Source organism: Sulfitobacter sp. M368, assembly GCF_025141875.1.
Classification (GTDB): Bacteria; Pseudomonadota; Alphaproteobacteria; order Rhodobacterales; family Rhodobacteraceae; genus Sulfitobacter; species Sulfitobacter mediterraneus_A.
The window spans coordinates 3,717,432-3,774,290 of the sequence record NZ_CP081113.1 but is presented as its reverse complement, the minus strand read 5'-3'; the positions used below and the strand labels follow the sequence as shown (position 1 = coordinate 3,774,290).

General features: G+C 60.2%; 51 protein-coding genes and 1 riboswitch (1 of these 52 cut by a window edge). Of the genes, 31 read left to right on the top strand and 20 right to left on the bottom strand.

Features of this window, described 5'->3' with window-relative positions:
- Window positions 1-609, bottom strand: the 5' portion of a protein-coding gene (locus tag K3754_RS18610) for a flagellar motor protein MotB (RefSeq protein WP_259939428.1). It extends 237 nt beyond the left edge of the window; the window shows 609 of its 846 coding nt (coding positions 1-609); it begins with the start codon at window positions 607-609; the stop codon falls past the left edge of the window.
- Window positions 610-751: 142 nt separating this feature from the next.
- Between K3754_RS18610 and K3754_RS18605 the strand changes: the two genes are divergently transcribed.
- A complete protein-coding gene (locus tag K3754_RS18605; protein ID WP_259939425.1) occupies window positions 752-1,972 on the top strand; it encodes a CynX/NimT family MFS transporter in 1,221 nt (406 codons plus the stop codon).
- Window positions 1,973-2,162: 190 nt separating this feature from the next.
- On the opposite strand, the gene K3754_RS18600 is transcribed toward K3754_RS18605, so the two are convergent.
- Window positions 2,163-3,056 carry a rhodanese-related sulfurtransferase gene (locus K3754_RS18600; protein ID WP_259939413.1) on the bottom strand — a complete coding sequence of 298 codons (894 nt, stop codon included), beginning with the start codon at window positions 3,054-3,056 and terminating at the stop codon, window positions 2,163-2,165.
- A gap of 90 nt (window positions 3,057-3,146) precedes the next feature.
- Here K3754_RS18600 and pncA point away from each other — a divergent pair, with 90 nt between their 5' ends.
- Window positions 3,147-3,740 carry a bifunctional nicotinamidase/pyrazinamidase gene (pncA, locus tag K3754_RS18595; RefSeq protein ID WP_259939411.1) on the top strand — a complete coding sequence of 198 codons (594 nt, stop codon included), beginning with the start codon at window positions 3,147-3,149 and terminating at the stop codon, window positions 3,738-3,740.
- Between the two features lie 10 nt (window positions 3,741-3,750).
- On the opposite strand, the gene K3754_RS18590 is transcribed toward pncA, so the two are convergent.
- Window positions 3,751-4,407: an NYN domain-containing protein gene (locus K3754_RS18590; RefSeq protein WP_203209673.1), complete on the bottom strand. Its 657-nt coding sequence runs from the start codon at window positions 4,405-4,407 to the stop codon at window positions 3,751-3,753.
- A 229-nt stretch (window positions 4,408-4,636) separates the two neighbouring features.
- Between K3754_RS18590 and pncB the strand changes: the two genes are divergently transcribed.
- On the top strand, window positions 4,637-5,929 hold the full coding sequence (gene pncB, locus K3754_RS18585) for a nicotinate phosphoribosyltransferase (RefSeq protein ID WP_259939409.1): 1,293 nt from the start codon (window positions 4,637-4,639) through the stop codon (window positions 5,927-5,929).
- On the opposite strand, the gene K3754_RS18580 is transcribed toward pncB, so the two are convergent.
- A complete protein-coding gene (locus K3754_RS18580; RefSeq protein ID WP_203209675.1) occupies window positions 5,926-6,822 on the bottom strand; it encodes a DMT family transporter in 897 nt (298 codons plus the stop codon). The two genes, pncB and K3754_RS18580, sit on opposite strands and share 4 nt — an antisense overlap.
- 144 nt (window positions 6,823-6,966) lie before the next feature.
- Window positions 6,967-7,185: riboswitch (cobalamin riboswitch) on the top strand.
- A 35-nt stretch (window positions 7,186-7,220) separates the two neighbouring features.
- On the opposite strand from K3754_RS18580, the gene K3754_RS18575 reads away from it, so the two are divergent.
- The 10 genes from K3754_RS18575 to cobJ all read left to right on the top strand — a co-directional run bounded on the left by K3754_RS18575 (window position 7,221) and on the right by cobJ (window position 16,756).
- Window positions 7,221-7,391, top strand: a complete 171-nt coding sequence (locus K3754_RS18575; RefSeq protein WP_081788172.1) for a CbtB-domain containing protein — start codon at window positions 7,221-7,223, stop codon at window positions 7,389-7,391.
- Between the two features lie 207 nt (window positions 7,392-7,598).
- Window positions 7,599-8,276, top strand: a complete 678-nt coding sequence (locus K3754_RS18570; RefSeq protein ID WP_259939402.1) for a CbtA family protein — start codon at window positions 7,599-7,601, stop codon at window positions 8,274-8,276.
- A 1-nt stretch (window position 8,277) separates the two neighbouring features.
- The gene (locus K3754_RS18565; RefSeq protein ID WP_203209677.1) at window positions 8,278-8,796 is read left to right on the top strand and encodes a hypothetical protein; all 519 of its coding nucleotides are present in this window, start codon (window positions 8,278-8,280) and stop codon (window positions 8,794-8,796) included.
- 71 nt (window positions 8,797-8,867) lie between these two features.
- Window positions 8,868-9,242 carry a DUF1636 domain-containing protein gene (locus tag K3754_RS18560; RefSeq protein WP_203209678.1) on the top strand — a complete coding sequence of 125 codons (375 nt, stop codon included), beginning with the start codon at window positions 8,868-8,870 and terminating at the stop codon, window positions 9,240-9,242.
- A complete protein-coding gene (cobW, locus tag K3754_RS18555) occupies window positions 9,239-10,273 on the top strand; it encodes a cobalamin biosynthesis protein CobW (RefSeq protein WP_203209679.1) in 1,035 nt (344 codons plus the stop codon). The genes K3754_RS18560 and cobW overlap by 4 nt, the downstream gene beginning before the upstream one ends.
- A 3-nt stretch (window positions 10,274-10,276) precedes the next feature.
- The gene (gene cobN, locus K3754_RS18550; RefSeq protein WP_259939392.1) at window positions 10,277-13,519 is read left to right on the top strand and encodes a cobaltochelatase subunit CobN; all 3,243 of its coding nucleotides are present in this window, start codon (window positions 10,277-10,279) and stop codon (window positions 13,517-13,519) included.
- Window positions 13,516-14,661, top strand: a complete 1,146-nt coding sequence (gene cobG / locus K3754_RS18545) for a precorrin-3B synthase (RefSeq protein WP_259939389.1) — start codon at window positions 13,516-13,518, stop codon at window positions 14,659-14,661. Before cobN ends, cobG begins: the two co-directional genes overlap by 4 nt.
- The gene (locus tag K3754_RS18540) at window positions 14,661-15,290 is read left to right on the top strand and encodes a precorrin-8X methylmutase (RefSeq protein ID WP_259939387.1); all 630 of its coding nucleotides are present in this window, start codon (window positions 14,661-14,663) and stop codon (window positions 15,288-15,290) included. Before cobG ends, K3754_RS18540 begins: the two co-directional genes overlap by 1 nt.
- A 3-nt stretch (window positions 15,291-15,293) precedes the next feature.
- Window positions 15,294-16,025 (top strand): precorrin-2 C(20)-methyltransferase, encoded by a 732-nt coding sequence (gene cobI / locus K3754_RS18535; protein WP_259939384.1) that lies wholly within the window; start codon window positions 15,294-15,296, stop codon window positions 16,023-16,025.
- Entirely contained in the window at window positions 16,022-16,756 is a 735-nt protein-coding gene (gene cobJ, locus K3754_RS18530) for a precorrin-3B C(17)-methyltransferase (protein ID WP_203209684.1), read from the top strand. Before cobI ends, cobJ begins: the two co-directional genes overlap by 4 nt.
- On the opposite strand, the gene K3754_RS18525 is transcribed toward cobJ, so the two are convergent.
- Window positions 16,732-17,484 carry a cobalt-precorrin-6A reductase gene (locus K3754_RS18525; RefSeq protein WP_259939381.1) on the bottom strand — a complete coding sequence of 251 codons (753 nt, stop codon included), beginning with the start codon at window positions 17,482-17,484 and terminating at the stop codon, window positions 16,732-16,734. The two genes, cobJ and K3754_RS18525, sit on opposite strands and share 25 nt — an antisense overlap.
- A 1-nt stretch (window position 17,485) precedes the next feature.
- On the opposite strand from K3754_RS18525, the gene cbiE reads away from it, so the two are divergent.
- Genes cbiE through cobF form a run of 7 tightly spaced genes read left to right on the top strand, consistent with a single transcriptional unit; the run spans window position 17,486 to window position 22,942 of the window.
- On the top strand, window positions 17,486-18,667 hold the full coding sequence (cbiE, locus tag K3754_RS18520; protein WP_259939378.1) for a precorrin-6y C5,15-methyltransferase (decarboxylating) subunit CbiE: 1,182 nt from the start codon (window positions 17,486-17,488) through the stop codon (window positions 18,665-18,667).
- Window positions 18,664-19,032 (top strand): cobalamin biosynthesis protein, encoded by a 369-nt coding sequence (locus tag K3754_RS18515; RefSeq protein WP_203209686.1) that lies wholly within the window; start codon window positions 18,664-18,666, stop codon window positions 19,030-19,032. Before cbiE ends, K3754_RS18515 begins: the two co-directional genes overlap by 4 nt.
- Window positions 19,033-19,046: 14 nt before the next feature.
- The gene (gene cobM / locus K3754_RS18510; protein WP_203209687.1) at window positions 19,047-19,832 is read left to right on the top strand and encodes a precorrin-4 C(11)-methyltransferase; all 786 of its coding nucleotides are present in this window, start codon (window positions 19,047-19,049) and stop codon (window positions 19,830-19,832) included.
- Window positions 19,829-21,154: a cobyrinate a,c-diamide synthase gene (locus K3754_RS18505; RefSeq protein ID WP_259939376.1), complete on the top strand. Its 1,326-nt coding sequence runs from the start codon at window positions 19,829-19,831 to the stop codon at window positions 21,152-21,154. The genes cobM and K3754_RS18505 overlap by 4 nt, the downstream gene beginning before the upstream one ends.
- Window positions 21,151-21,876, top strand: a complete 726-nt coding sequence (gene cobA / locus K3754_RS18500) for a uroporphyrinogen-III C-methyltransferase (protein WP_203209689.1) — start codon at window positions 21,151-21,153, stop codon at window positions 21,874-21,876. Before K3754_RS18505 ends, cobA begins: the two co-directional genes overlap by 4 nt.
- 8 nt (window positions 21,877-21,884) lie before the next feature.
- Window positions 21,885-22,187, top strand: coding sequence for a DUF1636 domain-containing protein (locus K3754_RS18495; protein WP_259939373.1), 303 nt, complete (start codon window positions 21,885-21,887; stop codon window positions 22,185-22,187).
- A gap of 5 nt (window positions 22,188-22,192) precedes the next feature.
- Window positions 22,193-22,942 carry a precorrin-6A synthase (deacetylating) gene (gene cobF / locus K3754_RS18490; RefSeq protein ID WP_259939371.1) on the top strand — a complete coding sequence of 250 codons (750 nt, stop codon included), beginning with the start codon at window positions 22,193-22,195 and terminating at the stop codon, window positions 22,940-22,942.
- Window positions 22,943-23,006: 64 nt separating this feature from the next.
- On the opposite strand, the gene arfB is transcribed toward cobF, so the two are convergent.
- The 6 genes from arfB to K3754_RS18460 form a co-directional block, all read right to left on the bottom strand.
- The gene (gene arfB / locus K3754_RS18485) at window positions 23,007-23,429 is read right to left on the bottom strand and encodes an alternative ribosome rescue aminoacyl-tRNA hydrolase ArfB (protein WP_203209692.1); all 423 of its coding nucleotides are present in this window, start codon (window positions 23,427-23,429) and stop codon (window positions 23,007-23,009) included.
- Between the two features lie 384 nt (window positions 23,430-23,813).
- The gene (locus tag K3754_RS18480; protein ID WP_259939367.1) at window positions 23,814-24,434 is read right to left on the bottom strand and encodes a queuosine precursor transporter; all 621 of its coding nucleotides are present in this window, start codon (window positions 24,432-24,434) and stop codon (window positions 23,814-23,816) included.
- A gap of 92 nt (window positions 24,435-24,526) precedes the next feature.
- On the bottom strand, window positions 24,527-25,417 hold the full coding sequence (locus K3754_RS18475) for an esterase-like activity of phytase family protein (RefSeq protein WP_259939364.1): 891 nt from the start codon (window positions 25,415-25,417) through the stop codon (window positions 24,527-24,529).
- Window positions 25,393-26,319 (bottom strand): penicillin-insensitive murein endopeptidase, encoded by a 927-nt coding sequence (gene mepA, locus K3754_RS18470; RefSeq protein ID WP_259939361.1) that lies wholly within the window; start codon window positions 26,317-26,319, stop codon window positions 25,393-25,395. The genes K3754_RS18475 and mepA overlap by 25 nt, the downstream gene beginning before the upstream one ends.
- A complete protein-coding gene (locus K3754_RS18465) occupies window positions 26,316-27,689 on the bottom strand; it encodes an MFS transporter (RefSeq protein WP_259939359.1) in 1,374 nt (457 codons plus the stop codon). The genes mepA and K3754_RS18465 overlap by 4 nt, the downstream gene beginning before the upstream one ends.
- Window positions 27,690-27,795: 106 nt before the next feature.
- On the bottom strand, window positions 27,796-28,338 hold the full coding sequence (locus K3754_RS18460) for an acyl-CoA thioesterase (protein WP_203209697.1): 543 nt from the start codon (window positions 28,336-28,338) through the stop codon (window positions 27,796-27,798).
- Window positions 28,339-28,463: 125 nt separating this feature from the next.
- On the opposite strand from K3754_RS18460, the gene K3754_RS18455 reads away from it, so the two are divergent.
- The 3 genes from K3754_RS18455 (at window position 28,464) to yaaA (ending at window position 31,721) form a co-directional block, all read left to right on the top strand.
- A complete protein-coding gene (locus K3754_RS18455; protein WP_203198065.1) occupies window positions 28,464-28,751 on the top strand; it encodes a YggT family protein in 288 nt (95 codons plus the stop codon).
- A gap of 117 nt (window positions 28,752-28,868) precedes the next feature.
- A complete protein-coding gene (gene recQ, locus K3754_RS18450) occupies window positions 28,869-30,914 on the top strand; it encodes a DNA helicase RecQ (RefSeq protein WP_259939350.1) in 2,046 nt (681 codons plus the stop codon).
- 27 nt (window positions 30,915-30,941) lie between these two features.
- Window positions 30,942-31,721 (top strand): peroxide stress protein YaaA, encoded by a 780-nt coding sequence (gene yaaA / locus K3754_RS18445; RefSeq protein ID WP_259939349.1) that lies wholly within the window; start codon window positions 30,942-30,944, stop codon window positions 31,719-31,721.
- On the opposite strand, the gene K3754_RS18440 is transcribed toward yaaA, so the two are convergent.
- Window positions 31,706-33,877, bottom strand: a complete 2,172-nt coding sequence (locus tag K3754_RS18440) for a response regulator (RefSeq protein WP_259943408.1) — start codon at window positions 33,875-33,877, stop codon at window positions 31,706-31,708. The two genes, yaaA and K3754_RS18440, sit on opposite strands and share 16 nt — an antisense overlap.
- 133 nt (window positions 33,878-34,010) lie before the next feature.
- On the opposite strand from K3754_RS18440, the gene K3754_RS18435 reads away from it, so the two are divergent.
- From K3754_RS18435 to K3754_RS18415, 5 genes are all read left to right on the top strand, one after another.
- Window positions 34,011-39,452 (top strand): alpha-2-macroglobulin family protein, encoded by a 5,442-nt coding sequence (locus K3754_RS18435; protein WP_259939348.1) that lies wholly within the window; start codon window positions 34,011-34,013, stop codon window positions 39,450-39,452.
- Window positions 39,449-41,473 (top strand): penicillin-binding protein 1C, encoded by a 2,025-nt coding sequence (gene pbpC / locus K3754_RS18430; RefSeq protein WP_259939345.1) that lies wholly within the window; start codon window positions 39,449-39,451, stop codon window positions 41,471-41,473. The genes K3754_RS18435 and pbpC overlap by 4 nt, the downstream gene beginning before the upstream one ends.
- 52 nt (window positions 41,474-41,525) lie before the next feature.
- Window positions 41,526-42,443 (top strand): AEC family transporter, encoded by a 918-nt coding sequence (locus tag K3754_RS18425; RefSeq protein ID WP_259939342.1) that lies wholly within the window; start codon window positions 41,526-41,528, stop codon window positions 42,441-42,443.
- A 71-nt stretch (window positions 42,444-42,514) separates the two neighbouring features.
- Entirely contained in the window at window positions 42,515-43,165 is a 651-nt protein-coding gene (locus tag K3754_RS18420; protein WP_203209703.1) for a DUF1007 family protein, read from the top strand.
- Complete coding sequence (locus tag K3754_RS18415; protein WP_259939340.1) at window positions 43,150-44,055, top strand: nickel/cobalt transporter; 906 nt, start codon at window positions 43,150-43,152, stop codon at window positions 44,053-44,055. The genes K3754_RS18420 and K3754_RS18415 overlap by 16 nt, the downstream gene beginning before the upstream one ends.
- Before the next feature lie 19 nt (window positions 44,056-44,074).
- On the opposite strand, the gene K3754_RS18410 is transcribed toward K3754_RS18415, so the two are convergent.
- Genes K3754_RS18410 through K3754_RS18390 form a run of 5 tightly spaced genes read right to left on the bottom strand, consistent with a single transcriptional unit; the run spans window position 44,075 to window position 51,219 of the window.
- On the bottom strand, window positions 44,075-44,527 hold the full coding sequence (locus K3754_RS18410; protein WP_259939338.1) for a GNAT family N-acetyltransferase: 453 nt from the start codon (window positions 44,525-44,527) through the stop codon (window positions 44,075-44,077).
- Window positions 44,524-46,566 (bottom strand): hypothetical protein, encoded by a 2,043-nt coding sequence (locus K3754_RS18405; protein ID WP_259939336.1) that lies wholly within the window; start codon window positions 46,564-46,566, stop codon window positions 44,524-44,526. The genes K3754_RS18410 and K3754_RS18405 overlap by 4 nt, the downstream gene beginning before the upstream one ends.
- Window positions 46,563-49,334 carry a DUF4159 domain-containing protein gene (locus tag K3754_RS18400; protein WP_259939332.1) on the bottom strand — a complete coding sequence of 924 codons (2,772 nt, stop codon included), beginning with the start codon at window positions 49,332-49,334 and terminating at the stop codon, window positions 46,563-46,565. The genes K3754_RS18405 and K3754_RS18400 overlap by 4 nt, the downstream gene beginning before the upstream one ends.
- A complete protein-coding gene (locus K3754_RS18395; protein WP_259939329.1) occupies window positions 49,331-50,215 on the bottom strand; it encodes a DUF58 domain-containing protein in 885 nt (294 codons plus the stop codon). Before K3754_RS18395 ends, K3754_RS18400 begins: the two co-directional genes overlap by 4 nt.
- Window positions 50,212-51,219 carry a MoxR family ATPase gene (locus tag K3754_RS18390; protein ID WP_203209709.1) on the bottom strand — a complete coding sequence of 336 codons (1,008 nt, stop codon included), beginning with the start codon at window positions 51,217-51,219 and terminating at the stop codon, window positions 50,212-50,214. The genes K3754_RS18395 and K3754_RS18390 overlap by 4 nt, the downstream gene beginning before the upstream one ends.
- Before the next feature lie 69 nt (window positions 51,220-51,288).
- Between K3754_RS18390 and K3754_RS18385 the strand changes: the two genes are divergently transcribed.
- From K3754_RS18385 to K3754_RS18375, 3 genes are read left to right on the top strand one after another with little or no spacing between them, the layout of a single operon-like run.
- Window positions 51,289-51,873, top strand: a complete 585-nt coding sequence (locus K3754_RS18385; RefSeq protein ID WP_259939326.1) for a DUF1285 domain-containing protein — start codon at window positions 51,289-51,291, stop codon at window positions 51,871-51,873.
- Window positions 51,874-51,879: 6 nt separating this feature from the next.
- Entirely contained in the window at window positions 51,880-52,629 is a 750-nt protein-coding gene (locus K3754_RS18380) for a hydroxypyruvate isomerase family protein (RefSeq protein WP_259939323.1), read from the top strand.
- Window positions 52,626-52,859, top strand: a complete 234-nt coding sequence (locus K3754_RS18375; protein WP_259939320.1) for a DUF2798 domain-containing protein — start codon at window positions 52,626-52,628, stop codon at window positions 52,857-52,859. The genes K3754_RS18380 and K3754_RS18375 overlap by 4 nt, the downstream gene beginning before the upstream one ends.
- On the opposite strand, the gene K3754_RS18370 is transcribed toward K3754_RS18375, so the two are convergent.
- The 3 genes from K3754_RS18370 to K3754_RS18360 all read right to left on the bottom strand — a co-directional run bounded on the left by K3754_RS18370 (window position 52,856) and on the right by K3754_RS18360 (window position 56,669).
- Window positions 52,856-53,473, bottom strand: coding sequence for a glutathione S-transferase (locus tag K3754_RS18370; RefSeq protein ID WP_259939316.1), 618 nt, complete (start codon window positions 53,471-53,473; stop codon window positions 52,856-52,858). The two genes, K3754_RS18375 and K3754_RS18370, sit on opposite strands and share 4 nt — an antisense overlap.
- 83 nt (window positions 53,474-53,556) lie before the next feature.
- Window positions 53,557-56,358, bottom strand: a complete 2,802-nt coding sequence (polA, locus tag K3754_RS18365) for a DNA polymerase I (RefSeq protein WP_259939312.1) — start codon at window positions 56,356-56,358, stop codon at window positions 53,557-53,559.
- Between the two features lie 131 nt (window positions 56,359-56,489).
- Window positions 56,490-56,669 (bottom strand): zinc-finger domain-containing protein, encoded by a 180-nt coding sequence (locus K3754_RS18360; protein WP_203209715.1) that lies wholly within the window; start codon window positions 56,667-56,669, stop codon window positions 56,490-56,492.
- Between the last annotated feature and the right edge of the window lie 190 nt (window positions 56,670-56,859).

The following is a 56,859-nucleotide window of genomic DNA, read 5'->3' as shown; positions in this document are numbered from 1 at the left end:
GATACGGTTCGTGACGGTCTTGGCCAATTCGGCAATCACTGCGGCCAGATCCCTGAGCAGCTGCGCAGGTTCATCATTGCCCTCTTTGAACAGGGGGGCATTCTCAAGCTCAAATAGCTCGATCACCAACCCCTCGTCGGTGATCCGCGTGACAATATGCTTGAGGGCGTTTTCCATCACCATGGTTTCACCGCCACGGCCCATCAACATAGCCTCTACCGCCTCAAACGCCTCTTGTTCAGCGTTCTTTTCACCCTCGGATGTGCCGCTGGCACCGCGCGCCTGATCTTCCAAGGAAGAATGCGGCGCGGTTGCGCCAGTGCCATTCTTGGGCAACGTCATTTCCGAAAAAATACTCTCGCCGCCAAAGGCACCATTGCCGCCGCCCGAGACCCGGTTGATCGGTATCGTCGGCGAGAAATAGTCCGCAATCCCCTTGCGCTGTTGTTCCGTTGTTGCATTCAGCAGCCACATCAACATGAAAAACGCCATCATCGCTGTCACGAAATCCGCATAGGCAACTTTCCAAGCACCACCATGATGCCCGCCACCTGCGATGACCTTTTTCTTCTTGATGATGACCGGCGCCGCGTTTGCTTGCGCACTCATCTCCACCACCTCTTTTCACCCGACGACAGGTTTAAAACAGGAGGGCTTACTGCCCGCTTAACAACTTCAATTGTCACGATTTGCCTGCGGCCCTTGCGCTTTGCCCCTCCCTGACGCCAGATGGCACGAACGGAGAACGGCCATGCAAAGCATTGAAACTGACAGCGGATATTCCTGGTTCAGGCTGGTCCTGACGCTGCTTGTGGCGACCATCGCAAACGCAGGCATGTGGGCAATTATTGTGATCATGCCGGCGGTTGAGGCCGAATTTGGCACAACACGGGCCGAAGCGTCCTTGCCCTATACACTCACCATGATCGGCTTTGCCCTCGGCAACTATTATCTGGGCCGCGCGGTGGATCGGTTTGGGGTGTCTCTTTCCCTGATCGTTGCCGCCATGACTGTGGTGCTTGGCTTAATCTTGGCGGTCCTGTCTCATTCCATTGTCCTGCTGTCCGCAGCGCAGTTGATCATCGGTTTTGCATCAGCCATCGGATTTGGGCCGCTCATCGCCGACATATCCCACTGGTTTGTACGCCGGCGCGGGATTGCGGTGGCGCTGGTCGCAAGCGGCAATTATCTCAGCGGTGCAATCTGGCCGATGCTGCTGGCGGGCGTGTTGCAAGACAGCGGCTGGCGTGCGGTGTATCAAGTGATGGCGGTTGCCACCCTGATCGGGGTGATCCCGCTGGCCCTGGCCCTGCGGCGTCAAGTTTCAAAGGCCGCCCATGAGGCCGCGCAATTGGCCTCATCCCTGAACGCACAATCATCCGGGCTCAGCCCGCGTGCGTTGCAGTACCTTCTCGGGCTGGCCGGGATCGGCTGTTGCGTGGCGATGTCCATGCCGCAGGTTCACATCGTGTCTTACTGCGTTGATCTGGGGTTCGGCCCGGTTGTTGGGGCCGAGATGCTGTCGCTGATGTTGCTCGGCGGGGTTGGCTCACGCGTGGTCTCAGGGTTGCTGGCGGATCGGCTTGGCGGAGTGCGGACGCTGTTGATCGGGTCCACGTTGCAATGCCTTGCATTGTTCCTCTACCTGCCTGCGGGCGGACTGGTCTCGCTTTATGTGGTCAGTCTGGTCTTTGGCCTGTCACAAGGCGGCATCGTGCCGAGCTATGCTTTGATCGTTCGCGAATATATGCCCGCGCGGGAGGCTGGCGCGCGCGTCGGCTTTGTGATGATGGCGACCATCATGGGCATGGCGCTGGGCGGATGGCTGTCGGGCCAGATCTACGACCTGAGTGGATCTTACCATCTGGCCTTTATCAATGGCATTCTGTGGAACGGCCTGAACATTGCAATCATGCTATGGCTCTTGCTGCGCAGCAAGCCACGTGCGCCGCGCGGCGCAGTAACGGCCTAGATATCCAACCCATTGAGCCTGCAGCAGACACCCGGGGCTTTGCCCCGGACCCCAGAGGTTTAAGGGCCAAATGAAGAAAAAGGCGCTTTTGTCTTCATTTGGCCAGAAAAACCTCCGGGGGAATCGGCGCGCAGCGGCGATGGGGGCTGGCCCCCATTTCACGCCGGAAATCAGGTGACGGTGCCGCCGATCAGGCCAGTTCGCCGCGTTCGTGGGCCAGCCGGATCTGTTTTTGGCGCTCGCGGAACCGCTCTTTGTCCCAGTCTGATGTTTTGTCGTGGCACTTGTGGCAGCTCACGCCCATCTCATATTCCGGCCGTTTCATATCTTCCGGCAGAATAGGCTGGCGGCATCCGTGGCACAGAACATGCGGCCCTTCAGCCAGCCCATGCCCAACGCTCACCCGGTTGTCAAAAACAAAACATTCGCCGTTCCAGGTACTCTCATCCTGGGGCACCTCTTCGAGATATTTCAGGATACCGCCCTTGAGGTGATAAACCTCCTCAACACCCTGGCCGAGCAGGTAATTGGTGGATTTTTCACAGCGAATGCCGCCCGTGCAGAACATCGCGACTTTCTTGTTGTGGAACCGGTGCTTGTTCTCCTCCCACCAGGCCGGAAATTCGCCAAAGGTCTTGGTCTGGGGATCAACCGCACCGTCAAAGGTGCCAATCGCCACCTCATAGTCGTTGCGGGTGTCGATTACTGCCACATCGGGGCTTTGGATAAGCTCATTCCAGTCTTGCGGATCGACATAGTGCCCGACACTTGCACGCGGATCGACATCGGGCTGACCCATTGTCACGATCTCTTTCTTCAGGCGCACTTTCATCTTGCCAAATGGCGCACGATCACTGGTGGCTTCTTTCCACTCCAGATCCTTGCACCCCGGGAGGGCCTTCAGATGGGCGATCACTGCATCAATACCTGCCCGAGGGCCGGCAATGGTGCCGTTCACCCCTTCGCGGGCCAACAACAATGATCCCGATACATCCTGTGCGAGACAAAGCTCAAGCAAGGCAGGTTTCAACGCAGCCGGATCATCGAACCGGGTGAAATGGTAAAGAGCAGCGATAATATACATGGCCTGCAATTACGGCTTTGGGGGGCTGTTCTGCAAGAGGGGGCTGAGCTAGTTTCCCCCTAGCACGGCCTAAAAACAAAGGAATCCGCCATGAAAGCCCTGATCGTGATCGACCAGCAAAACGATTTTTGCCCCGGTGGTGCCCTCGCCGTGCCAGAGGGGGATCTGATCGTGCAGGGGATCAACGCTTTAATGGCGGATTTTGATGCGGTGATTCTCACGCAGGATTGGCATCCGGCGGGGCATTCATCCTTTGCCTCCAGCCACGATAACAAGACCCCCTATGACATGATCGAGATGCCCTATGGGCCGCAGGTGCTCTGGCCGGACCATTGCATTCAGGGCAGCATGGGCGCGAAGTTTCATATGGAATTACAGCAAGACCGTGCCGATCTGATCATTCGCAAAGGGTATAACCCGGCCATCGACAGCTATTCCGCGTTCTTTGAGAATGATCACAGGACAGCCACTGGTCTTGAAGGATATCTGCGCACGCGTGGCATTTCCGAGCTGACCATGGTCGGGCTGGCGTTGGACTTTTGTGTGAACTTCTCGGCAGTGGATGCCGCGACCCTTGGCTTTGACGTGACCGTGCGCCGCGATCTGTGCCGCGCGATTGATCTGGATGGATCATTGGCCGCTGCGATTGAGGGTATGGAAAAGGCCGGTGTGACGCTGGCCTAGGAGCCTGAACCTAAAGTCCCTCAAAAATCGGCTTGCCCCGTGCGATGATCCCTTTGACCAGCTTCAGTCCGCGGGTCTGTTCATGCCGATCGCCAAAACGGTCATTGGACACAACAGGCAGGGATTGCTCTCGGGCGAATTTCAGAATGAAGGCATCCGCTTCGGTTTTGGCCGGGCACACCCGCACACGGCTTTGCGGAAGGCCTAGCGCCTTTGCAAAGCTTTTTTCGGTCATGGATGTGTCGTTCAGATGGTGCCGGGAGGAGGCATCCAAAAAGACAAACGGTGCATAGCTGCGTCGGCGCAGATCATCCACGACCATACACAACGTGGACAGCTCGGCCTGCTCCCCGTCCCAATACAGGACGTTGGTGCCGTCAATGACGATTTCCTTGCTGTCAGGTTGCGGACCTTGTGGTGCAGACCGGTCCTGGGCCGAAGTACGGGTTTTGCCCAGCCGCGCGCCAAGGGCGAGGATCAACACAAACAACGTCGCGCCGATCCAATAGGGCTGATAGACCCCGGTGAGCGGATAAAACTGGGACAAATAGGCACCGAACAGCGCCGTGAGGATCAAGGTGATCAGACCAAAGCGGGCAAGACAAGCGAAATAGCCGACAAACGCCAGTACAACAGTGCCAAGCCGGATAACATCGAACTGATCCATAAACCTGCCTTTCAGAACGCCGCTCAGGCATTGGGGTATCCGCACTCTGTCGGATCAATAGGGGAATAATGTGGCAGCCCTATCACCGTGAGTTGAAAAAATGCAATGCCCCCTGCGCGGGAACCTGTGTCGCATCGACGCCGAGCAGGTTCCATGAACCGCGCTGAGCCTGCTTGCCAGTGCCGCCCGGCTTTGCTTTAACCGACAAACCTAATTGTCGGAGCCTCTCATGGTCGATATCGCAACCCGCGTCTGGAACCACAAATGGAAGATCGACCCGATTGTCCGGTCCCTGATCGACACCGACTTTTACAAGCTATTGATGTGTCAGTCGATTTTTCGCAACAAGCCAGACACGCAGGTCACTTTCAGTCTGATCAACCGGTCCAAACATGTGCCACTGGCCAAACTGATTGACGAGGCGGAGCTGCGCGAGCAACTGGATCATGTGCGCACTCTGTCGCTGAGCCGGGGGGAAAGCACCTGGCTGCGCGGCAACACCTTTTATGGCAAGCGCCAGATGTTCAGCCCCGAGTTTATGGAATGGTTCGAGGGGTTGCGCCTGCCGCCCTATCAGCTTGAGCGGCGCGGCGATCAATATGAGCTGACTTTTGAGGGGAAATGGCACGAGGTCATGCTGTGGGAAATTCCCGCCCTTGCTATCTTGATGGAACTGCGCGGCCGTGCCGTGCTCGATGAAATGGGCCGGTTTGAACTGCAGGTGCTTTATGCCCGTTCCATGACCCGCGTTTGGGAAAAGATCGAGGTTCTGCGCGATATTCCTGATCTGTCGATCGCCGATTTTGGCACGCGGCGCCGGCATTCCTATCTATGGCAGGACTGGTGTGTGCAGGCCATGCACGAAGGTCTTGGAGATGCGTTCACCGGCACGTCAAACTGCAAGATTGCCAAAAGCCGCGAAGTTGAGGCGATCGGCACCAATGCCCATGAGCTGCCTATGGTCTACGCGGCCTTGGCCAAAGATGACGCCGCGCTGGCCCAAGCACCGTATGACGTTCTGTCCGATTGGCATGATGAGCATGAAGGCAACCTGCGGATTATTTTGCCTGATACCTACGGCACCAAGGGTTTTCTCGACAATGCGCCAGATTGGCTTGCGGGCTGGACCGGCATCCGCATCGACAGCGGCGATCCGGCAACCGGCGCGCAAACGGCGATTGATTGGTGGAAGTCACGCGGTGAAGACCCCTTGGAGAAACGGGTGATCTTTTCGGACGGATTGGACGTGGACAAGATCCGCACCCTGCACGCGCAATTTGCGGACAAGGTAAAAGTATCATTCGGCTGGGGTACGCTGTTGACCAATGATTTTCGGGGCCTGGTGCCCAATGACGCGCTTGCGCCGTTCTCGCTGGTCTGCAAGGCGGTGTCGGCCAATGGGCATCCCACGGTCAAACTGTCGGACAACCCGAACAAGGCCATGGGACCGCAAGACCAGATCGACCGATACAAGCGCGTTTTTGGCGTCGGGGAACAGGCGGCAGAGGATGTGGTGGTTTAATCCCCTTCCGCCTGCCTCAACCGCCGTTCGCGCCAGATGATCAGCAACCCGCCGACGATGATCAACAACGCCCCGGGGAAAAGTTCGCCCCATGGGGTTTCATCAAAGAACGCCCAGCCAAAGACAAAAGCGATGGGGATACCGAAATAGCTGAACGGGGCCAGATCGCTTTGTTCGGCCATGCGGTAGGCGGCGATCAGCAACAAAACGGCGGTACCGCCAAAGGCGCCCATCCCGCCGATCCAGATCAGGTCACCGGTGTCTCTGAGCGGCGAAAAACCCGTTGTCAGCACCGCAAGCAAAAGCGCCCCGATTGCCGCCAATGCCGATGAATAAAGGTTGATCAAACCCGTTGGCACATCTGCGTCCATCATCCGTGCTGTGACGCCGGTGAGCGCATAACAGACCGCCGCCGCCAAGGGCAAAAGTGCGGCTGGGGTAAAGGTATCGCGCCCTGGGCCGACCACCAAAATCACACCGACAAAACCCACCAGAACGGCTGCCCACCGCACCGGCCCAACCTTTTCACCCAACAAAACGGCCGCGAGTGCGACCATGAACAACGCATTGGCGTAAGTGATGGTCGATGCGGTGGCAAAGCTGAGCAACCCAAGGGAAAGATAGAAGAAATACTGCGCAAAGGTCAGAACAAACCCGCGAAACAAGGCCAGTTTCCATTGCCGCAGATGCCAACGCCGCCCGGCTTGATGCCATGCTCTTGAGGACCATAGCGCAATCGCGGCGGGGATCAGGCCAAAGAGGTTGCGATATGCCGAAAGTTCCGCCGCACCATAGGGGCCGGACAGGTATTTGATGATCAATCCCATGGAATCGAAAAGGACAAGCGCGATCAATGAATAACATATCGCGAGGGTCGTTCGGCTGAGGTGCATAGGGCTCCGTTCTGGCGGGCACGATTCGCGTGGCGCAGTGCCCGTGGAGAGATTTATCTGCACATTCCACCGATAAGGCCAGCAAAGATGCGTTTTAGGCTGTTGGCTTGTCGCAAATCTACCTTGCCAACGATCTGGTCAAATGCGACATTCGCCGGGCTTGGTGTTCCGAAGCGCGTCCAATCTGGGCGTGGAACCGAACAGGGAATTCAGTAAGGATCCTCCTCGATCCGAAGCCGAAGCCGCCCCCGCGACTGTAAGCGGTGAGCCTGCGCCCAACATGCCACTCGTCCTCGGACGGGGAAGGCGGGCAAAGGCCACGACCCGCGAGCCAGGAGACCTGCCAAGCAAATGAAACGCAATATGCCGTCGGGTGTGACGGTAAGGAGAAAAAGAAGATGACAACAACAACCAAGACACGCGCAATCAGCACATCCCGTTTTGTTCCTGCAGTTTTCGCAGTGGCACTGGGTGTGGCACTGATCACCCTGACCGGCCACGTTCAGGCAGCTGCCCTGCACGATGCGGCACATGATGTCCGCCACGCCACAGGCTTTCCCTGCCACTAAACGCGATTGCGTTCAGGTTTTCTGCGGCCTCACCTTGTTGGGTGAGCCGCTGAGATAGTCTTCCCTTCGCGGGGTTTTTGGCGTTTCCGTATTCTGATTGCTTGGAGTGGCGGCCGTTCAGCGGCTGCTTTCTTTGCGTTATGGCATCCGCTTCCTAAATCCCGCATCTCGCGCCACAGGCGCTCTACCACAAGGATTTAGGTTCCTATGTTGTCCCGCTTTATCATCAGCGCCGTTTTTGCCGGTGCCGCGGCCGGTCTTTTGACCGGTCTTCTACAGCTTGTTTTTGTACAGCCTGTTCTTTTGCATGCCGAACTCTATGAAGGCGGCGATCTCGTTCACTTTGGTGCCGAAGCCGTCAGCGCCCATCCGGAACTGCCGGGATTTGACCTGATGCGCGATGGCCTCAGCGTGATCTTCACGATGCTCACCTATACCGGCTACGCACTGATCTTGATCGGCGCAATGAGCTTTGCCGAAGAGCGCGGCACGCCCATCACGGCCCGTTGGGGAATCCTCTGGGGGGTCGCCGGTTTTGTCGCTTTCCATCTTGCCCCTGGCTTTTCGCTTGCCCCCGAGGTGCCGGGGGTTGCTGCCGCTGACGTGACCGCGCGTCAAATCTGGTGGTTCGCGACCGTGGGCGCCGCGGCGGTTGCTCTTTGGTTGATCGCATTCGGGCGCTCGCCGGTCATGATCTTGATCGCTGCAGCCCTGTTGGCCGCGCCTCACCTGGTCGGTGCACCGGAACCTGACAGCTTCTCCGGACCGGTTCCAACCGAAATCGGTGCCTTGTTTGCCGCCCGTGCATTGGGCGTTGGCTTGGCGGCGTGGGTCATGCTGGGTGCTTTTGCGGCGTATTTCTGGCAGCGCGAAGGGCAAGAGTGACATGAGCCGCACGCTTTCTCTTTTTGTCATAGGTCTCGTTTTCGGTGGCGGTCTGGGTTTCTCGATCGCCGCCGGAAACGGCGTCACATTTGACGGCCATGACCATGCTGACCCGTCCGCCCATGGCGGCGCGATGGATCATGCAGCCATGGGGCACGGCAGCGGCAGTGACCACGAAATGATGCATGACACGCCCATCGACCTGCCTGCCGCAAATGCGCCAACGGTTGCGATGGAATTGACCGCTGACCCGATGGCCGGCCACAACCTGCACATCATCACCAGCAATTTTGCCTATGCCCCGCAGCAAGCCAGCCTTGGCCATGTACCGGGTGAGGGGCACGCGCATGTTTATATCAACGGTGAGAAATTGGGCCGCGTTTATGGCCCTTGGCTGCACATCGCCAGCCTGCCCAAGGGCGAAGTCACGGTCGAGGTCACATTGAACAGCAACGATCACCGGCCCCTGTCGGTGAACGGCACCGCCATTTCCGCCAGCACGACGCTGACGGTGGACTAGGGGCCGCTTGCCCCGATCACATCGGTGGGCTAGGCCGTTCGCCAGCCGCCGAAATTTGAAAGGTCAGTCCCATGACCACGACACTGCATGTTTGCACCACCTGCCGCGCTGGTGAAGTGCTCGAAGAAGACGCCCCGCGCCCCGGCGCGCAGCTCTATGCAGCGCTCATCGAAAAAGGCGCACCTGACGGCGTACAGATCATCGGCGTTGAATGTCTGTCGGCCTGTTCCCAAGGCGCGGCGATTGCCCTGTCCGAACCCGGTAAATGGAGCTACGTCTATGGCCGTCTGACCAAGGCGGATGTGGATGACATCCTTGCCGGTGCAGCCGCCTATGCCGCAACCCATGATGGCCTGGTGCCGTGGCGCGAACGCCCCGTTATTTTCCGCAAGCAAAGCCTTGCGCGTATTCCCTCTCTGACCCTCCCCGAGGAGCCAAAAACATGAACGACCTGTCCAAAATCCCCGTCACTGTGATCACCGGCTTTCTCGGGTCCGGCAAAACCACGCTGATCCGCCACTTGATGACCAATGCGGGTGGTCGCCGCCTTGCGGTGTTGGTCAACGAGTTTGGCACCGTTGGCGTCGATGGCGATATTCTCAAATCCTGCGCGATCCCAGATTGCCCCGAAGAGAACATCGTAGAGCTGGCAAATGGCTGTATCTGCTGCACCGTGGCTGACGATTTTATCCCGACCATCGAGGCACTGATGGAATTGCCGACGCGCCCCGATCACATCCTGATTGAAACCTCCGGTCTGGCCCTGCCCAAACCGCTGCTGAAGGCGTTTGACTGGCCCGCGATCCGGTCCAAGATCACGGTGGATGGGGTCATTGCCCTTGCAGATGCCGAAGCTGTCGCTGCTGGCCGTTTTGCCGCTGACGAACATGCGGTGGATGAACAACGCAAAGCGGACGACTCACTGGACCACGAAACGCCGCTGTCCGAGGTGTTCGAAGATCAAATTTCCTGCGCCGACATTATCCTGATGTCCAAGGCCGATCTGGCAGGTGAGGATGGCTTGTCCAAAGCCCGCGCCGTGATCGAAGCCGAAAGCCCGCGCCAGATCCCGATCTTGCCGATGAGCGAAGGCGTGATTGATCCAAACATCGTACTGGGCCTCAACGCCAAGGCCGAAGACGATCTGGCTGCACGCCCCTCGCACCACGACGGTCACGACGATCACGAACATGACGATTTCGAAACCATCGTTGTGCCAATGCCCGAAGTCGATGATGTGGATGCCCTGGTAGCCGCCATCGAAAAGCTGGCCAACGAACAGCATATTCTGCGCGTCAAAGGCTACGTCGCTGTCACCGGCAAACCGATGCGTTTGTTGGTGCAGGCCGTTGGCGCACGGGTGCGTCAACAGTTTGACCGCCCATGGGGCAGCGATGCGCGGCAGGGCCATCTGGTGGTGATCGCTGAACACGATCACATCGACACCGCAGCCATTCGCGGCGTTTTGGGGGCCTGATCCATGCATGTGGTCTTCCGCGAAAGCCATGGGCTGGAGGATACTGAAACTCCGTTTGATCCGGGGCAAACCCCTGCGGATCTGGTGGTGCTTTCGTTTTCCGACAGCGACCTTGGCGCTTTCGCGGCAGGCTGGCATCGGGGCGGCGGCGTTGAGGGCAAATTGCCGACGTTGCGCCTGTGCAATCTTGTGGCATTGCGCCATCCGGCCTCTGTCGACAACTACGTGGAACAGACCCTAACAGGGGCCAAGGGCATCTTGATCCGTCTGATTGGCGGGGAAAACTATTGGCCCTACGGCATCATGCAAGTACAGGATTTTGCCCGCCGCAATGACATCGCCTTGGCGGTCTTGCCTGCCGATGGCCGCGAAGATCCGGCGCTTGACGCCCATTCGACCTTGCCTGTGTCCACCCTGCGACGGTTGCAGCACCTGTGTGACACCGGCGGGACCGTGGCCGCGCAAGCGGCATTGGCGCAGCTGGCACTCGCGGCGGGTTTCTATGCTGGCCCAGTCAAAGGCACAAAGACGGTGCCGCCCTGCGGTGCCTACGATCCCGAATTGGGCGTGATCCCCTTGCCGGAAGCCGCGGCAAATGTCGTCGCCGTCACCTTTTACCGCAGCTATCTCACGGCCGCTGATACCGCGCCAATCGATCAGTTGATGCAAACACTCCGCGACCGGGGCTTTGCCGCAGTGGGGCTTTTTGCACCCTCCCTGAAGGACGAGACAGGCCGGGCATTCTTACACGATGCCTTGGCCCACTTGAGGCCCGCCGCAATCATCAACGCCACCGCATTTTCCGGGCGCGGCAGTGATGGCACGTCGCCCCTCGATGGCACCGGATGTCCGGTGTTTCAGGTCGCCCTCTCGACCGCGCGGCGCAAGGATTGGGACACATCCGAACGCGGCCTTTCCCCTGCTGATCTGGCCATGCATGTTGTGCTGCCCGAAGTGGACGGGCGCATTTTCACCGGTGTTGTCAGCTTCAAAGCGCCGGACAAGAAAGACCCACACCTGCAATATTCCCGTTTTGCCCATAGGGCAGAGATGGACCGGATCAACGCTGTTGTAGACCGCCTTGAGGGCTGGCACCGGCTGGCCTGCACGCCAATGCAAGACCGAAAACTTGCGCTGGTCCTGTCCACCTATCCCGGACGCGCCGACCAAATTGCCCATGCCGTTGGCCTGGATGCGCTCGCCTCGACAGAGGCGATGCTCACCGCGCTTGGCGAGGCCGGTTACAACACCGCCCAAGCCAGCGGTTTTGGTGAGATCCTGACTCGAGAAACCATCGCGTGGGATATCGCCGATTACACCGCGGCGCTTGCCTCGCTGCCGCAAACTTTGCGCGATGATCTCGCAACAGCATGGGGTGATCCACAGGACGATCCGCTGTTCCGCGACGGGGCTTTCCATTTCCCCGCGCGGGCTTGCGGAAATGCACTGGTGGCGCTGCAACCCGAACGTGGCAGCATAGATGCCCGTGACAGCGATTATCACGATCTCGAACGGGTGCCGCGCCATTCCTATGTTGCGTTTTACCTCTGGCTGCGGACGCAGGGCCATCACGCGCTGATCCATATCGGCGCGCATGGCACCCTCGAATGGCTGCCGGGCAAGGCTGTGGCTCTGTCAGATAATTGCTGGCCCGAGGCGCTGACGGGCGATTTGCCGGTGATCTATCCGTTTATCGTCAATGACCCTGGGGAGGCCGCGCAGGCCAAACGCCGCATTGGCGCGGTGACGCTTGGGCATCTTCCACCGCCAATGAAAGACAGCGAAACACCTGATGGCCTTTTGCAACTGGAACGGCTGCTGGACGAATATTCGACCGCCGATGGTCTGGATCCGGCCCGCCGGGACCGTCTGATTGATACGATCCGGTCCGAGGCCCAGGCCGCCGGTGTGGAAAAGGATCTGGGGCTGGACGATGATGCCAGCGCCGCAGAGGCGATCACCCGCATTGATCGTTTTGTCTGTGACATCAAGGAAAGCCAATATGGCGATGGGCTGCATATCTTCGGCGCGGGGCAGGGCGAGTTTGATGGGCTTCTGACCGCGCTGGATGGCAAGCGGGTCACCTCTGGTCCGTCCGGCTCCCCTTATCGCGGGCGGTCCGATGTTCTGCCAACCGGGCGCAACCTTTATGCCGTGGACCCGCGCAGCGTGCCCAGCCGCGCCGCTCATGCCCAAGGGGTCAAACTGGCCGAAGAGCTGATCCGCCGCCATCTGCAGGACGAAGGGGATTACCCAAAGGGATTGGTCATCGATCTATGGGGCTCCGCCACCATGCGCACGGCTGGTGAAGAGGTTGCCATGGCGCTGCATCTTGCCGGGCTGTCGCCGAAATGGGACGCGGGCAGTGAACGGGTCAATGGCTTTGAAATCCTCCCGCTCGCGTTGTTGAACCGTCCGCGTATCGATGTGACATTGCGGGTGTCCGGCTTGTTTCGCGATATCTTTCCCGGACTGTCGCAATTGTTCGAATCCGGTGCCGCCGCCCTTGCGGACCGCGAAGAAGCGGCGGATATGAACCCCTATCTTGAGCGCAGCCCACGTGTCTTTGGCCCCAAGCCGGGGATTTACGGGATGAATATGGAAACGGCACTGCACGACTATTCGGACGACGGGCGCACTGCCGCGGGGCAGGCGTGGCTGAAGGGTTCGGAATGGGCGATCAACGCCAAGGGCGAGGCCCATCAGAACCGCGCCGCGCTGGAGCGGCGTTTGCACAAGGCGGATGGTTTCGCCCATGTGCAGGATCTTCTTGAAAGCGATGTTTTGCTGGCCTCTGACTATGCCAGCCACGAGGGCGGATTTGCCGCCGCGATGGCCCATCTGGGCGCGGACAAGCCTGCGATGTACCATGTCGACAGCACCCGTCTGAATGCCCCCAAGGCCCGGACCATGCCCGAAGAGATTGCCCGCGTGGTCCGTGCCCGCGCCGCCAATCCCGCGTGGGCCAGCGGTATGATGCGTCACGGGTTCAGAGGCGCGGCAGAGGTCGCGGCAACCCTCGACAATCTGGCGGCCTTTGCACATTTGACCCGCGATGTGCCGGGGCATCTGTTTGATCTTTACTACGACGCTACGCTGGGCCGCGATGATCTTGTCGCCTTTATGCAGGAGGAGAATCCGCTGGCACTCGAAGAGATGCGCAACCGGTTTGCCGCCCTGCGTGATGCCGGTCTTTGGGTGACCCGCCGCAATTCGATCAACGCTGAAATGGACGGTGTGCAATGACAGACGCCGCCCGCCCTGATGATCCCCTGATCAAGGGCTGGTGCCCTGGTGCGCTGCGCCCGATGTTGTCGGGTGACGGTCTGGTGGTGCGGGTGCGCCCTTTTGGCGGTCGCCTGCGCCGTGCACAGGCGGATGGGCTGGCCTCGCTCGCGGCGGCACATGGCAACGGGCTGATTGATCTGTCCAGCCGGGGCAACCTGCAACTGCGCGGCGTGCGTGAGGACAGCTTTGAGGCGCTGATCGAAGGATTGCACGGGCTGAGGCTTCTGGACGCCAATGCCGAAGTTGAAGGTCGCCGCAATATTCTGACCACACCGTTTTGGTCCGTTGGCGATGAAACAGAATACCTCACTGCGGCTCTGACCGATGCTCTGGCGCAAGAAGATGCGCCGAACCTTCCAGCGAAGTTTGGCTTTGCCGTCGACACGGGAGATCGGCCTGTCTTGCAAAGGGCATCTGCCGACATCCGGCTGGAACGCGAGGCGCAGGGTGGTTTGATCCTGCGCCCAGATGGTGCGGCGCTGGGCAAACAGGTGGATGTGCACACCGCGATAGGCGAAGCGATGCAACTGGCACACTGGTTTGCAGCAAATCGCGGCACGCACAAACGCATGGCAAAGTTGCTGGCCACGGGCCAGTCACTTCCGACTGGGTTCACCCGCTCAATGCAGGAACAGACCAATACGCCCACGCCGGGCCTGTCCGAACAGGGTGTTCTGGCTGGCCTCGCCTTTGGGCAGCTGACCGCACAAACCCTTGCTGGTCTTGCCAAACATGGCGCATTGCGCATGACGCCGTGGCGGATGGTATTGATCGAAGGCGCACAAGACATGCCGCAGTTGCCCGGTTTGATCGCAGCGCAAGATGACCCGCTGTTGCGGATCGCCGCCTGCACCGGTGCGCCCGGTTGCCCGCAAGCCCTGATTGAAACACGCGCCCTGGCCCGCGCCCTCGCACCACTCTTGCCAGCTTGGCAAACCTTGCACGTGTCTGGTTGTGCCAAGGGCTGCGCCCATCCCAACCCCGCCGCTTTGACCATCACGGGCACTGCCCAGGGTCTGAGCCTTATTCACAATGGCCGCGCCTCTGACGATCCGGCGCAAACTGGCCATTCCCCGCACTCCATCCTCAAGGCGATCTGATGCCCCATACCTACATCACCGACGGCGCGGAAATTTACCGCCAGTCCTTTGCCACGATCCGTGCCGAGGCGGATCTGGCCCGTTTCACACCCGAAGAAGAGATCGTGACCGTGCGCATGATCCACGCCGCAGGCATGGTCGGGTTGGAGCAGCATGTGCAGTTTTCCCCAGATATGGCCATTGCGGCCCGCGCGGCGCTGGAAGACGGCGCGCCAATTCTGTGTGACGCCTATATGGTCAGTGAGGGCATCACGCGCAAACGCCTGCCGCGCGAGAACGAGGTGATTTGCACCCTGCGTGACGAACGTGTGCCGGGCATGGCCAAAGAAATGGCGAACACCCGCTCTGCCGCTGCGCTGGAATTGTGGCGCCCAAATCTGGCCGGGGCGGTTGTGGCGATTGGCAATGCGCCGACAGCGTTGTTTCACCTTCTCAACATGCTCGAAGATCCGGATTGCCCGCGCCCCGCGGCAATCATTGGCTGCCCGGTCGGCTTTATCGGCGCGGCAGAAAGCAAGGACGCCTTGATGCAGGATTTGCCGGTGCCGTCGATGATTGTCAAAGGGCGGCTGGGCGGATCGGCCATCACGGTGGCGGCGGTCAACGCCCTCGCCAGCCGGGTGGAGTAGACCATGGGAAAAGTGATCTGCGCGGGCCTCGGCCCCGGCGACCCGGACCTGATGAGTGTCAAATCTGACCGCACCATTCGCGGGGCAAAGCATCTTGCGTTCTTTCGCAAGAAAGGCCGCGCCGGACAGGCCCGGACCATTGTCAAAGACATGCTTCGAGAGGATGTGATCGAATATCCAATGGAATATCCGGTCACCACCGAGCTGCGATTTGACAGCGATGAATACCGCCAGCTGATGGTCGATTTTTATGCCGAATGGGCGGACCGGCTGGCCGAACTGGCAAGAGATCACGAAGTTGTCGTGCTCTGCGAGGGTGATCCGTTCTTCTATGGATCTTTCATGCATTTGCACACCCGTCTGCAGGGCCGCGCCGAGGTGGAGGTTCTGCCCGCAATCCCAGGCATGGTTGGCTGCTGGAACGCATTGGACACGCCCTTCACATGGGGCGATGACGTTATGACCGTGTTGATGGCGACCTTGCCGGATGACGAATTGGTGGCGCATATGGATCGCGCTGATGCGCTGGTTGTGATGAAAACCGGGCGCAACATGCCGCGTGTCCGCGCCGCGCTGGAACAGGTGGGCCGTCTGGATGATGCATGGCTGGTTGAGAAAGGTACCATGCCCGGTCAACGCGTGGCCAAACTGGCCGATGTGGATGTGGACGATTGCCCCTATTTCGCGATTGTTCTTGTGCATGGCCAAGGCCGCCGTCCGGAGGCAGACACATGAGCGGCTGGATCGCCATCGCCGGTTTGGGACCGGGAGATGAGGCTTTGGTTACACCTGAGGTAACCGATGTTCTGGGCCAAGCCACCGACGTGATCGGCTATATCCCCTACGTTGCCCGTGTTGCGCCGCGTGAGGGGCTGAACCTGCATCCGACCGATAATCGCGTTGAATTAGATCGCGCTTTGCATGCGCTGCAACTGGCGGCGGATGGGGCGCGGGTGGTTGTGGTCTCTTCGGGTGATCCGGGTGTGTTCGCGATGGCCTCCGCCGTTTTCGAGGCGCTCGAAAAGCATCCTGAATATCAAGACACGGATATTCGTGTCTTGCCGGGCATAACGGCGATGCTGGCCGCCGCCGCGCATGCCGGTGCGCCCTTGGGGCACGATTTCTGCGCGATCAACCTCAGTGATAATCTCAAGCCTTGGGATATGGTCGAACACCGCCTGCGCATGGCCGCGCGGGGCGACTTTGCGATGGCGTTCTACAACCCCCGCTCCAAGTCCCGACCGCATCAATTTGAACGCACCCTTGAGATATTGCTTGAGGAATGCGGGCCAGAGCGCCTGATTATCTTTGCCCGCGCGGTCAGCACCAAGGACGAGGTGATCAGAACGGTGCCTCTGGGCGAGGCGACACCTCAGATGGCCGATATGCGCACGGTTGTTCTGGTCGGCAATTCCGCGACCAAACGCATTGGCCGCTATGTCTACACCCCGCGCAGTGCCACCTGATCATGGTCCAGCCACGTCATTACCGCGCCAATGTCGGCGGCGATATTTTGCCCCGGCAAAGCAGGCCGATCCACAAGGATGACAGGCAGGCCGAGCTGCCGTGCGGCGGTCAGCTTGGCCTCCGCACCGCGCCCGCCTGCGTTTTTGGCAACGATATGCGTGATGTCATGATGGCGGAGAAGTACCAGATCCTGCGCGACATCAAACGGGCCCCGCGCCAACACGACAGATGTTTTTGGCAAAGGCAGATCACGTTCAGGCGGATCCACCAGCCGCAGCAGGTAATGATGCTGCGGCTTGGCGGCGAAAAGACCAATCTGTTGTTTTCCGATCGCCAGAAACACCCGCGCGTCGGCGTCCGGCAGGGCAGTGGCGGCGGCTTCCAAGGTCGGAACATGGGTCCAATTGTCACCGGACTGCGCCTGCCACGCCGGGCGTTCCAAACGGATCAAGGGCGTGTCGGTTTGAGTGCAGGCCGCAAAAGCATTGCGGCTCATGCCCGCCGCAAAAGGATGTGTGGCGTCGATCACATGTGTGATAGCCTCGCGGCGCAAATAGGCCACCAACCCTGCGACGCCGCCAAAGCCGCCGATCCGTGTGGGCAAGGGTTGCGGCACCGGTGCATTTGTGCGCCCGGCATAGGAAAAGACGCTGTTTACGGCGGCTTGGGACAGGGCTTTGGCCATCTGGCTGGCTTCACTTGTGCCACCCAACAAAAGGACGCGCATGATGGGTGATCCCTGGCTTGATATCATCGGAATGACAGACGATAGCGCGGCGGCGCTGCCCTCTGCAAGCCGTGCTGCGATTGATGCGGCGGAAGTGATCATTGGCGGGCCACGCCATCTGGAGCGGGTCGGGGCCGGAGATCGCGGACAGCCCTGGCCTGTGCCATTTTCCATAGATCCGGTGCTGGCCCTGCGCGGGCAAAAAGTGGTGGTGCTGGCCTCGGGTGATCCGTTCTGGTTCGGCGCAGGGGGCAGCCTGTCGGCCCATCTGAAGCCGGGTGAATGGCGGGTGCTGCCTGCGCCCTCCACCTTTGCCCTGATTGCGGGCCATCTGGGGTGGCGCATGGAAGAGATCACCTGCCATGGGTTGCATGCCGCGCCGTTGGCACAGTTGCGGTCTGTCCTTTCCCCCAATGGCCGCATGATTTGTTTGCTGCGGGATGGGGATGCCCCCGCGCTGCTGGCCAAATGGCTGGCGGATCAGGGTGCCGGAGAGGCCAGGCTCTGGGTCTGCGAACGGATGGGTGGCCCGGATCAGCGGGTTCGCCAAACCACAGCGCAGGGCTTTGACCTCAAGGATGTGGCGGCGCCCGTCGCGGTGGCGGTGGCTTTGCCGATAAATGCCGGTTTGCCCCGCGCCTCGGGTCTGCCCGATGACAGTTTTGCCCATGACGGCCAGATCACCAAACGGCCCGTGCGGGCCTTGACCCTTTCTGCCTTGGCGCCCCGACCCGGTGAAGCGCTTTGGGACATCGGAGCTGGATCAGGGTCGATCTCGGTTGAATGGTGCCTTGCAGGCGGGCACGCCACCGCGTTTGAGATCAAGCCCGCCCGCGTTCAGAATATCCGCCAAAACATCAGCGATTTTGGCCTTGATCACCGGATGCGGGTGATTGAAGGCGCGTCACTTGACCAGATTGCAGGTCAACCGACCCCCGATGCGGTGTTCGTGGGTGGCGGTGGTTCCGCGGCGCTTTTTGATCGCTTGTTTGAAATTCTGCCCAAAGGCACACGGCTGATTGCCAATGGCGTTACGCTGGAAACGGAAACGCTTTTGATGGGGCTGCATGCGGCCAAAGGCGGTGATCTGCTGCGCATTGATCTATCGCGCCCCGAACCACTGGGCCGGATGCGCGGATGGCAGGCCGCCCGTCCCGTCCTGCAATGGAGCGTGGTTCTATGAGAGTGGCCGGTATCGGATTTCGCGGCGCGGCCGGTTTGGCCAGCCTGCAAGACGCCCTGCAGCGCGCATTGGATGCGGCGGGTGGCGGCACGCTTGACGCACTGGTCAGCGAGGCGGCCAAATCCCGCGAACCTGCGTTTCGCGAATTGGCGCAACTGATGCAACTGCCCGGCTTGGGGGTCACTCAAACCGATCTGGAGCAGATGATAACGCCCACGCAGTCTGAGCGCATTCAGGATCGTTTCGGCACCGGCTCTCTGGCCGAAGCCGCCGCGCTTGCCGCCGCTGGCCCACAGGCGCAGTTGGTTGTACAGCGTGTTATCTCGGGCGATGGTATGGCGACTGCCGCCATCGCGGAAAGCTAAAGGAATCACTTCCCATGACCGTTCATTTCATTGGTGCAGGCCCCGGCGCGCCGGATCTTATCACCCTTCGCGGGCGCGACCTGATCGCGGCTTGCCCGGTCTGCCTCTATGCCGGTTCGCTGGTGCCTGAAGCGCTGCTGGGCCATTGTCCGGAGGGGGCGAAGATCGTGAACACGGCTCGCATGTCGCTGGATGAAATCATGGAAGAAATCGCCGCCGCCCATGCAGAGGGTCATGATATTGCGCGGCTGCATTCGGGCGATCTGTCCGTCTGGTCCGCGATGGGTGAACAGCTGCGCCGCCTGCGGGCGCTGGACATACCCTATGACGTGACGCCAGGCGTGCCATCGTTTGCCGCCGCCGCTGCCGCGCTCAATGCGGAACTGACCTTGCCGGGCGTGGTACAATCGGTTGTCCTGACTCGCACCTCTGGCCGTGCCACTGCGATGCCCGAGACCGAAGCATTGGAGAACTTTGCCAAGACCGGCGCGACCTTGGCCATCCACCTCTCTGTCCATGTGCTCGACAAGGTCGTGGCAGATCTGACACCCCACTATGGCGGCGATTGCCCGGTCGCCGTTGTCTGGCGGGCCAGCTGGCCGGATCAGCGCATCGTCAAGGCCACCCTCGCCAGTCTGAAAACCGCCATCGGCGCCGAGATGGAGCGCACGGCGCTGATCCTCGTCGGCCATGCCATCGGCGCCGAAGACTTTGGCGAAAGCCGCCTTTACGCAGGCGATTATGACCGCCGCTTCCGCCCTGTCGGCACCGATCCCCGCTTTCCGGAGACTGCCGAATGATCCCCCCCGGCCTGCTGATATCTGCGCCGTCCTCCGGCACTGGAAAAACCACCCTGATGCTGGGCCTTCTGGCCGCATTGCGCGGGCAGGGCGTGAATGTACAACCCTTCAAAAGCGGCCCGGATTATATTGATCCGGCTTTCCACACGGCTGCCTCTGGCCGCGCGTCCTTTAACCTCGACAGCTGGTCCATGGACCGCGCGATGATCGACGGTTTGGTTGGCAACGCCGATGGTGCCGATCTTATCCTTGCTGAAGGGTCCATGGGTCTGTTTGATGGCGTGGCTGTGCCCGGCGCCTGCGGCAACGGGGCCAGCGCGGATACCGCGGCCCTGATGGGATGGCCTGTTGTTCTGGTTCTGGATGTCTCCGGCGCTGCGCAATCGGTGGCGGCCACGGCGCTTGGCTTCAAACAGATGCGCCCTGATGTGACCTTGGCCGGAGTGGTGCTGAACCGTGTTGCATCCCCGCGCCACGAAACATTGGTGCGGGTCGGCATGGATCAGGTGGGCGTACGTGTTCTGGGATCCCTGCCGCGCCGCAAAGAGATCGAAATGCCCGAACGCCACCTTGGTCTGGTACAGGCGGGTGAACAGGAAAACCTGCCTGAACTTCTGGCCGAAGCTGCGACCTTTGTTGCCGAACATGTTGATCTGGCCGCCCTGCGTGCAGCCGCGGCAGGCACCATGAAGGAGGCGCCGCTACCAACAAGAATCACGCCTCCTGGTCAGCGCATTGCACTGGCCCGCGATGATGCCTTTGCCTTTGTCTATCCGCATCTGCTGGCCGGTTGGCGGGCGGCAGGGGCCGAGGTTTTGCCATTCTCGCCGCTTGGCGATGAGGCACCGGACGCCAGTGCAGATATTTGCTGGTTGCCCGGCGGTTATCCCGAATTGCACGCTGGAAAGCTGGCAGCGGCGGAGACTTTCCGCACCGGTCTGCAAGCTTTTGTCCAAACCAAACCCGTGCATGGCGAATGCGGTGGCTACATGGCCATGGGCGCGGGACTGGTGGATAAAGAGGGCAATCGCCACCAGATGACCGGACTTTTGGGTCTGGAGACATCTTTTGAGAAACGCAAGTTCCACCTTGGCTATCGCAAGGCGGATCTGAACGCGGCGATCCCCGGCCATAGCGCCCGAAGCCAGTTGCGCGGGCATGAGTTTCACTATGCCACCATTCTGGACGAACCTGACGCACCCCTCGCCGCGATCGCCGACAGCAATGATCTGGCCGTGCCAGAAACCGGATCGGTCCGCCCCTTCGAGGGCGGCGGCGTTGCCACAGGCACGTTCTTTCACATGATCGCGGAGGCCACATGACCGGTTTTGTCTCCTTTGTGTCCTCTGGCCCCGGTGATCCTGATCTGCTGACGGTCAAGGCGGTGGACCGTCTGCAAAAGGCTGAGGTGATCCTGTTTGATGACCTCAGCGCCGGACCGATCCTTGAACATGCACAACCCGATGCGGATCTGATCGGTGTCGGAAAACGTGCCGGGCGGGCCTCCCCCAAACAAGACCACGTCAGCCGCGTTCTGGTTGACCATGCCGAAGCGGGGCTGCGCGTTGTACGCCTCAAATCCGGCGACAGCGGCATGTTTGGCCGCCTCGAAGAAGAGATCACCGCCCTGCAAGCGGCGGGCATCCCGTTCGAGATCATCCCCGGCGTAACCTCCGCTTCTGCCGCCGCCGCCACGGCAGGCATCCCGCTCACCCGGCGGCTGAGTGCAAGGCGTGTGCAGTTTATCACCGGCGCTGATGTCACAGGCGCTTTGCCCCCTGATGTGAACATGGCGGCACTGGCCGATCCGCTGGCCACAACCGTGATATACATGGGCAAACGCACCTTTCCGGGTCTCGCCGCACGTTTGATCGAACATGGCCTACCCGGCGACACGCCTGCGATGTTGGCCGAGGCTGTCTCAACCCCCGATGAAAAGCTGCACCGCTTTACCATCGCAACACTGGCGGAACATCTCGATAGCACCAGCAGCACCACACCTGCGCTGATCTTTTACGGCCCTCTGGCGGAACTGAACGGATGAGCGCGCCAGTGCAACTTCTTGTATGCCGGACCTGTAGCCCCGATGGCAGCTTTGTCGATGTGGCGCGACGGGCGCTGCCAGAACTTGAGGTGCGCGGCGTCGATTGCATGTCCGGTTGTACCCGCGCCCAAACGGTGGCCTTTCGCAGCCCCGGAAAGGTGGCCTATCTCTTTGGTGAAATAACCGAAGCCAACATTGAAGAATTGCGCAGCTTTGCGCGGCTCTATGACGCTTCGGACGACGGCACATTTGCCGACGCCCGTGTGCTGGGCGAGCTGCGGACCCGTGCTATCGCGCGTATTCCGGGATAACAACGATGCAAAAACTCACCCTCATCGGCATTGGCACAGGCAATCCCGAACACCTGACCTTGCAGGCGATCCGCGCGATCAATGCGCAGGATCTGATCCTGATCCCGCACAAGGGCGAAGGAAAAGCCGATCTTGCAGAACTGCGCCGTGCAATCTGTGATGAGGTGCTGAGCAACCCAAAAACCCAAATCGCTGGCTTTGACCTGCCCGTTAGGGACGAGGCAACCCGCGATTACCGACAACGGGTCGATGATTGGCACGATGCCATTGCGCTGTGCTGGCAAGACGCCATTGCCAGATATCCGACGGCCAAGAATGTGGCCCTGCTGGTATGGGGCGATCCATCGCTTTATGACAGCACCCTTCGCATCGCTACGCGCCTGTCTCCGGTTCCGCAAATCGAAGTGATCGCGGGCATCACATCGCTGCAAGCCCTGACCGCCGCCCACGCCATCCCGGTCAACGAGATCGGCGCGCCTTTCGTGGTCACAACCGGCCGCCGCCTGCGCGACGAAGGCTGGCCCCAAGGCATCGACACATTGGCGATCATGCTGGACGGCACCTGCGCGTTTAAATCCCTGCCGCCGCAGGACATCCACATCTGGTGGGGCGGATATGTGGGTATGAAAGAGCAAATTCTCTGCGCTGGACCACTGGCAGAAGTGGCCGAACAGATCATCGAAATGCGGGCTGCGGCCCGTGCCGAACACGGCTGGATCATGGACATCTACATCCTGCGCAAAGCGGGTGTTTAAGCGCCGTTCCCTTCTTCATTTGGCAAGAAAAACTCAAGAGCGCCCTCGCGGCCAGACGGCTTGATCAGCTGTCGGGATCGACCTTACCGCGCAGTGATTTGACTTCGCCGCGCACCTTCTTTGCTTTCAATCGGCGTTTCTTGGAGCCCAGTGTTGGCCGGGTCGCGATGCGGCGCTTGGGTGCCACGAGGGCTTTGCGGATCAACTCGGCAAGCCGCTCGCGGGCAATATCGCGGTTGCGGGCCTGGCTGCGGGTTTCGTCACATTGCAGGATCAACGCACCCTCATTGGTCCAGCGCCGCCCGGCCAGCCGCCGCAACCGGGTTTTCACAGGATCGGTTAGCGAAGGCGAAGTTGCCGCTTCGAAACGCAGTTCCACCGCTGTTGCGACCTTGTTCACGTTCTGCCCGCCCGGCCCGGAGGCGCGCACGAAGTTTTCAGTGATTTCCCAATCCTGCAGGGCGATATCGTTATTGATACGTAACATGAGCCCATAGTCGCATCCGGCAACGCCAAGGTGAAGGGGCGCAAACGAAATGGGCCGCCCCTGTTGCGGAGCGGCCCAATCGAATGGTTTGCGGAGGTGGGTCGGTTAGACGCCTGTCCACCTGGGTTGTTTCAACCGCCAAGGGCTGCCTTAGCGGGCGACCTCCCAAGCTGTTCCGACACCTCTCTCCAATACCTTTCTTGACACTGGATCACCTCCTTTACATTTGTTGAACTCACCTGAATCGTTGCACAGGTTTTTCAATTCGCAAAGTGTTTTTTGGCGGCGATGTCAAAAGGCGCGGCTGCACCGCAGTTGATTTTATTTTGGAATGAGGGGCGTGGCCCCTCAAACGCCCCGAGTTTATACGCCAAACGAAGAGGATCAGGTGGCGCTGGTCAGCTTGGCTGTGATCAGTCGGAACGGGATCAACGCGATCAGCGCAAGGCTGAGTTTCACGGCCCAGTCGGCCACGGCCAGTGAGACCCAAAGCGGGGCAATGGGGCCGCTGCCCAGCAGGGGCAGAGTTTCGGCCGCCCAGCTGACATCCGTGGTGGGATGGATGAAGGAGAGGCTGCCGGAGAAGGCGATAGAGAAAAACAGGACTGTATCGACCGTGCTCCCGATCAGCGTACTGGCCAGCGGCGCACGCCACCATGTGCCGCCGCGCAGGGCGGCAAAGATTGCAACATCGAGAAGTTGGGCAACAAGAAAGGCGATGCCCGATGCCACGGCGATGCGCAGTGTAACCAGCGGGCCAAATTCGCCCATGATCTGCGTGCCGATCAAAGAACAGATCAGCCCAACCACAAAACCGACAAGCACGACGCGCCGGGCGGCAGATGCGCCATAGACGCGGTTCATTACATCGGTGACGAGGAAGGCCAGCGGATAGGTGAAGGCCCCCCAGGTGAGCCAATCACCATAGAGAAACTGAACAAGAATATTGGAGGCCACGACGATGATGGCCATGGCAAGGATGCCCGGAAGATATGTGCGTGTCATTTGTAAAACCGTTTTTTGCAAGGGTGCGGCGACTTGGCCTGCGGGGATTCGCAGACAGGGGGGCTTTACGGTGTTGTGGGCGGCCCTGCAAGTTATTCCGTCAGGGCATATTCGATGATCTGGGTGTGTTGGATCGACAGGAAATTGTCATCTGACACGAGGATCAGCCGGATTGCACCAGCAGGATCGCGCCAGGTGGTGATGGCTTCGAGGTTGTCAAAGCGGGCGGGTCCAGTGCTAAGCAGGGTCTTCGGTCGCAGGGGCATTTGTGCAAGGTCCATGCGGCGGATGCGGCTGCGAAAGCCAAGCGGTGTGGCTGCACGTTCGAGCAGATAGAACAAACCGTCCGGGCCGAAATCCGCGCCTACGGGCAGGAATGGCCCGTGGCGGGGGATGTGATGCGTGATGGACCAAGCACCGTCCTTGAAGCGGAAAACCGGAAAGGGCCGGTCCACTGCGCCAGAGCGTTCGGGGATGGCATAAAGCGCACCGTCTGGTCCGGCGGCGAGGGCTTCGATCCCGGAGTTGAGTTGAAACGCGGCAAACTCTTTGGCGCGGGGCAGCGAAGTGATCTTGCCGGTGTCCGCGTCCAGATGGGCCACGTGGTGATCATGTTCTGCAGACAGATATAGCACCCCGTCAGGCCTGCGGGCCAAGCCTTCTGCGTCGTGGTCGCCGGGGGTATCAGTTCCGTTCCAAAGGATCTGGTGGGACTGGAGTTGCAGCCGGTTGATTTGGCCCTCTGGTCCGCGAACAATGCGGGCGATTGCCATTGATCCACGGTCGCTGATCAGGGTGACCGTCTGTCCGTCCTTAGAAACCTCTGCCCCTGAAAACCCGCCAAACCATGGCGCGTCCTCGGCCCAGTTAAGCTTGGATACCAGCCGCAGGGTTGGCTCTGCCTGCGCCGAAAGTGCAGCGCAGCATAGGCAGAGTACAGCCAGACAAAGGCGCAGGGTCAGTTGCCCAGAACCGAGACGCATTGTGCGGGCAGATCAGCCAAAAGCAATTCGCGGCGGGGTTTGCGTTTGGGTGCGTTTGGATCAGGCGGTGGCGGATTCAGGATGTTGCGCTGCCATTGCCGTGCATCTGCGCAGCCATCACCCGCTGGTGGTGCCTTTTGGTCGACGCAGCCACGCAGCCCCTTGGGGCAATTCAGCCGGACGTGGAAGTGGTAATGATGGCCGTACCAAGGGCGGATTTTGCGCAGATAGCTGCGTTCGCCTTTCTCGTCGGCACACATTTGCACCTTGGCGCCGGGGAAAACAAAGATGCGGGCCACGCGCGGGTCTTTGGCGGCGGCCTTCAGGATGTTGTGATGGGCGCGGGTCCAGTTTTCGTTCACATATGCACCCTTGGCCCGGCGGGTGGAAATGGACGAGATATTCTCGCGTTGCTTGGCCGTCAGAGATAACGATTGCGGCGGCAGCATCCAGATATCGGCATCCAGACCAACCTGATGACTGCGGTGCCCGGTGAGCATCGGTCCACCGCGGGGTTGGCTGAGATCACCAACATAAAGACCTTTCCACCCCGGTTGAGTGGCGGCAAAGCTGGACAGTTTCTTGACCATGTCAATGGTTTCAGGATGTGCCCAGTTGCGGTTGCGTGACAGGCGCATGGCCTGCCAGGTCGGGCCGGATTCGGGCAATTGCTGTGCCCCGGCAAGGCAACCTTTGGCGTAGCTGCCATAGGCGGCAGGGCTCTGGCGTGAGGCAAGGCTTTGGGCGCCGAACAGCTTTTTCGCCTGCACATTGCTTTGAGCGCCGCCGGAGGAGCCAACCGTTGGCAGCACTTCGCGTTCACCGCTGATATCACGTGACCCGCCGCAGGAGGCGAGCAGCAAAGAAAGAGCCGCGCAAGACAAAAGGCGAGACAGGATCATTTTGAAAAATCTCCTTGTGGTTTGACCCATGCTAACAAGATCAACCCTATGATGAACAGCCCCACAACCGGTGTAATTCCCAAACGCTGGCTGCCTGTTACATCACTGGCGATGGCGATCAGGGCCGGGGCAAGAAAAGACGTGGCCTTGCCGGACAGGGCATAAAGGCCAAATGCCTCTGTCATCCGCTCGGGGTTGCCTTGGCGGGTCAACATGTTGCGGGACGAGGCTTGTAGCGCGCCACCAGCCGCGCCGATCAAGGCGCCTGCCACATAAAACAGGATATCCGGCAAGGCAGACCCTTCGGCCAAACTGATCCCCATGGCGGAGGTCGGAGTAAGCGAGATGATCAGACAAGCGGTCAGGATCAGGATGATGCAGCAAGTGACAATGACAGGCATTGGCCCGACGGCCCGGTCCACACGGCCACCGATCCAGCAGAACACCGCGCCGGAAATCGCGGCCAGAATGCCAAAGACACCAATTTCGATGATTGACCAATTCAGCACACCCAACGCGTATATGCCGCCGAATGTGTACATGCCGTTCAGCGCGTCGCGGTAAAACATTGACGAGCCGAGATAAGCCAAAAGCGACGGATGCCGCGGCAGGCTGGCAAGGGTATGCCCAAGATCGCGCAGCCCTTTGCCAAGCTTATAGCGGTCGGCTTGCGGGGTCAGCGTGTCCCGGATGTAGAGGAAAAACGGTATCATAAAGACGGCAAACCAGATCGCGGTCAGCGGACCAACGATGCGGGTGTCTGCCTTGGTTTCCGGGTCGAGCCCGAGGAGCGGCGAAATACCAAGCATCGTCTTGCCGCTGTCGCCCGCCTGAAACAGCATCAGCATCGCGATCAATGCGACCACACCGCCAACATAACCAAAGGCCCAGCCAGACCCGGAAATGCGGCCCAGTTCGGCGCTGTCCTCGTGCAGCTCGGGCAAATAGGAGTTGGTAAAGATTGTCGCAAATTCCATGCCGATCAGGCCGATCCCGAAAAAGAACAATGCCCAGATCACCGAGAAATCCTGCGGCGCGGTCCACCATGTGCCGGCGGCCCCGACAACATAGAGAATGGAAAACAGCCAGATCCAAGGCAGTTTTCGGCCAGAGCTGTCTGCAACCGCGCCCAAAATCGGGGCAAGCACCGCAATCAGAATGCCGGTCAGGGTTAGCCCGTAACCCCAATAGGCCTGCGATTGTGCTTTGGCCGCGTCAAGGGTCATGCCGCCTTCAACCAAGGCAGCGGTGGCCGTTTGGGCAAAATAGGGTCCAAAAATGAAGGTCAGCATCAGGGTGTTGTAGGGCTGACTGGCCCAGTCAAAGAAATACCAACCCCAGATCCGCTTGCGCGCGCTTATGTTTGCCATTGTCCCACCCCGTTTGTTCTAAACCAAAAGTAGAACAGGCAATGAGAGGCCGCGCAAGCAAAGGTTTCATGACGGTAGGGCGCAGGTCCCCGCTGGCCCCCGGACGTCACGCGTCTTGCATCGGTGGCCATGGACGTTGGGCGTCTGATGCGCACCATGCGGCAACCCACTCGGGCATCGGCGGTGAGGTGACTGTCTGACCCAACGCGGCCAACACGCGGTCCGGCGTCACCAGCCCGTTTTTGTCAGTCACCGCAGAGCGGAACAGCACATGACTGGCGCATTCACCGTTCTTCTTCCACATGCTTTGCTCAAGATAGATGAATTTGTCATCCCAACACAGGGTGCGGCTGCGCATCTCGAACCGTTCAAACCCGTGGATCCGGCGGCGGAAGCGGGTGCTGACACCGGCCATTGTCATGCCCCAGCCTTCACGCCGCAAAATGCGGATCAATCCGCCACGTTGCGCCATGCCCATGCGCCCCAGATCATAAAGCGACATGGCGCGACCATTGTTCAGCTCAAGCCAGAAATCCAGGTCATGCGGCCAGCAGATGTGATGGCTTACATGGGTGTCGGTCAATGATTTGAAGGGCGGTTGGCGGCTCGCCAGCCAGGTGTCTTTGATCATGCGGACAAATGGAAACATCGGTCTCTCCTTTCGCGTGATAACCGCCACCACTTGACGTGGACGTCAACCATGAACCTCGCGGCACCCTTGCGGTTTTTGGCCGCGGCGCTTAACTGAAAGGCACGTCTTTGAAAGGGCTCTTGATGACATCGCTGTTCCAAATTCTGATGCTGTTGCTCGACATCTTGTATTTTATCGTGATCGCCCATGTGATCATGTCATGGCTGATCAATTTTCAGGTTTTGAACCTGCGGCAGCAATTGGTGGCACAGATCTGGTACGGGCTGAATCGTTTGCTTGAACCGATCTATAGCCGCGTCCGGGCCATTATTCCGCAAATGGGTGGGCTTGATCTGGCGCCGCTGGTGGTGCTGATCGGTGTGGCGATCGCACGGATCGTGCTCATGAACAACGCGGCGCTGTTCTATTGACCTGAGCTGGTTCAGCCCAGAGGCACGAATTGATCGACCATTCGTGCGCAGGGACTTGTTCACCCATTATTAGTGTGGGAGTCTGCATAAAAAGAGCAGACAGTTTTAAGGACTCCCATGACAGGCGCTGCCACGCTGCTTCGTGATGTATTTGGCTTTGACGCCTTCCGCCCCGGCCAACAAGAGATTGTCGAGGCGGTGACGGATGGCGAAAACGTGCTTGCCATTATGCCAACAGGTGGCGGCAAATCCCTTTGTTTTCAATTGCCTGCGATGATGCGTGATGGTGTGACGGTGGTTATCTCTCCGTTGATTGCCCTGATGCGCGATCAGGTCCGGTCCTTGCAAGAGGCCGGTGTGGGCGCGGGGGCGCTGACTTCTGGAAACACCCCCGAAGAAACCGATGCTGTCTGGGAAGGGCTGGAGGCAGGCACACTCAAGCTGCTTTATATGGCACCGGAACGTTTGGCGGCGGGTTCCGTCACCGGAATGCTCAAACGTGTGGGCGTCAGCCTGATTGCGGTTGATGAGGCCCATTGCGTCAGCCAATGGGGCCATGACTTTCGGCCCGATTACCTGCGCATCGGCGAATTGCGCCGTGCATTGGACGTGCCGCTGGCTGCCTTTACCGCAACGGCGGACATCGAAACCCGCGCCGAGATTGTGCAAAAGCTGTTTGACGGCTCCCCACCCAAGAGCTTTCTGCACGGATTTGACCGGCCGAACATCCATCTGGCCTTTGCCGCCAAGAACAAGCCGCGCGATCAGATCCTCACTTTCGCTGCCGGTCGCAAAGGACAATCCGGCATTGTCTATTGCGGCACCCGCGCCAAGACCGAAGGGATTGCCAAGGCGCTGCGCGACGCGGGGCAAAAGGCGATCCACTATCATGGCGGGATGGAGGCCGAAGACCGCCGGATCGCTGAACGCCAGTTTCAGCAAGAAGATGGGCTGATCGTCTGCGCCACCGTGGCCTTTGGCATGGGGGTCGACAAACCTGACATCCGTTGGGTTGCCCATGCGGATCTGCCCAAAAGCATCGAGGCCTATTATCAGGAGATTGGCCGCGCGGGGCGCGATGGTGCGCCTGCCGAAACGCTGACGTTGTTTGGCCCTGATGACATCCGGTTGCGCCGGTCGCAGATTGACGAAGGCCTTGCACCGCCGGAACGCCGCGCGGCGGATCATGGTCGGTTGAATGCATTGCTGGGGCTGGCCGAGGCGCTTGAATGCCGCCGCAAGACCCTGCTCAGCTATTTTGACGAAACCGATGTGACTTGCGGCCGTTGCGATCTGTGTGACACCCCCGCCGAGGTCTTCGATGGCACCACCGCTGTGCGCAAGGCATTGTCTGCCATTTTGCGCACCGAAGAATGGTTTGGCGCGGGTCATCTGATCGATATTTTACTCGGTGTGGAAACCGACAAGGTCAAGGCGCGTGGTCATGCCAGCCTGCCAACCTTTGGTGTGGGCGGTGAATACGACCGTCGCCAATGGCAGGCGGTGTTCCGGCAGATGATGGGCCATGATCTGATCCGACCAGATCCTGAACGCCACGGCGCTTTGCGCATGACCGATGCCGCGCTGCCAATTCTGCGCGACGAGGCCAAGATAAACCTGCGCCGCGACACGATCAAAGCGGCGGGTGCAACCCGAAGACCTGCCGTCAAAGCGATGGTCAGCGAAGAAGATGCGCCGCTGCTCTCCGCGCTCAAGGCCAAGCGACGGGCGCTGGCCGAGGTGGCCAAGGTGCCAGCCTATATCATCTTTACAGACCGCACCTTGATCGAAATGGCCGAAACGCGCCCCCGTGATCTGGATGGCATGGCGCGCATTGGCGGGGTGGGCGCGAAAAAGCTGGAAACCTATGGCGCGGCTTTCCTTGAAGTGATCAATGGAGAGGCTGAACAGATGCACCCCACCCGCCGCAAACTGGCCGGACGTGAGGCGGGCAATGTCTATGATCAGCTGTTGCAGGTGCAGGCCGATCTGGCGCGGGGTTTAGCGGGCACAGACAAACCGCTGAGCTGTTCTGCATCCCAGCTTGCCAAGGTGGCACAACTGCGCAATGCGGATGAAACCGCATTGGAGCGACTGTTGGGGGAACGCCGGGCAGATCGTTTTGGGCCGGCCTTTCTGGACGTCCTTCGGGACGCGGGCTAGATCAGTCAGACCGAAGGGGAGAGTTCTATGTTGGTGGTGATTTCTCCGGCCAAAAGGCTGGATTGGGCAGAGCGGGACGTGACAACAACGCAGCCCGATTTTCAGGATGATGCCGTGCGGCTGGCCAAGACCGCCCGCAACCTGGCTTTGGGCAAACTCAAAGGTTTGATGGATCTCAGCGATGATCTGGCCCGGCTTAACCGTGACCGGTTCAACGCCTTTGAATCGGAACCATCTGACAAGACCACCCGGCCTGCCGCGCTGGCCTTTGCCGGTGATACCTATCAGGGGCTAGAGGCCGCGAGTCTGGACGCCGATGAAATGGCATGGGCGCAGGAGCATCTGCGCATCCTGTCCGGGCTTTACGGCCTGTTGCGCCCCTTGGATGCGATCCAACCCTACCGTCTGGAAATGGGCAGCAGGCTTAAGACAAGGCGGGGCGCGAACCTCTATGACTATTGGCGCGACGGGTTGTCAAAGGCGCTCAATGAACAAGCGGCGCAGGTGGGCACCGAAGTTCTGATCAATTGCGCCAGTCAGGAATATTTTGGCGCGGTGGCCCCAAAGGCGCTGAAATTGCGGGTGATCACACCGCAATTCATGGAGGACAAGGGCGACGGCAAAGGGCCCAAGATCGTCAGCTTTTTTGCCAAAAAGGCACGTGGTGCCATGGCGCGATTCATTGTGCAGAACCGGCTCACCGAGGCCGACGCAATCCGCGACTTTGATATCGGTGGCTATGCCTGGCAAGAGGCCGCATCGACGCCCGATAAACCGGTGTTCGTGCGGCCTTACCCATCATCCTGAGGGGGGTGGAGCGGGGCAAAATCTGCTGTCCAGACCGATTCGATTTGCTCAAGAATTTGCGGCTTTCGCAAGGGCTTGGTCAGATAATGATCCATGCCCGCCTCAATCAACACCCTGTCATCTCCGGCCATGGCATGGGCGGTCATTGAGATGATCGGCACGCGCTGCCCGGTTCCGGATTCCAATTGGCGGATTGCGGCGGTGGCTTCTTTTCCGTCCATTTTGGGCATGGAAATATCCATAAACACCAGATCCGGCACAATGCTCTGGAACAACTCCACAGCTTCTTCACCGTTGCTGGCAAATGTCAGGTCGATGTTCAGATCCTTGATCATTTTGCGAAACACCAATTGGTTGGTCTTGTTGTCTTCAGCCGCCAGAATGCGCATCACGCGTGGGAGGATAGAAATCGCTGGCGGTCCGTGATCCGGTTCGGAATGCAATTTTGTCAATTGATCGAGCAACGCCGCACGCGGCAGCGGTTTGGGCAAAATCCCTTGGACCAGCGGTGCCGACGGATCGATAAGGGCATCGGCAGGGTGATCGGAACACAAAAGGATCGGCACGGGGAGGCCCTGTTCCCGCAAGGCAGCGCATAGTTCAAAACCGTCCATATTCGGCATGTTGTGATCGGTGATCAGCAGATCAATCTCCGGGCCAAAACAGGCCAAAGCCTCCTTGCCGCTGGCGCAGGATGTGACAGTCAAACCCAGTTGTGTCAGTTGCCGCTCCAGAATGGTGCGGTGAATGTCGACGTCATCGACAATCATGACGTTGCGCAGATCCGCAGGGCGGGCAAAGCCAGCCGCCATGGATGCGGCCTGCGGGACCATTGGCAGTTTCACGCCAAAGCACGAACCATTGCCTTCCTCGGACGTCACCCATATGTCGCCGCCCATCATTTCCACCAACCGTTGCGAGATCGCGAGGCCAAGCCCTGTCCCGTCAAACTGCCGGTTGCGTTCGTTTTCAACCTGATTGAATTCCCCAAAGATGTGATCGACCATATCGGCGGGAATGCCGATCCCGGTGTCTTCGATCACGATGTGCACCTGCGCGGTTTTTGCATCCTCATCGACGACACCGGTCACACGGACCAGAATATGCCCCTGTGCGGTGAATTTCACGGCATTGCCAATCAGGTTGGTCAACACCTGTCGAATGCGCCCCGGATCGCCGATCAATTGGCTTGGCAAGAACAGATCATAGTCCAGTGCCGTTCGCAGCCCCTTGTCCCGCACCGAAGGTTGCAACAACATCAACACCTCTTGAATGGCGCGTTCCAGATCAAAGGGCTCAGGGTGCAGATCCAGCCTTTTGGCTTCGATCTTGGAATAGTCCAACACGTCATTGATAATCACCAGGAGCGCTTCGCCCGAGTTCTTGATCGTCTGAACATAAAGCTGTTGTTCGGCGTCCAGTTCGGTATCGGCCAGCACCTCGGCCATGCCAACCACACCGTTCATCGGCGTGCGTATCTCATGGCTCATATTGGCCAGAAACGCCGATTTGGCGCGGTTCGCACTTTCGGCAATGGCGCGGGCCTCTTTGAGCTTTTTCTCATAAGCAACCGTGGCCGTGATATCGAGGCCGAGCGAGACCATATCGCCCCCCGGTCCGCGCTGGTCATGCAGCTTGATCGACGCCCCGTTCCACAACTTGATGATCACCGGATCCGGGTCTGTCGAATGCAATCGATTCGTCATCATCTTGCGCCAGGCACGGGCGGGCAGATCGCCGGTGTTCACGATACCCTCATCGGTAAGCACTTGCAGGATGGTGATATAGTTGACCCCCGGTTTGACCACCTCAAGCCCGTCAAACACGTTCAGATAGGCGCGGTTGGCCATGATCATCTCGTTGTCGCCATTGAAAAAGGCAAAGCCGTCCTTGATCGTCTCAATGGAATACCACAGTCGCCTTTCGGTGATGGCGATGCGTTGATTGGCGGCACTCAGGTCGGACTTGACCCGCTGGTTCTCGCCCCGGATGCTTTCCACCTCGGCGCGGGTTTCGACGATCTCTTCGCTCAGCTGCTGGGCGTGCCGGCCCAACTTGCGATTGGCGGCAAACAGCTCGGCCTTCTTAAGCTCAAGCATCCGCTCCGCCGCGAGCCTGCTGCGCCGCTCTTCGGTCAGTTTGCTGGCAAGGCTCATCCGCCGCTCCGCCATGTTTCCGTGTTCGGGCGCAGACTGCGCAATCAGGGTGAACATCCGCTTAAGGTTTGTGGCAGACTTGTCTGATTTCATGGCCCGTGGCACCCTTGCGGCATTTCTGAAGGAGATTGTGATGCTGCGTTTGCGCCTGTTGAAGAGTTTGATCGTTTGCATTGCGGCCCTTGCCGCACCGGCCTGGGGGCAAGATGCGCTGCCTGATCATCGTTACCTCTTCACGCGGGATGTGGATTTTTATGGTGCCGATCTGACCAATCTCTTTGATACCACGCAAGCGGCTTGCGAACGGGCGTGCAGCGCCCAAGACACATGCGTCGCTTTCACGTTCAACACCCGCTCCAACGCATGTTTCCCCAAGTCTGCCCTGTCTGACCGGCAACCCTATGTCGGGGCCATGTCTGCCCGAAAAGTGGCGACCGATCCCGCTGCGTTGGCCATGCAATCGGCCCGCACAGGCGCGTTGGATTTCTTGCGGCAGAACGATTTTGGCAACGCCCGGCTGCAAGTCTTGGACAATGCCCGGCGGTTCACCTTTTCGGATGAAACCGCAGAGGAGCTGATCGGTGCGATGACGCTGGCAGAGCAGGGTGGGAATACAAACTCGGCGCTGCTTTGGGCCAGTCGGGCCGCCGCGTTGACAGATCGGGGCGATATCTGGGTTCGGGTTGCGGACCTGTCGCTGAAACAGGCAGACGCCACGCAGGCCAGCGGCAAAAAACGGCAGTTTCGCCGTGAAGCACTGAAAGCCGCCGTGAACGCCTATTTGCGGGCACAAACCCCGGCCATTCAGGTGAATGCCCTTGAAGCCATGTCTCGCGCTTTGGAAGTAAGCCGCCGTGGCCGGGACATGATCCCGGCATTGCGCCTTGCGCTCTCCATCGCGCCGCGGGACGATCTTGAAGCAGCCCTTGAAGATGCCATCGGGAAGTACGGGTTTCGCGTTGTTGAACATCGCGTTGACAATAACGCCGCTGCGCCGCGGATCTGTACGGAGTTTTCAGAGAAACTCGTCCAGGTCGGTGTCGATTACGACCCCTTTGTGCGCGTTGAAGGCCGTGGGTTGGCGGTGCAGGCAGATGGGAACCAGCTGTGCATCGACGGGGTGGAACATGGTGCCCGATATGACGTGACCCTGCGCGAAGGCCTGCCCTCCGCCAGCGGTGAAGCCCTGCACCGAGATGTGCGGTTGCGGCTTTACGTGCGGGACCGGTCCCCGCAAGTCAGGTTTGGCGGGCGGGCCTATGTGCTGCCGCGATCCGAAAAGGCGGGCATTCCGGTCGAGACAGTCAACGTAGACACATTGGACCTCAAGTTGCGCCGGGTCAGCGACCGCAACCTGGTGCGGGCGATCCGCGAAAGCTATTTTGGACGGCCGCTCAGCAAATATGAAGACGACCAGTTCTCTCAGACATTGGCGCAGGATATCTGGGAAGGCACCGGCACGGTCCAGAACAACCTCAACGTGGACATGACCACCCGTCTGCCTTTGGGCGATGTCCTTGGCCAACAGCCTGCTGGGATATACACGCTCAGCGCCTCGGTGCCGGGGCAGGATCCCTATGACAATCCCGCCGCGACCCAATGGTTTGTCTTGTCCGATCTTGGCATTTCCACCCTGTCGGGTGTGGACGGCCTGCATGTCGCCGTGCGCCGCCTCACCGACGCAGAGCCCCGCGCCGGTATCGAGCTGAGCCTGATTTCCCGCGCCAATGCCGTGCTTGGAAAGGCCACCACCGATTCAAGCGGGTTCGCCCAGTTTCCTGCCGGGCTCAGCCGCGGCAATGGTGGATCTGCCCCGGCATTGTTGATGGCGGAAGACGGATCGCATGATGTTGCGTTCCTGCCTTTGACCGATCCCGCCTTTGACCTGTCCGACCGGGGTGTCGAGGGGCATCCACCCGCTCCGCCCATTGATGTGTTCATGACCACAGACCGCGGCGCCTACCGCGTGGGCGAGACGATCTATGCCACCGTCCTGACCCGTGATGCACAGGCGCAGGCGATTGATAGCCTGCCGGTGACGGCGATCCTCAAACGCCCCGATGGAGTGGAATACAGCCGCAGCCTCAGCAGTGATGCGAAGGCGGGCGGTCATGTTTTTGCATTGCCCTTAGGGGCGGATGTGCCGCGCGGAGCATGGCGAATTGATGTCCTCTCCGACACCACCGCGTCCGCATTGGCCAGCCAGACCGTGCTGGTCGAAGACTTCTTGCCAGAGCGGATTGATTTCGACCTGTCCCTGCCGGACAGCCCATTGCGCCAGACATCATCGCCGTCGCTCAATGTTCAGGTGGACTATCTCTTTGGCGCGCCGGGGGCCAATCTGGACGTTGAAGGGGACCTGCGCCTGCGGGCCAAGCGCGGGATTGACGGTTGGCCGGGCTATCGCTTTGGCCGCCATGACAGCGCGTTCCGTACCCAAACCCGTTTTATCGGCAATGCCGTCACTGATGCGGCAGGCAAGGCGGTTCTGCCGCTGACACTGCCGAAGCTGGAACAAGATCCAGGACTGCCGATGGAGGCCGAGATAATCCTTCGGGTCGCCGAAGGATCAGGCCGTCCGGTCGAACGCCGCCTGACCAAGGCGGTGGTCAGCGACATGCCGATGATTGGCATCAAGCCATTGTTTGAGGATGTTCTGGCTGAAGGCAGCGAAGCGGCGTTTGACCTGATCGCCCTGGATTCGCAAGCACAGGCGATGCCAATGCAGGTGCGCTGGACCCTGAACAAGGTCGAGACCCGTTATCAGTGGTATCAGCTTTACGGCAACTGGGAATGGGAGCCGACAACCCGTCGCACCCGTGCCGCTACTGGTGAGGTCACGCTGGGTGCAGAGCCTGTATCAGTATCCGCGCCAACTGAATGGGGCGAATATGAGTTGGTCGTGGAACGGATCGGCAGTGATTACGCCGCCGCCTCGGTTGCGTTCTATTCCGGCTGGTATGGCGGAGATGGATCAACCGACACGCCAGACCGGCTTGAGATGTCGCTTGATGCCGAAAGCTACGATGTCGGTGATCCGGTGCGCCTGCGCGTTGCTGCAAAAACCGGGGGTGTTGCGCTTGTATCTGTGCTGTCCAACCGGGTGATCGAACGCAAGGCGGTGACGGTGAGCGCGGGGGAGAACATGATCCCGCTCACTGTGACGGATGCTTGGGGCAGCGGCGCTTATGTCACCGTGTCCTTGCTGCGCAGCATGGACGAAGCCGCCGGCCTGAACCCCGCCCGCAGTCTTGGTCTCGCCCATGCCTCGGTGCGCCCCGGAAAGCGGGCACTGTCCGTCAGTCTGGACGCGCCAAAGGTGGTCGATGGGCAGGCCGGCACCCTGCGCGCCGCTGTGCAGGTCGAGGGCGTGCAACCGGGCGAGATCGCCTATGTGACGCTGGCCGCAGTGGACGTGGGCATTTTGAATCTCACTGGGTTCAAAGCCCCGGATGCAAGCGATCACTATTTTGGCCAGCGCCGCTTGGGTGTCGAAATGCGCGACATCTATGGCCGCTTGATTGATGGGATGAACGGGGCGCTTGGCACAGTCAGATCCGGCGGGGATGCCGCCGCCAGCGCCCAGGTACAATCGCCGCCCCCGACCGAAGAGCTGATGGCGTTTTTCACAGGTCCGATCACGGTTGGCCCCGAGGGCCGCGCCGAGGTTGAGATCATTCGCCCTGCCTTTAACGGCACAATCAAGTTAATGGCGGTGGCATGGTCTCCCAGCGGGGTAGGGGAAGCCTCTGCCGATGTGGTCGCCCGCGATCCGGTTGTGGTCACGGCCTCCCTGCCGCGGTTCCTTGCCCCGGGCGATCAAAGCAGGATGTTGCTGGAGTTGGTCCATGCCGAAGGGTCAGCAGGGCAGATGTCACTGCAAGCCTTTGCAGACGCAGGTCTCTCCTTGGGTGACTTACCTGCGAATGTGACCCTGCCTGAAAAAGGCAGCCTGCGCATCAATGTGCCGGTCACCGGGCGCGAGATTGGCGATCACCTGATTACCGTTTCGCTCACCACGCCGGACGGTAAGGAATTGCGCAAAGTGCTGACTGTGCCGGTGCGTATTAATGTTCCGGAAGTGGCAGTCACGCGACAATTCTCTTTGGGCCAAGGTGAAACCTTCACCTTTGATGGCAATGTGTTCGCGGGCCTGCGCCCCGGCACCGCATCGGCCACGCTGACGGCTGGCCCCTTGGCGCGGTTTGATGTGCCCGGCTTGCTCCGCCAGCTTGACCGCTACCCTTACGGATGCACCGAACAGGTCACCTCAAGCGCGATGCCACTGCTGTATCTCAGCTCGGTCGCGCAATCGGCAGGTTTGGGGGAACCCGCGCGGATCAATGACAAGATCGGCAAAGCCATTGAACGGGTGCTGAACCGGCAGGCCAGTAACGGTGCCTTTGGATTGTGGCGTGCGCAATCGGGTGACTTCTGGCTGGATGCCTATGTCACCGATTTCCTGTCGCGGGCGCGGCATGAGGGGCATGCAGTGCCGGATCTGGCCTTCTCGCTGGCGATGGACAACCTGCGCAACCGGATCAATTATGCCCCCGATTTCGATGCGGGCGGCGAAGACGTGGCTTACGCCCTGTTGGTGTTGGCCCGTGAGGGCGCGGCGCAGATGGGCGATCTGCGCTACTATGCGGACACCAAGGCCGATGACTTCGGAACGCCGCTGGCTGCGGCGCAATTGGGTGCGGCGCTGGCCGCCTATGGTGATCCGGTGCGGGCTGACATGATGTTCCGCAAGGCAGGATTGCTGTTGTTGCGGGATCGTGACAGGCGCCAAGGCTGGCGCGATGATTATGGCACGAACCTGCGGGACACGGCGGCGGTGCTCAAGCTCAGCTCCGAAGCCGGAAGCGCTGTTATTGATCCGGCAACCTTGATCAGTTGGACCCGCCGTGAGACGGGCCGCTTGTCCACACAAGAAGCGGCACAGGTTGTGCTGGCGGCCCATGCCCTGACCGGCCCGCAAGCAGTTTCGGGGCTGGAGGTGGATGGCGCAGCGGTTGCTGGCCCGTTGGTAAAGCGATTGATCGACGCTGCACCGATATCCTCCAAGATCCGCAATGCCAGTGATGTGCCAATGGATGTGACCCTGACCGCCTTTGGCGTCCCCGAGGTCGCGCCAGAGGCGGGCGGTTATGGCTATAGCATGACGCGGCGCTATTTCACTATGGACGGCAATCTGGTCGAGGGGGCAGTGCAGACCGGAGAACGGATGGTCGTCGTGATCGAAGTGACCCCGTTTGAGGATATCGGTGCACGCCTGATCGTTGACGATCCCTTGCCCGCCGGGCTTGAGATAGACAACCCCAACCTGCTGCGCAGCGGCGAGATCGGCGCGTTAAGCTGGCTGAGCACCAAACATGCCGAAAACGCCGAGTTTCGCAGTGACCGGTTCATTGCCGCCGTTAATCACCGCAAGGCAGAGCCGTTCCAACTGGCCTATATCGTGCGGGCGGTGACACCGGGGCAATACCATCACCCGGCGGCTTTGGTTGAAGACATGTACCGCCCCGAATACCGCGCGACGACCGCCAGCGGCACGTTGACCGTTCTGCCATGATCCGCCGCTTTGGCCTTTTTGCCCTTGTTGGGTTATTGGGCCTTGGTGCGGGTCTGCGTGACGGATTTGACGCTTGGGTTGACGGGACGGCTGTGCCGCCGGTCTTGGTCGAGACTTCCGCCGAAGTACGGGACCGACACGGCGCATTGATGCGGGTGTTTCCTGTTGAGGATGGCCGGGTGCGGCTGGCGGTGGCTCTGAATCAGGTGGATCCAGAGTTTATTTCCATGTTGCTGCGCTATGAGGACAAGCGGTTTTATCGGCACAGCGGGGTTGATCCCCTGGCAATGCTGCGCGCGGCAAGCCAGGCCTTATGGCAAGGCGAGATCGTATCCGGCGGGTCGACCCTGACAATGCAGGTGGCACGGTTGTTGGAAAATTCCGGCACCGGGCGTTGGCAGGGCAAACTGCGGCAAATTCGGCTGGCGCTGGCGCTGGAACGGCAGTTGGACAAGGACCAGATCCTGTCTCTGTATCTCCTGCATGCGCCCTATGGCGGTGCGGTTGAAGGGGTCCGTGCCGGATCGCTGGCTTGGTTTGGCAAGGAACCGGCGCGTTTGACCATGGCAGAGGCGGCCTTGTTGGTGGCCCTACCACAAGCGCCTGAGGCCCGCCGCCCCGACCGCCACCCGGCCCGCGCCGCTGCGGCCCGCACCCGCGTGCTGCAGCGCACCCAGCCCGCCGCTGGTGTCCATCTGTTAAAACTGCCAAGCAAGATGGTGCCCTTTGTCCGATTAGCGCCGCATCTGACAGATCGGATCGCGGCGGAAGACCCTTTGCGGCAACGGTTCGACCTGACGCTGGATGCCCGGTTGCAAACCCAACTCGAAGCGCTGGCCGGCCATGCGGTCCGGGGCCAGCCACGCGGCGTATCAGCGGCGATATTGGTGGCCGATCACCGCACAGGCGCGATACTGGCCTCGGTGGGATCGCCGCGATATTCTGCAGGGGGCGGCGCCGCGGGGTTTGTCGATATGACCCGCGCGATCCGTTCACCGGGATCGACCCTCAAACCTTTTGTCTATGGATTGGCCTTTGATCAGGGTCTGGCACATCCCGACACGCTGATCAACGACGCTCCCGTGGCTTTTGGCCGCTACGCGCCCCAGAATTTCGACGGCCAGTTTCGCGGCGAGTTGACGGTGCGCGAGGCGCTGCAATTGTCTCTCAACATCCCGCCTGTCCTGCTCACTCAAGAGCTGGGCGCGGCGCGGTTGATGGCGGGCCTACGGGCGGGCGGTGCGGTGCCGCATTTGCAGGGCAAGCCGGGGTTGGCCGTGGCGCTGGGCGGTGTGGGCCTCACGCTGACGGATTTGGTGCAACTCTACGGGGCGCTGCCGCAGGGCGGTCGGGCTGCGCAGCTTTATGCATTGCAAGGCGGTGCGCAACAGTCCCAGCGGCGCATGATGACCCGCGCTGCCGCATGGCAGGTTTCCCATATCCTGGCCAGCATCACGCCGCCAAACGGCGCGGCCGCTCGTGCCGGGCAGATCGCCTATAAGACAGGCACCTCCTACGGGCACCGGGATGCATGGGCGATCGGGTTTGACGGGGCACATGTGATTGGCGTCTGGCTTGGCCGGCCGGATGGCACGCCGGTGCCGGGGGTCTTTGGCGGTGATCTGGCCGCCCCGATCCTGTTCGAGGCATTTGGCCGTCTGAAAGCCGCCCCCGATCCCTTGCCTGGACCGCCGCCCGAAACCCTGATCGTCAGCACCGCGTCCTTGCCCGCGCCCCTGCAAAGGTTCCGACCCCGCGACGCGGTGTTTGCCGGGGCCGCAAACTACCCCGTTGTGGCCTTTCCGCCGGATGGCGCGGTTTTGCAGCGTGGCCTTGACGGGGTTTCATTGAAACTGCGGGCCGGGGTATTGCCTTTGACCATACTGGTAGACGGGGCACCGATTGTCACCGGATTGCACCGCCGCGATGTGGTTCTGCCGCTGACATCGCCGGGGTTTTCACGCATTTCGGTGATTGACGCCATGGGGCAGGCCGTGCAGGTGCAAATCAGGCTGGACTGACCTTTGCGCAGCTGTCACCAGTGGCACGCTGCCCCTAACCAAGAGCCTTTGTATGTCCCTCGCCCTGTCTGTTCTTCCGCTGATCCTGATCATCGCCCTGGGGTATCTGCTGGCCAAAAGCGAGGTGCTGCCAAAAGCGGATTGGAAAGGCATCGAAACGCTGAGCTTTCGGGTGCTGATCCCTGCTGTACTGATCCTGACCCTGTCGCGCACAGATTTGTCCTTTGCCCTTTACGGCGGTGTCATGCAGGGGTTCTTGCTGACCTGGGCGGTGATTGCCATTCTGGCACTCATGCTGCGCGTGTTGCCGCAAGCGCGGCTTGCCAACCCCGGTTTCACCACGATCTTTCAGACAGGCACCCGCTGGAATGCCTTTGTTGCCCTCGCTGCGGCAGAGCAGTTCCTGGGCGCCTCCGGACTTGGTGTCATCGCCATCGCGATTGCGCTTTTGATCCCGACGATCAATGTCACCTGCATCATTGTTCTCACGGCATTTGGCCCGCAATCAGCCAGCGCAGGACAGGTGATCAAAACCGTCGCCAAGAACCCGTTGGTGCAGGCCTGCGCGGCAGGCTTGATCATCTATTTCAGCGGCATCACCCTGCCAATGCCGGTGATCGAAGCCCTCGATATGGTCGGCAGAGGGGCCCTGGCCGTCGGCTTACTCGCCGTCGGTGCCGGCGTCAGCTTGCGGCGGCTCGGCCGGTGGGATTGGAGGCTGGGCACAGCGGTGGTGTTGCGGCCTCTGCTGGCTCCCGCGGTGTTCGCAACCATCGCCGCAGCGCTGTCCCTCAGCCCGGAACAAACATTGGCCGGCGTATTGGTCTTTGCCGCACCTGCCGCCTCCAATGGCTATATCGTGGCCAAGCAGATGGGCGGTGATGCTGACCTTTATGCAGATGTCCTGACTTGGCAAACCGTTTTGTCGCTGGCGGTTCTCCCGCTTTGGGCTGGATACATACTGGGCTGAGTCTTGCCCATGTCGAGACAGGGCGGACTGCAGATATTGCCCCGCTTTGCCGCGCTGGATAGAACACAGGTATGAAACGCATTTTCCCATTGTTGATGGCGCTGGTGATCGCACAGCCACTTGGTGCACATCCGCATGTCTTTATCGACACGGGGCTTGCCCTCGACTTTGGTCCCGAGGGCCGGTTGCAACGGGTAAAAGTGACATGGATCTATGATGCGTTCTATTCCCTGCTCATCACCCAGGACATGGAACTTGATCCGGACGGCGATGGGATCCTGAGCCCGGCTGAACAGTCAGAACTCATTGGCTTTGACATGCAATGGGTGGAGGGGTTCAACGGTGATCTGGTGATCACCCAAGCCGGGCAGGAACTCGCTTTGTCAGGGCCGCAGGATGTGGGGGCCACTTTCGAGAACGGTCAGATCATCACCACTCACTGGCGCGATGTGACCCAGGATCAGCCTGGCAGCGGCAACTATGAAATCACGCCCTATGATGCCAGCTATTATACTGCCTATGAAGTCACCCAACCGGTGCAGCTTTCTGGCGCGGATCAATGCCGCAGCCGGATCGCGATGCCCGACATCACCGCCGATCTTGATGCATTGCGTCAGGAATTGTTTGCTCTCGACAGGCAGACCCAACCTGAGGACGCAGGCCTGCCGGATATCGGCGCAAAGTTTGCCACCAAGGTGATCGTGACATGCGCATCATCCTGAGTTTGGCCGCCGCTGCGGTGATCTTGCTTTTGCTGGTGCTGTGGGCAGGAGGCGGCGTGGATGCCATTGGCCAATGGGCCGCCGCGCAGCAACGCAGTTTTCAAAACACCATCGCCCTTGCCTTGAGGGCAGCACGTGCAGGCGAGAGCGGCGCTGTTGTTGCGTTGCTTGGCGCTTGTTTTGCCTATGGTCTGGCCCATGCGGCGGGTCCGGGGCACGGCAAGGTTTTGATCGGCGGGTATGGATTTGGCCGTGCTGTGCCGATGCTGCGTCTGTCAGTGATTGCACTGCTGGCATCGCTGGGGCAGGCCGTGACAGCGGTGGCCTTGGTCTATGCCGGTGTGCTGATCCTGAACCTTGGCCGGGACAGCATGATCGGGTTTACAGAACAGATTATGGCTCCGGTCAGCTATGGCGCGATTGCCCTGATCGGTCTTTGGCTATTGTGGCGCGGTCTGCGCCGGATCTCTGGGCGCGGTGAAACCCACACTCAGGATCATGCCCACGACCATGGCGCAGAAGTGTGCGGGCACTGCGGCCATGCCCATGGCCCATCACTGGACCAGGTCGAGCAAGCCGGCGATCTGCGGACCGCCTTGGCATTGATTGCGGGTATCGCGGTGCGACCTTGCACCGGCGCGCTTTTTGTTTTGATCATCACATGGCAAATGGGCATCGGGTCGCTGGGCATTGCGGGTGCTTTTGCGATGGCCGTTGGAACGGCGTTGATTACCATCTCAGTGGGCTTGGCCGCCTCTGGCCTGCGCGGCGGTTTGCTGGCGGGCCTTGCCGGTTCCACCCGTCTGGCCCAGGTCGCATCGGTTGTTGAAACCCTTGCCGGAGCGGTGGTCTTCGCCATTGCGCTCACGCTGCTTTTGCGGGCGATTTAACACCGTCATGTCATTGTGATCAGGATGGGCGATCAAGCCGTAGGATCATCCCGTGCTTTTCATCGGCGTTGTATCCAAGGCGCTCATAAAATCCCTTGGCGTCATTGACCCGTCCGGTCAGTAGCATGATCTTGTAGGCGTTGGCGTCTTGCGCGGTGTCGGCAAGTGCCATCATCACCGCTCGGGCAAATCCTTGCCCACGCGCGTCTGGCAGGGTCACGACATTTTCGATCAATCCAAAGGGGCGTCCATGATAGGTCATGTTCGGCATCAAATGCAGGGTTGCCATGCTCACGATCCGTCCGTCACGCGCGGCGCCCATCACGGTTGTACCGGGATGGCTCAGCAACGCGGCAAATGCGCCGAGGCCATCTTCAAAGTTGATCAGACTGTGACCCGTCGAAAGCGCCGCGTAAAGCTGCCGTGCGTCGGCATAATCGGCAACCGTCAAAGGGCGGCAAAGGCCTGTCACCTCCGCCCCTCCCTCAGCCAGCCAGTGGTGATTAACACAGTCGCCAAAATCAGCACCAACCATGGCGGCAGAATCGGGGTTTGTCGCACATCCAAGGTCTCGTAAGCGCCGCGCGGTGTCAGTCCGACCCAGCCGCGCCCGGCCGCCGGACGGCCCGCCCGCACATTGCGCAGGCGCGGGACGCCATCTTCAATCCGGGCAACACCGCCACGCAGCGCCGAGACAACCGGCTGTAGCGCTTCTTCACTCGCAATGGTCTCGACAAACTCGCGCGGGGCGGCAGGGCCAAGCCCGATCACCGCACCTTGTTCCCCGTTCGCCAATCGGTAGAGGCCAATTTCCGGCCCCTGAAAATTACCTTCAAAGGTGCCGGGGCCTATCTGGGTCATTGTGACCTCGCTGCTGTTGCCTGCAGGATCGGTGACCGTCACGGGCGCTACGGTTTCGCCCAAGGTGCGGCGCAGGATGCGCATGTTTTGCCCCTCGGCGGTTGCGGTGAGGGCTTCTTCTTCAAGCTCGGGTTCTTTCATCATCCAGTGGGCCAAGCGGCGCAGCAGTTCCAGTTGCGGCCCGCCGCCCTCGTAGCCACGGCTCCATAGCCATGCGTGATCCGAGGCAAGTAGCGCAACGCGCCCTTCCTCAACTCGATCCAGCACCAGCAAGGGCCGCCCGTCGATGCCTTCCATAACCACATGCCCCTGCGGATCTGCCACATCAATCTGGCGCAGCCAGCGGCCCCAATCACCATTGCCGGGCAGGTCCACGGTGACAGGATGGCGTTTGCCCAGATCTGTGACTTGCGGCAGATAAGGATCTTCGAGCACGCGGGCCGTCGGTGTCGCCGGCAATACCGATCCCAGTGGTGACCGGAAAATGCTATCAGCACTGGCAAAATCAGGTCCAGCGGCCACCAGAACCGCCCCGCCTTGGCGGATGTAATTGGCGACGTTGTCGAGATAAAGCGCCGGCAGTATGCCGCGCCGCTTATACCGGTCAAAGATGATCAGATCAAAATCGTCGATCTTGTCCATGAACAATTCGCGGGTGGGAAAGGCGATCAGGGAAAGTTCATTCACCGGCACCCCGTCTTGTTTTTCTGGTGGGCGCAGGATGGTGAAATGCACCAGATCGACGGAGCTGTCCGACTTTAGCAGATTGCGCCATGTGCGCCCGCCGGGATGCGGCTCGCCGCTGACCAGCAGAACCCGCAACCGGTCGCGCACACCGTTGATCTGGATCAGGGCGGCATTGTTGCGGTCGGTCAGTTCACCCTCTGCTTGCGGTAGCGAAAACCGGATCACGTTGCGCCCGCCATGAGGCAAGGTCACAGGCAGGTCCAGATCCTGACCGATCGGCACCCGGAAACTCTGGGCCGGCTCGCCATCTATTGAGATGTCCAACACTGCCAATTCCTGTCCCGCGGGTGCCGCACCCAGATCGTCAATGCGCAAGGTGAGTGTCACGGGCTCACCAATAATCGCAAAGGCAGGCGCATTGCGCACGGTTAACCGGCGGTCCCAATCAGTGGATTGGCCAGACAGGATCAGATGCATCGGCGCGGGCAGGTCCACCGGCAAATCCGCATCGTGAATGCGCCCGTCGCTCAATGCGAGAATACCCGCCACCCGTGCAGAAGGTTCCTCGGCCAGGGCCTCCGCCAATGCGGTCATCAATTTGGTTCCGGTATCGCCCTCGCCATCGCCCACAGTGATGCGGCGCAACTCCGTGTTCGGGCGGGCCGCCACAGAGGCGGCCAGTGTTTCTTCCGCCCTTCGGGTTTGGCCTGCACGGGCGCCGAGTTTTTGGCTGGCGCTTTCATCCGAAACCAACAGCACAATGTCATTCAGCGGCGCGCGGTCCTCTTGTTGATAGGACGGACCCGCCAGCGCGCCCAACACAACCAAAGCCGCCAATGCCCGCAATGGCCAGCCGTTCAACCCCCGCAGGACCGCGAGGATGATCCCCACGAGGGCCACCATAATCACCATCAGCAACAGTGGCAGCGGGATCAACGGGTCAAAAACAAGTGTTGCGGTCATTGGCCCAACCGATCCAGCAAGGCAGGCACATGCACCTGATCCGATTTATAATTCCCGGTCAGCACATGCATGACCAGATTAACGCCGAAGCGATGGGCAAGCTCACGCTGGCGCTCCCCCGCGTAGCCGCGCCCGACTGGCAACAAGGGCGCACCATCACCGCGCACAGCCCATGCCGCCGCCCAGTCATTCCCGCCGATCACCACCGGCGTCACCCCGTCATTGAGGTTTCTAAATGGCATCCCTTCGATGCGTTCGGCATCGGGCGGCGCGGCCTCGACCCACACATCACGGCTGGAATGTCGGCCGGGGAAATCCTGCAGCAGATAAAAGGTCCGGGTCAGAACGTGATCCACGGGCAGCGGCTCCAGCGGTGGAATATCCAGCGGCGCGGCCAGTTCCCGCAGTTTCCGGCCATTCGGGCTGGCGGCGCCATAACGGGAAATATCTGCATCCCGCGTGTCGAAGAGGATCAAGCCGCCAGACCGCAGATATGCGTTCAGCTTGCCGTAGGCTTCGCTGGACGGGCGCGGCTGATCGGGGGTGATCGGCCAATATAGGATTGGGAAAAATGCCAGCTCGTCCACTTCCAGATCGACGGATGTGGGCGGTGCAGGCTCAACTGAGGTGCGGAAAAACAGGATATCTGACAACCCCTGCAAACCGGCAAAAGCAATGTCGTCCAGTTGCCTGTTCCCGGTGATTACATGGGCCAGCGACACGTCCACCGTTGCAGCAAGGGCAAAATCGTCGCCATTGTCCTGCGCCTCGGCCGAGGTGGTCCAGCCAAATGCCGGAAGCAGAAGGGCCATCGCCATCGCCGGTGCGTTTCGGCGCAAGAGGCGGCCGGACAGGGACAGGGTTGCCACCACATCGACCAATAACAGCAAGATCGAAAGGCTCAATAGCAGGCCCGCGATCGGCTGTTCCGGTGCAACGGCAAAGCCGCGCACGGGAACGCTGACAGGCCAGCTGGCTGGGGTCAAAGCACTGTCTTGAGTGAACACATTGCGGGCCAAGCGGCTGTCGCCGCTGCCGTAAACGCCCGGCCGCAGTGTTGGGCCAGCAGGGGCCGCGACCAGGTCCGCGCCGTCTACACCGGGCAGATTGCCCGCATCAAACAACGCACCATATCCATCCATCACCCGCAGCGGTGTCCATGTGGTACCGGCCAAATCCTTGGCCTTGGGTGCGGCAGAAGCTGACGACACCGCCAGCCGTTCCATCATTTCGACAAAGAGACCGGACAAAGGCAAGGTGGACCATTCCGCCGTGGCGGTGACGTGGAATAGGACGATCTGGCCCTGGCCCACGGTCTTGCGCGTGACCAAAGGTGTACCATCGCTGAGCGCGGCAATCACCCGATTGGCCAAGGATGGATCGGGTTGCGCCACGACCTGAGCGGTGACAACAACATCATCCGGAATGCGCAGTCCGAAAAACGGCGAGGTCTCGCGGAATGGGGCCAGTGCTTTGGGTTCTCCCCAACTCATCGCGCCGCCGACGCTGCGCCCGCCAGCCCGCAGGCGCACCGGCATAAGCGGATCTTCGTCAATGCGGCTGATGTCGCTGGCGGCGATGCGCGGCCCTGCAAAGCGGACCAACATACCCCCCTTGTTGATCCATTCCTGCAAAGGCTGGTTTTCGGCATCCGAGATGGTCGCAATGTCGGCCAGCACAATCACATCGGGGTTGGCGGGCAGAACATCGGTCAGCGTCCCATCAATCAAATCAGCTGTCGGCTGCAGCGCCTGTTCGATGTAATGCAGCGGCGACAGCAGTTGCAGCCCCTCTTGATCATTCCGCCCCCCGATCAAGGCCACCTCGCGGCGGCGCAGGGCGTCATCGACCAATGTGATCGCGCCTGCGGATCGCTGTCCGGCGATGGCAAAACCGGTGATGCGGGCACGCAATTCCGCGGGCAAGGAAAGCTCTGCTTCGGCAGTGGTCGCGCCGCTGTCAAATGTCGCCTCCGCCGTTGCCAGGATACGGGCATTGCCTGCCGGATCGCGTCCTTCGGCCTGCAAGACCACGGTTCTGTCTGGGCCGGCCAAGGCGCGGTGAACATTCAGTTTGACCACGCTGTCTTGATAGGTGGCAGGGGCGATGGCCAAGACGTTCGCTGCGGTCTGGAATACCTCGACAGCGCCCTTTGACTGCAAATCTGACAGAAGATCAGCCCGGCCCGGATAATCAAGCGCATCACTGAACCAGATCGTGTCAAAAGCGGGCAATTCTGTGATGATTGCGCGGGCTTTGCCTATGGCCGTGGGGGCAGGTTGCCATGCGGCAGGTGCAAATCCGGCAAGCCGGTTGCGCCAGACATCTGCTGATTGAAAGGACGGTTGATCGGGGCGGGTCAGGGTCAGAATCCCCACGGTGCGTTCGGCCCGGCCCGCACGAACAAGTTGCGCTTCGATGGCTTGGGCCTGTTGCTGCCAACGTGCTGCGCCAGCCCATGATTCGTCGAGTACAATCAGCAATGGGCCGGTCCCGGCGGCCTGATCCTCTTCGGGGTTCAGGACCGGTCCGGCCAACCCTAAAATGATCGCCGCCACAGCCAACATCCGCAGCAGCAAAAGCCACCACGGGGTGCGATCAGATACGGTTTCGTCGTCTTTCAACCCCAGCAGCAATGCGACACCCGGAAAGCGGCGCCGGATCGGTGCCGGCGGCACGGCCCGAAGAAGCAACCACAAGATCGGCAAGGCCAACAGCGCCGTTAAAATCCATGGAGAGGTAAATCCAATGCCGCCCAGAATGGTCATGTCGCCACACCCCGCCGCGCATCAAGCGCCCCATAGAGCCAAAGCAATGCAGATTGTGCAGAAGCATCCGTATGGTGCAGCCCGTATTGCCATCCGGTCAGGGCGCAAAGCTCCGACAACTCCTGCTTGCGGGCGGCGAGCCGCTCCAGATAGCGGGATTTAAGGTCATTTGCCTTGAGAGTTTCATGGCTCAATGTGCCGCCCATGCTTTCGAAAATAGTGCGGCCCGTGAAGGGGAAGGCCTCTTCGGAGGGATCGAGCACATGATACAAAATCCCGCGCACGCCGCGATCTGCCGCTTTGGTCAGCGCTAGTTTAACCGCTTCAAGATCGCCCATAAAATCAGAAATGAACACGGCCCGCGCATGAGGTATCATCGCGCGGTGTTCAGGGGGGCTGTAATCGGCAGGGTCGTCTTGCGTCAGCATCTCGGCAAGGCGCAGCACCTGCGGGTTGCCCCGGCGCGGCGGCAGGGCGGTGCCGGTCAGGCCCACGCGTTCACCGCCTCGGATCAGCAGAACACAGAGCGCCAGACCCAAAAGCCGGGCCCGATCTGCCTTGTCCGGCAAATCCTTGTTCGAGGCAAAGCGCATCGAGGCGCCCTGATCGACCCACAGCATCACCGATTGGGCAATCTGCCACTCGCGTTCGCGTACATATTCCTGATCGCCCATGGCCGATCTGCGGTGGTCAATCATCCGGCGACTGTCGCCGTGTTGCGCGGGTCTGTACTGCCAGAAATCGTCACCCAGGCCCGCGCGCCTGCGACCATGTGCGCCCAGCAGAACCGCGCCCGCCAAATGCTCCGCCCGCGCCAAAAGCGCCGGAAGCCGGGCGGCCTGTTCTTCGGCCTTGGCGCGGAGGGTGGTTTGCGGTGTCACGCGGCGGCCTTTGTCCCGCCAAGGGCTGCGGCCGTGTCGTCAATCAGCGCCTGCAAACTGTCACCCCGCGCCCGCGCGGCAAAATTCAGGGCCATGCGGTGGCTCAGCACCGGACGGGCCATTGCGGTCACGTCTTCGGCTGACGGGGCCAAACGACCTTCCAACAGTGCCCGTGCCCGCACGGCCAGCATAAGGGCTTGGGCGGCCCGTGGACCTGGACCCCAAGCGACGGTTTCCCGCACCTGGGCGCTTGCACTGCTTTCTTCGGGGCGGAAGGCACGGACCAGATCAAGGATCATCTCAACCACAGAATCGCCCACGGGCATCCGGCGGAGCAACCGCTGTGCCTCGATCAACTCGTCCGCAGTGAAAACTTGCGTCGATTGCGCCTCTGTCTCGCCCGTAGTGGCAATCAGGATATCGCGTTCGGTATCGCGGTCGGGGTATGCCACATCAATCTGCACCAGGAAACGGTCAAGCTGCGCCTCGGGCAGGGGGTAGGTGCCTTCTTGTTCGATCGGGTTCTGCGTTGCCAAAACGTGAAAAGGGTTGCCCAAGGAACGGTTCTGCCCGGCCACAGTCACGGTCTTTTCCTGCATCGCCTGCAACAACGCCGACTGCGTCCGCGGCGAGGCGCGGTTGATCTCGTCGGCCATCAAAAGCTGGCAAAACACCGGCCCTTCGATGAAGCGGAACGCTCGTGTGCCATCTTCGGCGGTGTCCAATACTTCGGAGCCAAGAATATCTGCGGGCATCAAGTCGGGAGTGAACTGCACGCGATTGCCATGCAGGCCCATCACGGTGCTGAGGGTCTCAACAAGCCGCGTCTTGCCCAATCCGGGCAAACCGATCAGCAGCCCGTGACCTCCGCAGAGCAGTGCGGTGAGGGTCAGATCCACAACCCGGTCCTGCCCGATGAAACGGTTGGTGATAGACGCTTTGGCCTCGGCCAGCTTGCCGCTCAACGCTTCAATTTGCGCCACCATATCTTCCGCTTCGGCCATGACAAATTCTCTCTCTGGTTTATATCGGTTAGTGTAAGTGTATCTCTCTGACAGGAAATGGCAAAAGCAATGAGCGGACAAAAAACCGTTACCCCCTCCGCAGAAGGCATCCTTGCCTCTGCAAAAGCCGCCAAAACCCGCGGATTGCCGCCGCTTGAGAAATGGAACCCCCCCTTCTGCGGGGATCTGGATATGCACATCCGGCGCGATGGGACTTGGTTTTATCAAGGGACACCGATTGGGCGGCCGGAATTGGTCAAATTGTTCTCAACGATTCTCTGGCGGGAAGAGGACAAGTATTACCTCGTCACACCGGTGGAAAAGGTCGGGATCACAGTCGAAGACGCGCCTTTTGTTGCCGTCGATTTTGAGGTTGAGGGGACAGGCAAGGATCAACAGCTGCGGTTTGTTACCAATCTGGAAGACGCAGCATTGGCCGGGCCGGACCATCCGATCCGCGTCGTGCGCGACCCAGAAACGGGGGAGCCGTCCCCCTATGTGTTGATCCGCCGGAATCTGGAGGCGCTGATTGATCGCAAAAGTTTTTATCGGCTTGTCGATATTGGCGCTCATCATGATGGCTGGTTCGGCCTTTGGTCAGGCGGGGAATTTTTTGGGATTATCCCGTCGGATGAATTGCCGGACGGGTCGTAAGGCGTCATGAAGTCAGCCGCGAACCTGAGCCTTCTGTGGCCGGAATTGCCCTATCAAGACCGGTTTGCCGCCGCCGCTGCTGCTGGGTTCAGAGCGGTGGAGGTTTTGTTTCCTTATGGGCCGGACACTGCCATCACCAAGGCTGCGTTGAAGGAGCAGAGGCTGGAACTCATCCTGCTCAATGCCCCGTCGCCGCTGTCAGACCCACGCGGGTTTGCAGCGCAGGTGGGCGGCGCGGCGGCGTTTCGCGCCGATATGCAGACGGCCTTTGACTGCGCCACCTCTCTTGGCGCGTCGTTTATTCATGTCATGACCGGTGAGGCCGCAGGTGACGCGGCGAAAGCCACGTTGATCGACAACCTGCGCTGGGCGGCAGATGCAGCACCCGACGGGATCACCCTGACGATTGAGCCGTTGAACCCGGTATCGATGCCTGGATACTTTCTGAATGACTACGCATTGGCTGCCGGTATTCTGGACGCGGTCGAGCGTCCCAATGTCGCACTGCAATACGACAGCTTTCATGCTCAGATGATCCACGGTGACGCGGTCCGGGTGTTTGAAACCTACCGTGATCTGATTGCCCATGTGCAGATCGGCGATGCGCCAGAGCGCAGTGGGCCGGGCACGGGTCTTGTCGATTTCGCATCGCTCTTCAATGCGTTGCGGGTGGCTGGCTATAAGGGTTGGATCAGTGGTGAGTATCATCCGGGTCGTCCCACAGAAAAAACACTAGACTGGATGACTGCCCTATGATCCCCGCACGATTTGCCCCTGTCCTGTTTGGATTTATCCTGTCCGGCCTCATGTCCTTGATGGTGTCAGGCATCGCGACTTATCGGGCATTTGGTTTTTCCGAGGCCTTTGTGCCCTCATGGATGGGCGCTTGGGGGACAAGCTGGTTGGTGGCCTTTCCCGCAGTGCTGATCGTGGCGCCCGTCACCCGGCGATTGGTGGCGGCACTGGTCTGCAAGCCCCAAGCCTAAGGGAAAAAGGTCGGCGCATCGCCTTCGGCCCATTTGGGATATTTGCCCATGATCGCGGCAAAACGGTCTGACCTGAGAAAACGCTCCAGCCATGCTTGAAGGTTTGGCCATGGCTGGGCGTCGAACCATGGCTTGTCGATGAATGCGAACTGCCGAACGAAGGGCAGAATCGCGAAATCGGCCAGCGTGGGGTGATCAAAGATCCACTGATCTATCACGGCATCCAGTTCCGTGAGGAACGCGGCCGCCTGATCGCGATGCGCCGAGGGCTCTTCATCAGGGTAGCGGGTCGCGTATTTTGTGCGATCCAGCGCATGTTTGAACGGCCCGTCCGCCCGTGCGACCCACTCATGTCCCGCGTTGGACATATTGAGCCATCCTTCCGGATCACGGCGGCGCAGCGCCCAGAGCATGATATCGAGGCTTTCGTCAATCACGCCCCCTTCGGTGACCATACAGGGCACCGTTCCGCTGGGTGATGCATCAAGAAAGGCGAGCGCCTTGTCCCGCAGGACAATCTCGCGCAGTTCCGTGGTGGTGCCGCTGACGGCCAACGCCAGACGCGCCCGCATGGCATAGGGACAACGTCGAAAGGAATAGAGGATCGGAGTCATGGGTATGGGTTAGCGGAAAAATGGAGGGGAGGCCATGGCGGCAGGTCCGATGTCAAGTGCAAAGCACGGCGGGCGGCGCCTCCCTAATGCGCCTCGGCCCAGTTCGCGCCTGTTCCCGCATCCACGGTCAGCTTCACATCCAGTTTCACCACCGGATCATTGGCGTTTTCCATAACCTCGCGTGCCGCGGCGATCAGGGTGTCCTCGGCCCCTTGCTCCACCTCAAACAGCAGTTCGTCATGCACCTGCAACAGCATCGTTGCGGGCAGATCGGCGATGGTGTCCGGCATCCGGATCATCGCGCGGCGGATCACATCGGCGGCGGTGCCTTGGATCGGCGCATTGATCGCGGCGCGGGCGGCAAAACCGGCATGCGGACCCTTGGCACCGATGTTGGGTGTGTGGATCTTGCGGCCAAACAGGGTTTGGACATAGCCGTGTTCTTTGGCAAACGCCTTGGTGTCATCCATGTAGGTGCGAATGCCGGGGAAGCGTTCGAAATAGCGGTCGATGAACCCCTGCGCCTCGGACCGGGGAATGCGCAGATTGCGGGCCAGACCAAAGCCGGAAATACCATAAATCACACCAAAGTTGATCGCCTTGGCGCGGCGGCGCACCTCTGGTGTCATCTCGTCCATCGGCACGTCAAACATCTCGGAGGCCGTCATCGCGTGAATGTCGTCACCACGGGCAAAAGCTTCCTTGAGGGCGGGAATATCCGCGATATGAGCCAGAATGCGCAATTCGATCTGGGAATAATCCAGAGCGACCAATGTCTTGCCTTCTTCGGCGACAAAGGCCTCGCGGATGCGGCGGCCTTCCTCCGTGCGGATTGGAATGTTCTGTAGGTTCGGATCGGTGGAGGCCAAACGCCCTGTCGATGCCCCCGCGATGGAATAAGACGTGTGCACGCGGCCCGTGTCCGGGTTGATGTGGGTTTGTAGTGCATCGGTATAGGTGGACTTCAACTTGCTGAGTTGTCGCCAGTCCAGAACCCGCGCAGGCAAGTCATGCTCGGTGGCGAGATCTTCGAGGACATCAACGCCGGTGGAATACTTGCCGTTCTTGCCCTTCTTGCCACCCTCGATACCCATTTCATCAAACAGGATCTCGCCAAGCTGCGCGGGGGAGCCAACGTTGAACTTACGGCCGACAATCTCGTAAATTTCGTCTTCCAGCCCTGCCATTTTCTGTGCAAAGGCGTTGGACATCCGGCTTAGCGTATCGCGGTCCACATTGATCCCGGACCGCTCCATCGCGGCCAGAACCGGCACCAATGGCCGTTCGAGCGTCTCATAGACTTTGGTCACTTCGGCGCGGTGCAACTGCGGTTTGAGGAACTGCCACAAACGCAGGGTAATATCGGCATCCTCTGCGGCGTATTTTACGGCCTCTTCCAATGGAACCTTGTCAAAGGTGATGGCGGATTTACCGGAGCCAAGCAATGGTTTGATCGGGATCGGCGTATGGCTCAGATACCGCTCTGAAAGGGTGTCCATCCCGTGATTGTGCAGACCCGCGTGCTGCGCGTAGGACATCAACATCGTGTCATCGAAAGGCGCAACAGTGATCCCGATCTGGGCAAAGATCTTGGCGTCATACTTCATGTTCTGCCCGATCTTGAGGATGCTCGGATCCTCCAACATCGGGGTCAACATCTGCAAAGCCTGTTCAACCGGCATTTGCCCTTCGGCCAGATCGTCTGAACCGAACAGATCATCACCGCCATGGGCCTTATGGATCAACGGGATATAGCAGGCCTTCCCCGGTTCCGTTGACAGCGAGATTCCGACCAGTTCGGCGGTCATCTCATTCAGGCCGGTGGTTTCCGTATCAACCGCGACATAGCCGACCTCGTAGATTGCATCGATCCACTTTTGCAGGGCATTCGCGTCTGCGACATGTTCGTATTTCGCCGCATCAAACGGCACGTCATCGGCTTGCGGCGCATCTGGCAGGGCGGGGGATGTCTCAGCAATCACCGGCGCTTCGCGGCCCAGAACCTCTGCCACACGCTTGGACAGGGTGCGGAACTCCATCTCGGCAAGGAACCCAAGCAGGAGATCTGCGTCCGGTTCGCGCACTTCGAGATCATCAAGGGTGAAATCCAGCGGCGTGTTTTCGTCCAGCAACACCAGCCGGCGGGACAGGCGGATCTGCTCGGCGTGATCAATCAAGGTCTGGCGGCGCTTGGGTTGTTTGATCTCTTCGGCGCGGGCAAGAAGGGTTTCAAGGTCGCCATACTCGTTGATCAACAGTGCAGCGGTCTTGATCCCGATCCCCGGCGCGCCGGGCACATTGTCAACCGAATCGCCCGCCAAAGCCTGCACATCGACAACTCTTTCGGGAAAGACGCCAAATTTCTCAAATACCCCATCGCGGTCGATGGTTTTGTTTTTCATCGCGTCGAGCATCTCAACGCCTTCCCCGACAAGCTGCATCAGATCCTTGTCAGAACTGATGATGGTGCAGCGCCCACCCGCCGCGCGGGCCTGAACGGCGAGCGTGGCGATGATGTCGTCCGCTTCGAATCCTTCCTTTTCTTTACAGGCGATGTTGAAGGCTTCGGTCGCAGTCCGGGTCAGCGGAATTTGCGGGCGCAGGTCTTCTGGCATCGCCTCGCGGTTGGCCTTGTAAAGATCATACATCTCGTTGCGGAAGGTATGACTGCCCTTGTCAAAAATCACTGCGGCATGGGTGGGTGCATCAGGCCCGGTGTTCCCTTCGACATAGCGGTGCAGCATGTTGCAAAATCCCGCGACCGCCCCGATGGGCAAGCCGTCAGATTTGCGCGTCAGCGGCGGCAGGGCGTGATAGGCGCGAAAGATAAAGGCAGAGCCGTCAATCAGATGCAGGTGGTGGCCTTTGCCAAATGTGCCGGACATGAATGGCTTCCTCTCGCAGGTTTATGTGTGACATGACGCATCGGGCGCTGCCTTTGGGCACGCGCCACTGTCGTCTGATCATGTCTAGAATACGCCGTGCGGCCCCCGCCGCAAGCGTGAGTCGGCCGGATTCAGACTTTGCCTTCAAAATCGCTGTGCACGAATTTGCAGTCGCAATAGCCACATTCGACATAGCCGGTGTCGCGCGGGATTTGCAGCCAGACACGCGGATGGCCAAGCCCCCCTTCGCCGCCGTCACAGGCAACGCGGTAGGTGTTCACGATCCGGGTTTCGGGCGCTTGCTGGCTCATGTCTTGCGGTCCTTGGCTCAGGGCTGAATGCTGATCTCTTATGCCCAATGCCGGGCGTCAGAACAAGACCCGCTGTCAGGCAAACCGGCAGCGGCAAAAAGCCTCGGGATGGATGCAGCGCCGCTGAAAATCCGCGCATCTGACAGCGCATGCAGGAAAATGGTTCACCCCGGCGCGTCCAAGGGGTAAA

What these genes read in the sequence shown, in the direction of transcription:
- K3754_RS18605 (WP_259939425.1), top strand. Translation starts at nt 752, where the DNA reads ATGCAAAGCATTGAAACTGACAGCGGATATTCCTGGTTCAGGCTGGTC.
- K3754_RS18600 (WP_259939413.1), bottom strand. Translation starts at nt 3,056, where the DNA reads ATGTATATTATCGCTGCTCTTTACCATTTCACCCGGTTCGATGATCCG.
- pncA (WP_259939411.1), top strand. Translation starts at nt 3,147, where the DNA reads ATGAAAGCCCTGATCGTGATCGACCAGCAAAACGATTTTTGCCCCGGT.
- K3754_RS18590 (WP_203209673.1), bottom strand. Translation starts at nt 4,407, where the DNA reads ATGGATCAGTTCGATGTTATCCGGCTTGGCACTGTTGTACTGGCGTTT.
- pncB (WP_259939409.1), top strand. Translation starts at nt 4,637, where the DNA reads ATGGTCGATATCGCAACCCGCGTCTGGAACCACAAATGGAAGATCGAC.
- K3754_RS18580 (WP_203209675.1), bottom strand. Translation starts at nt 6,822, where the DNA reads ATGCACCTCAGCCGAACGACCCTCGCGATATGTTATTCATTGATCGCG.
- K3754_RS18575 (WP_081788172.1), top strand. Translation starts at nt 7,221, where the DNA reads ATGACAACAACAACCAAGACACGCGCAATCAGCACATCCCGTTTTGTT.
- K3754_RS18570 (WP_259939402.1), top strand. Translation starts at nt 7,599, where the DNA reads ATGTTGTCCCGCTTTATCATCAGCGCCGTTTTTGCCGGTGCCGCGGCC.
- K3754_RS18565 (WP_203209677.1), top strand. Translation starts at nt 8,278, where the DNA reads ATGAGCCGCACGCTTTCTCTTTTTGTCATAGGTCTCGTTTTCGGTGGC.
- K3754_RS18560 (WP_203209678.1), top strand. Translation starts at nt 8,868, where the DNA reads ATGACCACGACACTGCATGTTTGCACCACCTGCCGCGCTGGTGAAGTG.
- cobW (WP_203209679.1), top strand. Translation starts at nt 9,239, where the DNA reads ATGAACGACCTGTCCAAAATCCCCGTCACTGTGATCACCGGCTTTCTC.
- cobN (WP_259939392.1), top strand. Translation starts at nt 10,277, where the DNA reads ATGCATGTGGTCTTCCGCGAAAGCCATGGGCTGGAGGATACTGAAACT.
- cobG (WP_259939389.1), top strand. Translation starts at nt 13,516, where the DNA reads ATGACAGACGCCGCCCGCCCTGATGATCCCCTGATCAAGGGCTGGTGC.
- K3754_RS18540 (WP_259939387.1), top strand. Translation starts at nt 14,661, where the DNA reads ATGCCCCATACCTACATCACCGACGGCGCGGAAATTTACCGCCAGTCC.
- cobI (WP_259939384.1), top strand. Translation starts at nt 15,294, where the DNA reads ATGGGAAAAGTGATCTGCGCGGGCCTCGGCCCCGGCGACCCGGACCTG.
- cobJ (WP_203209684.1), top strand. Translation starts at nt 16,022, where the DNA reads ATGAGCGGCTGGATCGCCATCGCCGGTTTGGGACCGGGAGATGAGGCT.
- K3754_RS18525 (WP_259939381.1), bottom strand. Translation starts at nt 17,484, where the DNA reads ATGCGCGTCCTTTTGTTGGGTGGCACAAGTGAAGCCAGCCAGATGGCC.
- cbiE (WP_259939378.1), top strand. Translation starts at nt 17,486, where the DNA reads ATGGGTGATCCCTGGCTTGATATCATCGGAATGACAGACGATAGCGCG.
- K3754_RS18515 (WP_203209686.1), top strand. Translation starts at nt 18,664, where the DNA reads ATGAGAGTGGCCGGTATCGGATTTCGCGGCGCGGCCGGTTTGGCCAGC.
- cobM (WP_203209687.1), top strand. Translation starts at nt 19,047, where the DNA reads ATGACCGTTCATTTCATTGGTGCAGGCCCCGGCGCGCCGGATCTTATC.
- K3754_RS18505 (WP_259939376.1), top strand. Translation starts at nt 19,829, where the DNA reads ATGATCCCCCCCGGCCTGCTGATATCTGCGCCGTCCTCCGGCACTGGA.
- cobA (WP_203209689.1), top strand. Translation starts at nt 21,151, where the DNA reads ATGACCGGTTTTGTCTCCTTTGTGTCCTCTGGCCCCGGTGATCCTGAT.
- cobF (WP_259939371.1), top strand. Translation starts at nt 22,193, where the DNA reads ATGCAAAAACTCACCCTCATCGGCATTGGCACAGGCAATCCCGAACAC.
- arfB (WP_203209692.1), bottom strand. Translation starts at nt 23,429, where the DNA reads ATGTTACGTATCAATAACGATATCGCCCTGCAGGATTGGGAAATCACT.
- K3754_RS18480 (WP_259939367.1), bottom strand. Translation starts at nt 24,434, where the DNA reads ATGACACGCACATATCTTCCGGGCATCCTTGCCATGGCCATCATCGTC.
- K3754_RS18475 (WP_259939364.1), bottom strand. Translation starts at nt 25,417, where the DNA reads ATGCGTCTCGGTTCTGGGCAACTGACCCTGCGCCTTTGTCTGGCTGTA.
- mepA (WP_259939361.1), bottom strand. Translation starts at nt 26,319, where the DNA reads ATGATCCTGTCTCGCCTTTTGTCTTGCGCGGCTCTTTCTTTGCTGCTC.
- K3754_RS18465 (WP_259939359.1), bottom strand. Translation starts at nt 27,689, where the DNA reads ATGGCAAACATAAGCGCGCGCAAGCGGATCTGGGGTTGGTATTTCTTT.
- K3754_RS18460 (WP_203209697.1), bottom strand. Translation starts at nt 28,338, where the DNA reads ATGTTTCCATTTGTCCGCATGATCAAAGACACCTGGCTGGCGAGCCGC.
- K3754_RS18455 (WP_203198065.1), top strand. Translation starts at nt 28,464, where the DNA reads ATGACATCGCTGTTCCAAATTCTGATGCTGTTGCTCGACATCTTGTAT.
- recQ (WP_259939350.1), top strand. Translation starts at nt 28,869, where the DNA reads ATGACAGGCGCTGCCACGCTGCTTCGTGATGTATTTGGCTTTGACGCC.
- yaaA (WP_259939349.1), top strand. Translation starts at nt 30,942, where the DNA reads ATGTTGGTGGTGATTTCTCCGGCCAAAAGGCTGGATTGGGCAGAGCGG.
- K3754_RS18440 (WP_259943408.1), bottom strand. Translation starts at nt 33,877, where the DNA reads ATGAGCCTTGCCAGCAAACTGACCGAAGAGCGGCGCAGCAGGCTCGCG.
- K3754_RS18435 (WP_259939348.1), top strand. Translation starts at nt 34,011, where the DNA reads ATGCTGCGTTTGCGCCTGTTGAAGAGTTTGATCGTTTGCATTGCGGCC.
- pbpC (WP_259939345.1), top strand. Translation starts at nt 39,449, where the DNA reads ATGATCCGCCGCTTTGGCCTTTTTGCCCTTGTTGGGTTATTGGGCCTT.
- K3754_RS18425 (WP_259939342.1), top strand. Translation starts at nt 41,526, where the DNA reads ATGTCCCTCGCCCTGTCTGTTCTTCCGCTGATCCTGATCATCGCCCTG.
- K3754_RS18420 (WP_203209703.1), top strand. Translation starts at nt 42,515, where the DNA reads ATGAAACGCATTTTCCCATTGTTGATGGCGCTGGTGATCGCACAGCCA.
- K3754_RS18415 (WP_259939340.1), top strand. Translation starts at nt 43,150, where the DNA reads ATGCGCATCATCCTGAGTTTGGCCGCCGCTGCGGTGATCTTGCTTTTG.
- K3754_RS18405 (WP_259939336.1), bottom strand. Translation starts at nt 46,566, where the DNA reads ATGACCGCAACACTTGTTTTTGACCCGTTGATCCCGCTGCCACTGTTG.
- K3754_RS18400 (WP_259939332.1), bottom strand. Translation starts at nt 49,334, where the DNA reads ATGACCATTCTGGGCGGCATTGGATTTACCTCTCCATGGATTTTAACG.
- K3754_RS18390 (WP_203209709.1), bottom strand. Translation starts at nt 51,219, where the DNA reads ATGGCCGAAGCGGAAGATATGGTGGCGCAAATTGAAGCGTTGAGCGGC.
- K3754_RS18385 (WP_259939326.1), top strand. Translation starts at nt 51,289, where the DNA reads ATGAGCGGACAAAAAACCGTTACCCCCTCCGCAGAAGGCATCCTTGCC.
- K3754_RS18380 (WP_259939323.1), top strand. Translation starts at nt 51,880, where the DNA reads ATGAAGTCAGCCGCGAACCTGAGCCTTCTGTGGCCGGAATTGCCCTAT.
- K3754_RS18375 (WP_259939320.1), top strand. Translation starts at nt 52,626, where the DNA reads ATGATCCCCGCACGATTTGCCCCTGTCCTGTTTGGATTTATCCTGTCC.
- K3754_RS18370 (WP_259939316.1), bottom strand. Translation starts at nt 53,473, where the DNA reads ATGACTCCGATCCTCTATTCCTTTCGACGTTGTCCCTATGCCATGCGG.
- polA (WP_259939312.1), bottom strand. Translation starts at nt 56,358, where the DNA reads ATGTCCGGCACATTTGGCAAAGGCCACCACCTGCATCTGATTGACGGC.
- K3754_RS18360 (WP_203209715.1), bottom strand. Translation starts at nt 56,669, where the DNA reads ATGAGCCAGCAAGCGCCCGAAACCCGGATCGTGAACACCTACCGCGTT.